The organism is Mesorhizobium metallidurans STM 2683 (genome assembly GCF_000350085.1).
Classification (GTDB): Bacteria; Pseudomonadota; Alphaproteobacteria; order Rhizobiales; family Rhizobiaceae; genus Mesorhizobium; species Mesorhizobium metallidurans.
The window spans coordinates 1-48,744 of sequence record NZ_CAUM01000099.1 but is presented as its reverse complement, the minus strand read 5'-3'; the positions used below and the strand labels follow the sequence as shown (position 1 = coordinate 48,744).

Below are 48,744 nucleotides of genomic sequence, written 5' to 3'. Positions count from 1 at the left end.
TCAAGGGGGGAGATCGGCAGCTTCGCCGACCGCTCCCTTTCTGCAACGTTGAAGATTGGCGAAAGCCGAAGCGACATTTGATCTCCCCCCTTGAGGGGGAGATGTCCGGCAGGACAGAGGGGGGTGCCTTGGCACCTCGCCTACAGTGACGGCTCCCTCGTCCAAGATTCTGATCCGCCCCGGCACCGTCGAGGATATCGAGACGATCCACACCGCGCTCTTACGCCTCGGCGACCATATCGGCGCGCATCAGGAGATCACCTCGACGCCTAACGATTTGCGCATCTACGGCTTTGGCGAGAAACCCGCCTTCTCCACCCTGATCGCGGAGGTGGGCGGCGAATTCGCCGGCCTCTGCCTGCATTTCCCGATCTTCTCGACCTGGATGGGGCGGCCCGGCGTCTATGTGCAGGACCTTTATGTCGACGACCTTTTTCGCGGCCGCAGGATCGGCGAGTGCCTGCTGCGCCGCGTCGCGCGAGAATGCCGGAAGGACGGCGGCGTCTATCTCAGGCTGTCCGTCGATACCGACAATGAAACCGCCAAGGCTTTTTATGAACGGCTTGGCATAGCCTGGTCGAGCTACGAGCAGGTGCAGAAGATCGTCGGCGACGCCTTCTTCGCCTTCGCCGATGCGCCCGAGGATGAGGGAACACTATGAAAGCCTTCTATGCCGAGGAACAGAAACGCCACGATCCAAAGGCTTTCCTCTCCAGCGGTGCGCAGCAACCCAACCCGGAAAAGCCGGAACGGGTCGAGCGATTGTTGGCTGGAGCCAGGGCCGCCGGCTGCACGATCGAGCGGCCGAGGGATCATGGGCTGGAGCCGATTGCTGCGGTGCATACGCCCGAATATCTCGATTTCCTCGAGCATATCTTCGCGCGCTGGCAGCGCATCGAGGGCGCTTCGGCCGAAGTCATCCCCAACATCCATCCGATCGCGCGCGGCGGCTCTTATCCGGCTTCGGCGGTCGGCCAGGCCGGCTACCACATGGCCGACACCGCTTGCCCGATCTCCGGCGAGACCTGGAACAGCGCGCTTTGGAGCGCCTGGAGCGCCGTCGAGGCTGCCGAAGCGGTAATGTCAGGCGCGCCTGCGGCCTATGCGCTCTGCCGTCCTCCCGGCCACCACGCCTTTGCCGATGTCGCCGGCGGCTTCTGCTTCATCAACAATTCGGCAGTCGCGGCCCAAGTGCTGCGCAAGCAAGCCGCGCGGGTGGCGATCCTCGATGTCGACCTGCATCACGGCAACGGCACGCAAGGCGTCTTCTATGCGCGGCCGGACGTGTTCACCATCTCGCTGCATGCCGATCCGCTGCGCTTCTATCCGTTCTTCTGGGGTTATGCCGACGAACGCGGCGAAGGCGCCGGCCTCGGCTACAATTTCAACCTGCCGCTGCCGCGCAAATCGGGCGATGCCGCGTTCCTCGAAGCGCTGAATGCGGTGTTCCAGCGCATCAGCGCCTTTGCGCCGGAAGCGCTGGTCGTGGCGCTGGGGCTCGATGCCTTCGAAGGCGATCCGTTCGGCGGGCTGTCGGTAACGACGCCAGGCTTCTCGCGCATCGGCGAGGCCATTGCTCGGCTCGGCCTGCCGACTGTGATCGTCCAGGAAGGCGGCTATCTCTGCGATGAACTCGGCGACAATCTCACCGCGTTCCTGACCGGCTTTGGGGGCGGCAGGAAGCGGTAATCGAACGCCTGTTTACGACCGCTCCTGCCTCAGCATGGCGATCACCCGATGCACGCTCTCCAGCGTCTCGTCGATTTCGGTCGCCGTATTGTAGTGCGCAATGCCTATGCGCACGACGCCCTGGTCGGCGGGAATGCCGAGTTGTTGGACGATCTCCCAGGCATAGTTGTGGCCGGACCAGAGGAAGATGTTTTCGGCGTTCATCTGCCGCGCGATCGTCTCCGGGTCCATGCCGTCGACGGTGAAGGAGACCGTCGGCACGCGTTCGCCAAGGCGCGCCGGATCGGTGATGCCATGGATGGTCAGGCCTGAAATGTCGGACAGACCGTCAATCAGCCTTTGCGCCAGCGGATTCTCGTAGGCGATGGACAGCTCGAACGCCTTGGCAATCTTCTGCCGGCGCGACCCGCCCTCGCCCGCCACAGCACCCAGTTCCGCGAAATAGTCGACAGCGGCCGACAGGCCGGCCATCAGTTCTATCTGCGGCGTGCCGAGTTCGAACCGCTCCGGCAGACCGTTGGAAGAGCAGCGGCATTTGTACGGCTGCAGCGCATCGATGACCGCGCGACGCCCCCAAAGAATGCCCATATGCGGGCCGAAGAATTTGTAGGCCGAACAGATCAGGAAATCGCAGCCGAGATCCTGCACGTCGATCAGGCCGTGCGGTGCGAACTGCACGGCGTCGACATAGACCAGGGCGCAGGCCTGTTTTGCAATGCGGGTGAGCGCCTTCACCCGATTGATCGAGCCGGTGAGATTGCTGGCGTAGTTCAGGGCGACAAGCCGCGTCCTGTTGGTGATCAGCGCGGCAAGCGCGGCCTCCTCGACCTGCCAGCTCTGCTCGTCGAAGGGCAACCAGCGCACGACGAGGCCGAGGTCCTCGGCCAGTTGCAACCAGGGCGAGACGTTGCCCTCATGGTCGATGCGGGTGAGGATGATCTCGTCGCCCGGTTTCATCGTGCGGCCGAGCGTGCGCGACATGTGATAGGTCAGCGTCGTCATGTTGGCGCCGATGATGATTTCCTCGGGGCTCGCGGCGCCGAGGAAATCGGCCATCGCCGCATGGGCGTCGTCGACAACTTCTTGCGCCGCGATAGTGGTTTCGAAAAAGCCGCCGAGATTGGCGTTTGTGGTCAAAAGGCAGCGCGCCACCGCATCGGCAACCGTCCGCGGCACCTGCGTGCCGGCCGGATTGTCGAGATAGATGCGACGGCGGCCCTTGTCGGTCAGGGAGAGCGCCGGAAATCGTTCCCGCACGGCCTCGATCGGAAAATTCATTTCTGCCCCGCCTACGGACACGGGTTGCCGACGCGCTGGTGGATGGCATCGACCGCCTTCTGCATCTCCTCGGTCCAGGTCACGTCGACTGAAGACAGCGCCATTTCGAGCTGCCAGATCGCCGTGGCGCCAACGATGTTCGAGGTAACGAAGGGCCGGCTTGCGACATAGGCATTGGCAAACAACGCCGGCTCCATGCCGAAGGAGCGCGCCAACTCGTTGTATTCGAACTGCACCTCGGCAGCATTTGGCGTCTCATAGCGCTGGCCGCGGTTGAAGAGCTGCGAGCGCGAGCCCTGCGGCCGCGCCCCATGATCGTATTTGCCGGTCAGATAGCCTTGCGCAAGCGGCGAGTACGGAAGCAGTGAGATCTGTTCGCGCTCGCAGACTTCGGCGAGGTTCACCTCGAAGCCGCGATTGACGAGATTATAGGCGTTCTGCACCGACACGACGCGCGGCCCGACGCCTTTGTCAGCCTCGGCGATGAAGCGCATGACGCCCCAGGAACTCTCATTCGACAGGCCGAAGTGGCGGATTTTTCCTGCCTTCACCAACTCGTCGAAGACGGAGAGCGTCTCGGCGATCGGCGTCTCACCGGCCAGCGCGCCAACAGCGTCGGCCCGCCGCGGCACGGCGCCGACGCGGTTCGGATTGGCGCCCCAGGGAATATCGCGTTCCGGCCAATGGATCTGGTAGAGATCGATATAGTCGGTACCGAGCTTCGCCAGCGACTTTTCGACGGCGTCGAAAATGTCGGCGCGCACCAGCTTCGACGGACGGTCGCCGCGAAACCATGCGTTGGCGGTGCGGCCGACCACCTTCGAGGCCAGGATCACCTGGTCGCGATTGCCATTCGCCTTCATCCAGCTGCCGATGATCTTTTCGGTTCGGCCCTGCGTCTCGGCCTTGGGCGGGATCGGATAGAGTTCTGCCGTGTCGATGAAATTGACGCCGCGCGAAAAGGCCAGATCCATCTGCGCATGCCCTTCCGCCTCGGTGTTCTGCTGGCCCCAGGTCATCGATCCCAGGCAAATCCGGGAAACAAGAAGATCGGTCCGACCGAGGCGGCGTTTGTCCATGGAATTTTCTCCGGCGGGAAAGCGTTGCGCGGCTGCGCTAGGGAGGAAATCACATCATACAGGAAGGCACCGCTTGTCTCCAAGCCCGCCTGCCGTTTGGTCTCGTTGTGTTTATACAAAAAGCCGGACTGCATTTCCATGCAGCCCGGAAGTCCGCCAGGAATGGCGAGGAAAAACCAGCCTAAGCCGGCACTATACCTACGTTCGACCGCGCCAGAAGTTTCAGAGGACACGTCGATTGTGATCAGAAAAATCGATGCGGCATGGCTGCCATGCAAATGCTGCACTGCACAATTGTCATGATTTGCCTATATTGAGGGCCGTGGAGGATCAACAAGGGGCCTGATTCATGGGGTTCTTCACTGAAATGTTTGCCCGTCCGCGTCCGCAGGAGCATCTGCGCTATCGCGCGGCACTTGCCCTGCTTCACTCGATGAGCAATGCCGACCGCGCCGACATCGGCGTCAAGCCGGCTGATTTCCCGCGCATTGCCCGCGAGATGTCGCTCCGCTGAATATTTAGTGGTGCGAGGTTTCCCGGCGGGACCGGGAAACCTCAAAGTCTCAGCGTGATCCCAGGAAGATCGCCTTGCTCAGCGGCACGCCATTGTGGCGCAAAATGTCGTAGGCGGTGGTCACGTGGAAGTAGAAGTTGGGCATGGCCAGATGCAGCAGATATTGCATGCCGGCCATCGAGATTTCGCGTTGGCCAAGCTTCAGTTCGATCATCTTGTCGTCAGAGCCATCGAAATCGGCAGCCGAGAACGTCGCCAAAAGGTCCAGGGTCTTGGCGATGCGTGCCTGCAAATCGGCAAAGCTCGCCTCATTGTCCTCGTATTTCGGCACTTCGCGGCCGGCAAGCCGTGACGGCGCGCCCTTGGCGTGGTCTGTGGCAATCTGCACCTGCCTGGTCAAGGCGAACATGTCGGGCGCAAGCCTCGAGGTCAAAAAGACCTGTGGATCGATCTTGCGGTCAAGCGCATTCTGTTCGGCCGCCGACAATATGTCGGCCAGCGCTTTCAACCTGGCCGTAAACACCGGCACGGATGCCTCATACATCGATATGGTCACGTGAGTTTCTCCTGTCCGGCCGGAACGCCGGCGGCGGGACGTAGCGCCTTCCTCAGCGATTCTTCAAGCGTCACCGCGCCGCCGCAATCGGTATGATAGAATTTCTCATCAGGTGGAGATTCGCCGATGAGAAGCGCCATTGTTGCAGCAACCGCTTTTTTCTCCCTTGCCGTAGCGGGCCAGCCAGTGCTCGCCGCCGAGGCGCCCTATGTCGACGATCGGTCCACAGCTGAAGCGGTCGTCCGCTCACTCTACAGCGCCATCGGCCGGCAGGAATTCGCGCGCGCCTGGGGCTATTTCGGCGACACCAAGCCGGCCAAGGACTTCGACACATTCGTCAAGGGCTATGACGGTACCGACAAGGTCGAGGTCCAAACCGGCGCCGTGTCCGAAGATGGCGCGGCCGGCAGCATATACTACAATGTTCCCGTCGCCATCCGCGCGACCGACAAGGATGGCAAGGAGACGGTCTTCGCCGGCTGCTACACGCTGCGCCAGGTCAATGCCTCGATCCAGGAACCGCCATTTACCCCGATCTTCATCGACAAGGGTGCGCTGAAGCCGGCGACGGCCGATTTCGAGGAGGCGGTGCCGGAAAGCTGTGGTGACGGCCCGCCGCCACCGAAGAAAGACTCGGCGCTGGAGCAGGCCAAGAAGGTCTTCGCCGCCACCTATGCCGACCAGTGCGACAAGGAAACGCCGGAGGGCAAGCCAGTCGGCGAGCCGGAGACCTATACGCTCCTCTACAAGGATGCCAATGCTGCCGCCGACGAACCCGAACGCGAGATGCGGCTGTTCCGCTTCTTCTGCTCGATGGCGGCTTACAATGAGAGCGCCGTCTACTACATCTTCGACGACGTATCGGGCGTGCGGCAGCTGCAGTTTGCTTCGCCGGAACTCGATATCCGCTATGAGAACAACAACAGCGAAGGCAAGGTCGAGTCTATCAACATCATCGGCTTCCAGACCGACGACCAGCTGGTCAATTCCGGCTATGACGACGCCACCAAGACGATCTCGTCCATGAACAAATGGCGCGGTGTCGGCGACGCCTCATCGGCCGGCACCTATCTGTTCCGCAACGGCAATTTCTCGCTGGTGCAGTACGATGTCGATGCGTCGTATGACGGCGAGATCAACCCGCAGACCGTGCTCGACTACAACACCCCGCCTTGAAGGACGCTACGCATCAGGGCGCTTTCGACAGCATCCAGTTGAGCGTGCCGCGCCAGTCGGCCATGCGGATCGGCGTACCGTGGGTGCCGGTCTCGAAGCGGACAAAGCGGGTCGGATAAGTCTTCGATTTGGCCAGGATCGAGCGGAAGAAGGTTTCCTGGTTTGCAACGGGAAAGACCGGATCCTTGCTGCCCTGGCCGAAGAAGACCGGCACGCGGCGCTTATAGGCAGGGCTTGCGAAAAACCTCTCGTCCCACAGAGAGCCGAGCAGCAACAGCCCGTCGATGCGACCGCCACTGTCCTTGCGGGCAGCCAGCTTCCAGCACAGCGCGCCGCCCATCGAACCGCAGGCGACGAAGATCTTCGCGCCCGGTGACCGTTCGGCATAGTGGCTTATCAGCGCCGCGACCTGCGCCGCACCTGTGTCGCCGAAATCGGTAAAATCCGGGCTGAGATAGAGGCCGCCATTGCCGGCCATCAGGTTCTTGATGCGGTTGAAATTGCCGCCGAAGGTGAAGTCGTCGACGCCTTGCTTCCGGCTGCCGCCTTGCCCGTGCAAGTAGAGCACGATGATACCGGCGCCATCAGTCTTGCCGACGGCGACATGGCGGACATCGCCCGCGTCGGTCTTCAGCAACAGATCCCGCTGCACCTTGCGCACACCGGTATCGACATATTGAGCATGCACCCGGCGCTCCGGCACTTCGTCGCGAGCGTTGATATCGCGCAGCTCACGATAGTCGATGACGGTGTAGGCGCCATTGTTCCCGGACGAGAGTGTCGCCGGATAGGCGAAGAGATCGTCCTTGAAGGGCTTTAGTTCGAGAGCGGTGGCGTAAGCGGCAGAAGAAAGGAAAAACAACGAAATTAGAAGGGCATGGAGCGCGGCCGCCCCCCTCTGGCCTGCCGGCCACCTCCCCCTCAAGAAGGGAGATTGGCAGCTTCCATGGCGCCGGTCATCCTGTGACCTTGGAGATTGGCGAAAGCCGGAGCGAGGTCCGATCTCCCCCCTTGAGGGGGAGGTGGCCGGCAGGCCAGAGGGGGGTACAAGCGCAGACGCGGGCGGAAGGGAGCCGATAGCCATGTCCCAGCCATGCGTTTTTCGGCTTTGGTTTGTCAATCCTGCAGCACGCCGCCGGCACTCTCCAGCGCCTCTGGGGTGTCGACATCGACGGCCGCTCCCTCGCCAATCTCGACATCGACGACATCGAGCCCCTCGGCCTCGACCAGATGGCGCGCGCCGGTATCGCCCTCCAGATGCGCTATCGCTGGAAACAGCGAACGCGGCAACAACACCGGGTTGCCGCGCTTTCCCTGGTGCGAGGCGCGCACAACGGCTCGGCCCTCCGACTTGCGGAAAGTATCGATCAGCCTGTCGAGGTCGGCCGACGAGATGCCCGGCATGTCGCCGAGAACGATCATCGCGCCGGCGGCGTGATCGCTGACTCTAGCGATGCCGGCCTTCAGCGAGGACGACAGGCCTTCGGCGAAATCAGGATTGTCGGCGAAGACAACGTCGAGCCCCGACAATGCCGCCCGCACACGCTTGTGCTGGTGGCCGGTGACGACGATCGTGTTCGCGGCTTTGGAGCCAAGCGCGCGTTCGGCGGTGCGGCGCACCAGCGGCTTGCCATCGAACAGCGCCATCAGCTTGTTCGGGCCGCCCATGCGGCTGGAACGGCCGGCAGCCAGCAGCACGATATCGACCTTCGGTTCGGCTCTGGACAGCAGCGGGTCGCGCGGCTGCGGCCGTGTCGGGATTTCCATCAGCAGCCCGCCGACGCCCATGCCGGCGATGTCCTTTGCCGTTACGTCGAGCCCGGCAATCAGCCTGTCGAGAACCCAGTCGAAGCCGTTCTCCTTGGGACTGCGGGCGCAGCCGGGCGCGCCGATGACGCGCTTGCCGGCAAGCACGCCGAGCACCAAGAGATTGCCGGGATCGACCGGCATGCCGGCACGGATGACGATGCCGCCGGCTTTCTCGATCGCGGCCGGAATAACGTCGCCGAAATCGCTCATTGCGGAGGCGCCGAAAATCACCACCATGTCATTGTCGCGCGCCAACGAGACCGCGGCCTCCGCTACCGGGGCAACCTCATGCGGCGTGCGACGCTCCGCTGTCAGCCTGCCGCCTGAGCGCGCCAGCCGCGCTTCGGTGACCCGCAACGTCTTGTCCAGCACGCTCGGTTTGATGCCGGGCAGCACGGTCTGGATGACGCCGACACGCACCGGCTGGTAGGCGTTGACGGCAAAGATCTCGCCGCCGGCGCAGATTTTTTTCACGGCATCGACCAGGACTGAGGCAACGGCAAAGGGAATGATCTTTACCGTCGCGACCATCTGTCCCTTTTCGACCGGCGCGTGCTGCGCCAGCGTGGCGATGGTGATGGTCGGATCGACAGCGTTGATGGCGTCGATCACCGCCGCATCGACGGTGAAGATGCCGGCAGCCTCGGCGTGAAGGTTGACCCTCCCGGTCGCGGCAGGCTTCGCTTCGATGTTGCGATAGATCATGCCTTGCGCGATTTTCTCGGCGGCAGCATCCTCACCGAGATCGTCTGGAGCGAGGACCGCCGCGACAACTTCCGAAATGCCGACCGACTTCAGCGACGCGATATCATCGGTGCTCAGCCGGTGCGCCTTGCGGAAACGCCGGTCGCCGGCCGTAGTGGCGTGCGCCAGCACCGCACCTTCGGCATGATCGATCGGAACCGGGCCAAATTTCACGCCACAGCGCCCTTGGCTTCCAGGCCGCGCGAGCGGAAGGCATGAATCGTCTGCGCGAGGATGGCGACGGCGATCTCGGCCGGGCTCGAGGCACCAATATCGAGGCCGATCGGCGCGTGGATGCGGGCGATCTGATCGGCTGTGGCGCCCAAGGCCAGCAAGCGCTCGACGCGCTTGGCGTGTGTCTTGCGGCTGCCGAGCGCACCGACATAGAAGCAGTTGGCGTCGAGTGCCGCCTTCAGCGCGAAATCGTCGATCTTCGGATCATGGGTGACGGCGGCTAGCGCCGTGTAGCCGTCCAGCGGCTGGCGCGAAAGCACATCCTGAGGCCACTCGGCATGGAGCGCTACATCGGGAAAACGGTCAGGTGTGGCGAACGCCGTGCGCGGATCGACGATCTCGACGGGGTAGCCGGCGATTTTCGCCATCGGCGCCAGCGCCTGGCTGATGTGGACGGCGCCGATCACCACCAGGCGTGGCTGCGGCAGGTGCGCGTTGAGAAAGAAGGTCCGTCCTTCAGCTTCGACCGGGCCGGAATTGCCGGTGCGAAACGCCCTAGCGATCGCCGCTCCGAGATCGCCGGCGACCTGATCGCCTTCGCGCACGATGCGGTCGCGGCCGTCGCCAAGATCGGTGACCAGGATCGCCGCGCGGCGGGCGCGGCGTTCGGCATTCAACGTTTTCAGGGCGTACGGATCCATCAAAAGATCTTTCGTTTGAGCATGATCTTGTCCGAAAACCGGTACCCACTTTTCGGGATCATGCCTCTAGCCAAGCCGCTCGACATAGACCTTTATTCGGCCACCGCAGGACAGGCCGACCTGCCAGGCGGTCTCGTCGGCGACGCCGAACTCCAGCATCCTGGCCTTGCCTGAACCGATGACGTCGATCGCCTCGGTCACCACCGCGCCCTCGACGCAGCCGCCCGAAACCGAGCCGTGGAAATTGCCGTCCGCGTCGATGACCAGATGGCTGCCGACAGGCCGCGGCGCCGAACCCCAGGTCTCGACCACGGTTGCGATGGCGACATCCTTGCCGTCCTTCATCCAGCCTTCCGCGATGATCAGGGGATCGCGGGCCTCATCGAGATAGATGCTGTTTTCCATGATCGCTTCTCTCAGGGTCTGTTTTTCCCGGAGGAACATATGTTTTCCCCGCGAAAGATATGGTTACGCGACGCGCCTCTCGCCAGCTTGCAGCCATCGGCGCGGATCGACCGGCAGCGCCGATTTCTTGTCCAGCGAGGCGCAGAGATCGGCCAGCGCATCGAGATTGTGCACCGAGCGGAATTCGTCGACATGCGGCAGCATCGCCTTGACGCCGCGGGCGCGGGGCTCGAAACCGTCGAAGCGCAGCAGTGGGTTCAGCCAGATCAGCCGCCGGCAGGATTTGTGCAGGCGCTCCATCTCCTCCGACAGGCCGGCGACGTCGTCGCGCTCGAGCCCATCGGTGATCAGCAGCACCACCGCGCCCTGCCCCAATACGCGTCGCGACCACAGCCGGTTGAATTCGCAGAGCGTGTCGCCGATGCGCGTGCCGCCCGACCAGTCCTTCACCGCCGCCGAGCAATCGGCAAGTGCGGCGTCGGGGTCGCGATGGCGCATCTGGCGCGTCAAATTGGTGAGCCTGGTGCCGAAGACGAAGGCATGGACGCGCCGGCGCTTTTCCGTCAGCGCATGCAGGAAATGCAGGAAGATGCGCGTATACTGGCTCATCGAGCCGGAAATGTCGGCAAGCACGACCAGCGGCGGATGAACCTCGCGGGCGGAACGGAATTTCGGCAGGATCAATTCGCCGCCGGTGCGCGCGGCCGAGCGCATCATGGCGCGCGGATCGATGCGGCGGCCATGCGCATCGGCTTTGAAGCGCCGTGTCCTGACCATATCGAAGGGCAGCCGCAACTGAGCGATCTCCTTCTTGGCTTCGGCCATCTCCGCGACGTTCATCTGAGCAAAATCCTTGCCCCGCAGCACTTCGTTGCCGGAGAAGGTGAAGCGGGCGTCGACTTCGATTTCAGGGATTTCCTGTGGCGGCTGGTTCTTGCCGTGGCCCTCGAACATCGCCTGGCTGACGCGGTTCTCAGCCGCACGGGGTTTTTGCTTTTCTCTGTTATCAGGCGCCACCGGCGAAAACATCGCCAGCATCTTTTCGATCAGCTCATGCGACTTCCAGAACAGCCGGAAAGCCTCGTCGAAGGTGGGATGGTCCTCGTGCCGCGACACCAGCACGGCGTGCAGCGTCCAATAGAAATCGTCGCGGGAACCGATGCCAGCGGCCAGCACTGCCTCGATGGCATCCTTCACCGAGGCCGGCCCGACCCGCATGCCCGCCTTGCGCAAGGTGCGGGCGAAATAGACGATGTTGTCGGCGATGCGCCCGTCCGCTGTCGCCTCTTTCGGTTCGGGACGCGGCGCCATGCCCTTACTCCGCTGCTGAAAGCTCGGCTTTCACCTCGTTGAGGATGCGCCGGCTTTCGCCTTGTTCGATACGGGCAATGTCGTCCTGGTATTTCAAGAGTACGCCGATCGTGTCGGAAACGGTCTCGGGATCGAGCGCCACCTTGTCGAGTTCGGTCAGTGCACCGGCCCAGTCGATGGTCTCGGCAACGCCCGGCACCTTGAACAGCTCGATCTGCCGCAGCTTCTGGATGAAAGAAACCACCTCCGCCGAGAGCCGGCGGTTGGCCTGCGGCACTTTCCTGTGCACGATCTCCAGTTCGCGCTCGGCATTGGGATAATCGACCCAGTGATAGAGACAGCGCCGCTTCAGCGCGTCGTGGATCTCGCGGGTGCGGTTGGTGGTGATGATGACAACAGGCGGTTCTTCCGCCCTGATCGTGCCGAGTTCGGGCACCGTCACCTGGAAATCCGACAAGATCTCGAGCAGGAACGCCTCGAAGGCCTCGTCGGTGCGGTCGAGCTCATCGATCAGGAAGACCGGGGCGGCGCCGGCCTTGCCCGTCAGCGCATCGAGCACCGGGCGGCGGATCAGGTATTTTTCGGAGAAGACATTGCGCTCCATGTCGGAGCGATCGACTTTGCCAGCCGCCTCCTCCATGCGGATTTCGATCATCTGGGCGGCATAGTTCCACTCGTAGACAGCGGACGAGACATCGAGGCCTTCATAGCATTGCAGGCGGATTAGCCGACGGCCGAGGACCTGCGCCAGCACCTTGGCGATCTCCGTCTTGCCGACGCCGGCCTCGCCTTCGAGAAAGAGCGGCCGCTTCATGCGCAGGGATAAAAACAGCACTGTCGCCAAAGACCGGTCCGCCACATAGTCCGCACCGGTCAGCAGAGCGAGCGTCTCGTCGATCGTCCGCGGCGCCGGGCGCGGTTTCAACTCGGTCATTCTCTCTCCGTGGGTGCAACCATGGCGCTACAAAGCGTGGTAGCCGCGGTCGTGATAGATCAGCGGCCGCAAATTATCGCCGATGCGCAGCCCTGTCACCTTACCAAAAAGCACACGATGGGTGGCGAGGTCCTTGGTGTCGATCAACTCGCAGTCGAACACGGCGAGCGCACCCTTCAGCGTCGGCGCACCGGTCGAGATGACACCCCATTCGCCCAGCGCGAAACGCTCTTCGACCGGAAGGCCGGTGAGGCCGGAAAAGCCGACCGACAACGCCTCCTGATGCGAAGCCAATGTGTTCAAGGCGAATTTGCCATTTTTCACGAATGGCTCGTTCTTGGGATTTTCGCGATTGAGGCAGACCAGAATGGTCGGCGGCGTGTCCGATACCGAACAGGCCGCTATGACCGTCGCGCCACGCTTGCCAGCGGGACCATCGGTGGTGACCACATGGACGTGGCCGGCAAAATGGCTCATCGCGTCGCGATAGGCCTGCGGCCCAATGTCGTTCTTCTTCAGCACCGATGATTTTCCCTTAGAACCCAACCGTTATATATGGCCACATAGTGCCCGCCACAAGCGAAGTGCTTGACTCGCATCCTGAAATTCGCGTGTTGCACCTGGGTTAGGCAGCCTTTAGGTCTTTGTGGGACATAGTGCCGGGAAACGCTTGGCCGGCACGGAGGAATTCTTCGCACGCATGCGATTCGAGATAACGACAATAGCGCTGCTGGCCTGGCTGTCGCTCTGCGGCAATGCAAGCGCCGAGACGCTGCTCGTCGGCGTCGCGGCACCCCTGTCCGGGCCGTCGGCGGTCCTCGGCAAGCAGATCGTGGCGGGCGCCGGCCTGGCGGCGGAAGCGAACGGGGCCGAGCTCAAGACGGTCGATGACGCCTGTACGGCCGATGGCGCCGCCGCCGCAGCGAGGGAATTCGCGGCGGCGAAGGTCAGCGTGGTCGTCGGCTTTCTCTGCACCGACGCGATCGAGGCGGCACTGCCCATCCTGAAGGATGCCAATATACCGGTCATCACCGTCGGCGTGCGCACCGAAAGCCTGACCGACCGGCGCGCCAAGACCGGCTGGCCGGTGTTTCGTCTCGGACCGCGCGGCGACGACGAGCGCAACGCGGTCGCCACCATCCTCACGCGGCTCTGGCAGAACGAGCTGTTCGCCATCGTCGACGACGGCACGATCTATGGCCGCGAAATCGCCGAGACGTTTCGCGCAGCCGCCGAGCAGGCAGCGCTGAAACCGGTGTTCGTCGACACGTTCCGGCCGCAGCTCGACAACCAGATCGGCCTGATCGGGCGGTTGAAGAAAGCCGGCGCGACGCACATCTTCGCCGGCGGCGACGGCGACGATATCGCCATCATGGGCCGCGACGCCGGCCAACTCGATGCCGGCATGACTTTTGCCGGCGGCGAAACGCTGCGCACGCCGCCCGGCGACGTGCCCTATGCCACCGGCACACTGATGATCGCGCCGCCCGAATGGTCCGATGTCGCCGACCCCAAGGTGCTGGAGGCTTTTGCCGCACGCGAGATCGCGCCGGAAGGCTACGCGCTGCCGGCCTATGCGGCGGTCGAGACCGCCAAGGCGGCCGCGGCGCTCGCGGCAACCTCTGGCAAGCCGCTTGCCGAAGCGCTCACCGCGCACGATTTCACCACCGTGATCGGACCGGTCCGTTTCGACGAAAAGGGCGATCTCAGCCAGAACCCCTACCGCGCCTTCCGTTTCGACGGTGCGCGTTTTGTGCCTTTCGAGGTGAAGTGATGTTTCGCACCGGGCCGCGCAATCTGATTACCGATGTCGCCGGCCTGCGTGTCGGCAATGCCGCCGACGCCAGGCTGAAGTCGGGCGTGACTGCGCTGCTCTGTGATGAACCGGCGGTTGCTGGTGTCCAGGTGCTGGGCGGCGCGCCCGGCACGCGCGAAACAGACCTGCTGGAACCGCATAATTCCATCGAAGCGATCCACGCCGTCGTGCTTTCCGGTGGCTCCGCCTTCGGTCTCGACGCCGCATCGGGCGTGCAGGCGGCCTTGCGCGAGAGGAATATCGGCGTCGAGGTCGGCGGCTTTCGCGTGCCGATCGTGCCGGCGGCGATCCTGTTCGACCTGCGCAACGGCGGCGACAAGGATTGGGACCGCTATCCGCCTTACCGCGACCTCGGCTATGAGGCCGCGCAGGCAGCCGGCATCGACTTTCCACTCGGTACGGTCGGCGCGGGCACCGGCGCGCTGAGTGCGGGTTTGAAGGGCGGCCTCGGCTCAGCCTCGACGGAGCTCGACAGCGGCGTCACCATCGGCGCGCTGGCCGCCGTCAACCCGACCGGCTCGGTGACGGTCGGTCGCAGCAGGCATTTTTGGGCAGCACCGTTCGAAATCGGCGACGAGTTTGGCGGGCTCGGCTATCCCTCGCCAATGCCGGCCGACGCGAGAAGGATCCTGCTGAAATTCCGCGACAAGACCATAGAGCCCGGCGGCAACACCACCATCGCCGTCATCGCCACCGATGCCGTTCTCACCAAGGCAGCGGCAAAACGCCTTGCCGTATCGGCGCATGACGGCTTCGTGCGCGCCACTTGGCCAACGCACACGCCCGCCGACGGCGATCTGGTGTTCGCGCTGGCGACGGGCAAGAGCGGCATCGAGCTCGCACCCAACGATGCGATCGACCTCTACGCCGCAGCCGGCGCCACCATGGCGCGCGCCATCAGCCGCGGCGTCTTTGCCGCGACGCCGGCCGAGGGCGATCTCTTCCCGGTCTGGTCGTCGCGCTGAATGCGCGACAGTGTGATCGCTGCGCGACACCGGGATCAAGTGGGATCGGATTTTTCTTCCTCGAAGGTGACCGCAACGTCCGAATTTGCCGACAGCCAGACTTTCTTGCCGTCGACTTCGGCAACGAGGCTGAGCGGGATATAGTGGTGATGGCCCTTGTGCGTGCCCATGCCACTGTCGGCCTTGGTGAGCTTGATCCGCTGCCCCTCGACTTTGTCGACGGTGCCGACATGAACGCCATCGGCGCCGATCACTTCCATATGCTCGCGAATTTTGCTGGCGTCGGTCATTGATGGGTCTCCTTTTGAAGTTGCCGACAATAACAAATAGCGACCGGATTGGATGCATCGGCATTCAGACAGCACGACGTTTTGATCTCGTCGTGGTAGGGGATTGAAAACTTGGAAGCCGGAGCGAATCCATGCGAATCCTCGTCCTCTTTGCCGTTTCCATCTTTGCCCGGTTGGCAGCGCCCATCGGGGCTCAGGCCGGCGATGTCGCCGAGCTTGAAATTCTCGGCTTCAGTGAGGGGGGAAGCGTGTTCGCCTTCGAGGAATATGGCGTCCAGGACGGGTCGGGATTTCCTTATGCCAACCGCTATTACATCAACACCGCCGACGACAGCTTTCTCAAGAGCACGCCGGTCAAGGTCCGGCTTGACGATGAGAACGCCACGCTCGAAGCGGCGCGCCTTCAGGCCCGGCAGAAAGGCGAAGCTATCATCAAACAGGGCGAACTGGCCGCCAACCGCGGCATCACCGCCGGTTTCAACCCGGTGACCGAGCTTTCGGCCGATCCTTTCCGCATGGTGGTGAACCCACGCCCGATCTTTTTTCCGGTCGACGATCCGCTCGAATTCCGGCTCGACGAGATCGGCTTGAACAATACCGAAGGCTGCGAGAGCCAGGGTGAGATCAACGGCTTTCGCCTGCTGCGCATCGAGGCGAAAGCCGGCGGCAAGACAGAGCTTCTGCATGAGGACAAGGCGATCCCAAAAAGCCGGGGCTGTCCGAATGGCTATCGGATCGGGGCGGTACAAACGTTCTCGCTGCAAGGCCTCAGCGCCTATGCCGTGCTGATCGCGGTACGCCAATACGGCTTCGAAGGGCCGGACTATCGCTGGATCGCGGTAACCGGCCGCCTGTGACGCCGCTCCCCGTCATCCGCACCCGCGTCCTGGGTCTTGTCCGGCGTGCCTTGCCGTCGCCGGGCACGGCTCTTTGCGGCGCTTTGCTGTGGGGCGTGGCAATGGGCGCCAGCGCACTCGTCACGCTGTTGCTGGATGACTGGGAGACCCCGGCAAGGATCCGCTTCGTCTCGCTGCTCTATGCCGCCGGCGGAGCGCTCGCCTTTCCGGTTGGCCTGTTCCTGGCGCGGCTCGTTTCGCTTGGCCGGCACTGGGAAGTTGCCTTTGCCGCCGCCTTCATCTGCCTTCTTACCGCGACGATCGCCTTCACCGGCGGCTTGTTTGGCCTGCAATACCGCTCCTACTATGTCCAATGGCATGCACCGGCGCTGACCATCACATGGGCTTTCCAGTTCGTGTTCACGATGGCGACGGCGCTTTACCAGTTCATCGTTCTGGGCATCCGGCTTTATTTTCCGCTCGGTTTCATCGCACTGTTTGCCGCCAGCATCTGGTTTGCGCGCCAGCAGCGTTGAGCATTGTGTCGGCCTCTGTTAGGACGCGGGCGAACGCTCTCGCAAGTCAGGACTGACCGATGATCCCTCGCTACTCCCGGCCGGAAATGGTGGCCATCTGGTCGCCCGAGACCCGGTTCCGCATCTGGTTCGAGATCGAGGCCTATGCCTGCGACGCACTGGCGGAACTCGGCGTGATCCCGAAAGAGGCCGCCAAAACCATCTGGGAAAAGGGCGGCGCCGCGAAATTCGACGTCGAGGCCATCGACGAGATCGAGCGCGTCACCAAGCACGATGTCATCGCCTTCCTCACCCATCTCAGTGAATTCGTCGGGCCTGACGCCCGCTTCATCCACCAGGGGATGACCTCCTCAGACGTTCTCGACACCTGCTTTGCCGTGCAACTGACCCGCGCCAGCGACATTCTTCTTGCCGACATCGACGGCCTGCTCGCGGCGCTCAAGCGCCGCGCCTTCGAGCACAAGGACACCGTCACCATCGGCCGCAGCCATGGCATCCATGCCGAGCCGACCACTTTCGGCGTCAAGCTTGCGCAGGCCTATGCCGAATTCTCGCGCTGCCGGGAGCGGCTGGTGCACGCGCGTGAGGACATCGCGACCTGCGCCATCTCGGGTGCTGTCGGCACGTTTGCCAATATCGACCCCTATGTCGAAGAGCATGTGGCGAAGAAACTGGGGCTGAAGCCGGAACCGGTGTCGACGCAGGTGATCCCGCGCGATCGCCACGCCATGTTCTTCGCCACGCTCGGCGTCATCGCCTCGTCGATCGAGCGGCTGGCGATCGAGATCCGCCATTTGCAGCGCACCGAGGTGCTGGAAGCGGAAGAGTATTTTTCGCCCGGACAAAAAGGCTCGTCGGCGATGCCGCACAAGCGCAACCCGGTGCTGACCGAGAACCTCACCGGCTTGGCCCGCATGGTGCGTTCCTTCGCACTGCCGGCGATGGAGAACGTGGCACTTTGGCACGAGCGCGACATTTCGCATTCGTCAGTCGAGCGCATGATCGGGCCGGACGCGACGGTGACGCTCGATTTCGCGCTGTCGCGGCTGACCAGCGTCGTCGACAAATTGCTCGTCTACCCCGATAACATGTTGAAGAACATGAACAAGTTCCGTGGCCTGGTGCATTCGCAGCGCGTGCTGCTGGCGCTGACCCAGGCCGGCGTCTCACGCGAAGACGCCTACCGGCTGGTGCAGCGCAACGCCATGAAGGTATGGGAGCAAGGGGCTGATTTCCTTGAAGAACTCCTGGCCGACAAGGAGGTCACCGCCGCCTTGCCGGAAGCCGAGATCCGCGAGAAATTCGACCTTGGCTACCACACCAAGCATGTCGACACGATCTTCAAGCGGGTATTCGGAGAAGCGTGATGATTTCCGCGGCTGGAGACTTCGATTTTCTCGCCCTGCCGGGACGCGGCAACTCCGGGCCGGATCACTGGATGTCGCACTGGTGCCAGGCATTCCCCAATTCGAGCCGTGTGTTGCAGGCCGAATGGGACAGACCAAGCCCTGAGGACTGGATCGACCGGGTGGACGCCGCGGTTGCTGCGGCACCTCGGCGCGTGGTGCTGCTGGCGCATTCGCTGGCGGTGGCGACGGCCGTCAAATGGGCGGCTGGCGCCAGCGAAAGCCAACTGCGGAAAATTGCAGGCGCACTGCTCGTTGCCCCGACCAATGTCGAGGATCCCGATCCGTCCTTCGAACTGGTTCGTCCCTTCGCGCCGATGCCGCTGAAGCGCCTGCCCTTTCCGACGCTGGTGGTGGCCAGCCGCACCGATCCGCGCGTGACCTTCGACAAGGCAACGGCCTTTGCCGCGGCCTGGGGCGCGGAGCTTGCCGACGCCGGCGATCTCGGTCACATGGGAAACGAGGTTCTCCTTGGCCCGTGGCCGGCAGGCCTGCTCATGCTTGGCCGTTTGCTGGAAAAGGCCGGGCTCTAGATAATCAGGCCTTGCCGGGAACGGTCCTGATTACCGTTCCCCACGGATCCTCGCGGGCCGTCTCATCGGTCATATTGTCCGAACGCATCTCGACCCAGGCGAGGCCGGACCGCGCGGGATCACGACGGCCGGCGCCGGAACTCTGCCAGGCATTGGCGCCGATATGGTGGTGATAGCCACCGGACGACAGAAATACCGCCGCGCCGCCATATTTCGCCACAGTATCGAAGCCGAACTCCTTGTTCCACCAGGCCTCGGCCTCTTCCGGCCTGCCGACGCGCAAATGGACGTGGCCGATGATGCTGTTTTCAGGCGCGCCCTGCCAGCCGGCATCGCCAGCCGGAACGTCGGCGACGACCGAGGGGATATTCAGCCGCTCTGTCGCCATCGCGATCTTGTCGCCGTTCCACTTCCAATCCCGCTGCTGGCGGTCGGCATAGATCTCGATGCCGTTGCCCTCGGGGTCGGTCAGGTAGAGCGCCTCGCTGACCAGGTGGTCGGATGCGCCCTCGATGGCGATCTTGTTGGCGATGGCATGATTGATCCAGCGGCCGAGATCGGCACGACTAGGCAGCAGGAAGGCGGTGTGGAACAGGCCGGCGCTACGCGGATCGTCAGGCTTCGCCGCCGGATCCGCCTCAATGACGAACAGCGGACGATTGGCGGCGCCCAGCGTGATCGCGCCATCGGCACGGCTCAATTCCTGCAACCCGACAACCTGGCGATAATAGGCGGCCAGGCTCTCGGCATCCCGCGCGCGTAATCCGACGCGGGCAACGCTCACCGGTGTCGTGGCGGCAAAAGGCAATTCGCTCATCGAACTCTCCGTTTGGGCGGCGCTTGATGAAGCTCCATGGCCAGGAGCCCGGCGCCGCCGATCATTGTACGTCGTGTCAGCGCCAAAAATCCCGGTCCTTCACGGCTGTCTTGCTCAAGCGGACAAATCGTCGATCTCGATCGTTCACACAAGACGGCAGGAAGCGAACAAGGTGTTCACTATTGTGATCAAATGCGTCGAACAGCTTTAGCTTGGCGCATGATCATATCCAAGAACCGGTTCCCACTTTTTGGGATCATGCGCGGTTGCATGCGGCGATGCCGCTCGCTACATGCGCGCCATGAAAGTCAGGGATGCAGATATTCTCATCGTGCCGGGCTATACCAATTCCGGCCCGGACCATTGGCAAAGCCGCTGGCAAGCGAAATTGTCGACGGCACGCCGCGTCGAGCAGGCGGAGTGGTCGAAACCGGTGCGCGACGACTGGACCGCGAGCGTGGCGAAGGCGGTCAACGAGGCCGAAAGGCCGGTCGTCCTCGTCGCGCATTCGCTTGGCGTCGCGACGGCTGTCCAGGCCATGCCGCAGTTCCAGCGGCCTGTGGCGGGAGCCTTCTTCGTGGCGCCGCCCGACGTCGCCAACCTCAAGATAAAGCCGAAGCACCTGATGACGTTCGGCCCCTACCCGCGCGAGCCGCTCAACTTTCCCTCGGTGGTGATCGCCAGCCGCAACGACCCGTTCTGCGCCTTTGACGTTGCCGAAGACATTGCCGGCGCCTGGGGCTCGCTGTTCATCGACGCCGGCGATGCCGGCCATCTCAATGCGGATTCCGGATTCGGCCCGTGGCCTGAAGGCTCGATGACATTCGCCAAGTTCTTGACGGATCTCTAGAGGCTATCTGGAAACTCTACTCCGGCGGCCATCTGGCGGCGTTTTCTGCGCTTCCGGCCTTCGCCGGCCGAAGCACTCATGAGCGGTTGTGGTAGCTAAGGCTACGGCCGGCGTAGGCCGGTGCTCACGGACCCAAATGTCCGCTGCGCTCCGGTTCTCGAAACCACCACCATATGATTCGCCAGAGCGAATTTCGAGACAGCCTCTGCTTTCTAGGATCCGATCGAATCCTTGACGCTTTTCAGCAGGGTTTTTGCCCCGAGCGAAATGAGCGAATGCTCGGAGCCCATGGCCAGCAGCCGGTAGCCCATCGCGACCACGCGGCCGGCAATGGCCGGTTCCATGACGTAGATCGCGGCATGCTTGCCGGCTTTGCGCGTCCGCTCCGCGATCGAGGCGACGGTTTCCATCATGCTTTCAAGCGTCGAATTGACGGTTGTGCCTTTCGACCAGGCAATCGAGAAGTCGGACGGGCCGAGGAAGATGCCATCGATGCCCGGCGTGTCGAGGATGCCGTCGAGCGCGTCGAGCGCGGCGCGTGTCTCGACCATGGCGAAGGCCATGGTGCGCTGGTTGGAGTCTCGCAGCCAGTCGGCATGGTCGCCCTTGCCGTGGCGCGGGAAGGCGTAGGTCGGCCCCCAGGAGCGCTCGCCGAGCGGCGGGTATTTCATGGCGGCCGCGAACAGCTTGGCGTCCGCGACCGAATTCACCATCGGCGCAATCACTGCCTCGGCGCCGAAATCGAGCGCGCGGCTGGCCATGTCGAAACGGCCGACCGGAATGCGCACCAGCGCCGGCTTGCTGGCTGCCAGCACCGGCGCGATGCCACGCAGCACGCTATCCTCATTATGGCCGCCATGCTGCATGTCGAGCGTGACGGCGTCAAACCCCTGTTTGGCCAGGATTTCGACCGTCAAGGCATCCGGCACGCCGGACCACGCGGTGCACAGCGTTTCATCCGCCGCCAGGCGTGACTTCAGGGACATTGGCGCTTTCCTTGTTGGATAAAGGCCGGAGAACAGGCTCTGGCGCAGTTTCAGCCGGAAACGACGGCAAAGGCAAAGAAAAACCGCCCGGATAGGCCGGGCGGTCGATTGGTCCAGAAGACGCTGTTTTCTTTGAGCATGATCTTCTCCGAAAACCGGTCTCCACTTTTCGCTAACGCGGACCTCCGGTTCGGGATCATGCTCTAGGTGTTCTTGATCTGCTCGATGGCCTGCGCCATCAATTCATCCATGGTGCGGCGGATCTGATGGTCCGACTGGTCGACGCCGGCTTCGTCGAAATCCTTGCGTATCTTGCGGAAAACATCATGGTCGCCGGCTTCCTCGATGTCGGCGACGACCACCTGCTTGGCGTAGGCCTCGGCATCGGCGCCAGATTTGCCCAGTTTTTCCGCGGCCCACATGCCGAGCGCCCTGTTGCGGCGGGCCGAGGCCTTGAACCGAAGCTCCTCGTCGAATGCGAATTTGCGCTCGAAGCCCTCTTCGCGGTCTTTCATGCTGCTCATGGCATCCCTCCGATGAAATCCGATTCGTTGACGGTGAATATGTGTGCTGGACGAGCACAAATCAAAAGGCCGCGGGTCGGTCAATATGCTACATCGCTTGCTGCTCTGCGGCATTTCAGTCCGGAAAGCGGTGATTGAAAGGATTTGCCGATTGAGCAAACACCGCGATTGAGATAGACACCGGCATTGAACCCTACCCGTCGCCTCACTAATTTAGGCTGACGGGCAGGAACTGGTTGCTTGCCGCCTGCCCGGAAATCCAGAGAAAATCAGATGAAAAATCGCCGCCGCATTTATGAAGGCAAGGCCAAGATCCTCTATGAAGGACCTGAGCCGGGTACACTGATCCAGTTCTTCAAGGACGACGCCACCGCCTTCAACAAGAAGAAACATGAAGTCGTCGATGGCAAGGGCGTGCTCAACAACCGTATTTCCGAGCATATCTTCAACCATCTCAACCGGATGGGCATTCCGACCCACTTCATCCGCCGGCTCAACATGCGCGAGCAGCTGATCAAGGAAGTCGAGATCATCCCGCTCGAAGTGGTCGTGCGCAATGTCGCCGCCGGCTCGCTGGCCAAGCGCCTCGGCATCGAGGAAGGCACGGTGCTGCCGCGCTCGATCATCGAATTCTATTACAAGGCCGACGCGCTCGACGATCCGATGGTGTCGGAAGAGCACATCACCGCTTTCGGCTGGGCAAGCCCGCAGGAGATCGACGACGTCATGGCGCTGGCCATCCGCGTCAACGATTTTCTTTCCGGCCTGTTCATGGGCGTCGGCATCCAGCTCGTCGACTTCAAGATCGAATGCGGCCGCCTGTTCGAGGGCGACATGATGCGCATCGTCGTCGCCGACGAGATCTCGCCCGATTCCTGCCGGTTGTGGGATGTCGCGACGCAGGACAAGCTCGACAAAGACCGTTTCCGCCGCGACATGGGCGGGCTGGTCGAAGCCTACCAGGAAGTTGCCCGCCGCCTCGGCATCATGAACGAGAACGAGCCCCCGCGCCCGACCGGGCCAGTGCTCGTCGCCTCCAGCGAGCCGCCCAAGGGCATGAAGCACTAGTTTTCCCGTCTATCGGAACAGGAGCATGTCCAGCGTGATCAAGGCCCGCGTCACCGTAACCCTCAAGAACGGCGTGCTCGACCCGCAAGGCAAGGCGATCGAACACGCGCTGTCCGGATTGGGCTTCGGCGGCGTCGGCCAGGTGCGCCAGGGCAAGGTCTTCGACGTCGAGCTCGCGGAAACCGACAAGGCCAAGGCCGAGGCCGATCTCAAGGCCATGTGCGACAGGCTTCTGGCGAATACTGTGATTGAGAACTATAGCGTAGCCATTACCTAAGGTTGTGCCGGAAGGCAGATGACCGACACTAATCTGTGCGAACTCGCCGAAGCCCAGAGGCCTTACGAACCGAAATGAAATCAGCCGTCGTTCTTCTCCCCGGCCTCAATCGCGACCGCGACATGATCGCGGCGCTGACCAAGATTTCCGGCAAGGCGCCGGCCACCGTCTGGCAGACCGATACCGAAATCCCCGACGTCGACCTGATCGCCATTCCGGGCGGCTTTTCCTTCGGCGACTACCTGCGCTGCGGGGCGATTGCCGCGCGCATGCCGGTGATGCGGGCGGTCGCCGAAAAGGCGGCCAAGGGCGTCATGGTGATCGGCGTCTGCAACGGTTTCCAGATACTGGTCGAGGCCGGAATGCTGCCGGGGGCATTGATGCGTAATGCGTCGCTGAAATTCGTCTGCCGCCAGGTGAAGCTGCAGATCGCCAACGCCAACACCATGTTCACCCGCCGCTACCAGCCGGGCCAGATCATCCGTTCGCCGGTGGCGCATCACGACGGCAATTATTTCGCCGATGCCGAGACGCTTCGCCGGCTCGAAGGCGATGGCCAGGTGGTGTTCCGCTATGCCGAAGGCACCAACCCCAATGGCTCGATCAACGACATTGCTGGCATCATCAACAGCCAGGGCAATGTGCTGGGCTTGATGCCACACCCGGAAAACCTGATTGAAGCGGCTCATGGCGGCAATGACGGCCGGGCTTTGTTCGAAGGCGCCCTCGGCATCGCCGCTTGATATCTTCCTTTCCAACTTGAGACGGAAGCCGCTTGACCATGAGACAGACAATCGCCTGCCTCGCTCTCATCGCAACCGGTTTTGTGCTTGCGTCCTGCCAGTCGAGCCCGAAGAGCGCCCCGGTCCCGTCGGGCAAAAGTGCCTCGCTGCTGGCCATGGAGCAGGTAGCGATCGCCGCCCACAAATGCTGGATCGCCAGCAAGGATCCAGCCTTCAAGTCCTACCAGATGGCCAACGAACTGAATTCGTTCAGCGGCACGCCGCGCTTCCTGCTGGTGCCGGCCAAGCATTATGGCGGCAAGCCGCTGCTGGTGGTGCAGGCGCAGGGCAATTCCAGCCGCGTCGACGTGTTCGGTCCGCTGATGGCCGAGCCGCTTGGCGCGCGGATCGGCTCGGACATTGCCCGCTGGCAGGCGGGCAATCCCTCCTGCGCGGCGGCCGCATAGGGCGATGGGCCGCTTCCTGCAGATATCAGGTCTGGTCATTGGCCTCGCCGGGCTTGTCCTGCAAATCTGCATCACCATTCCGGCGTCGATGGAAGCGGGCCGCAGTTTCCTCGGCTCGCTCGTCTTCTATTTCAGCTTCTTCACCATCCTGACCAATATCGGCGCGGTATTCGTCCACACCGCCCTGCTGTCATCCACCGGCTATGCCAGGTTTCCGGCTTTTGCCGGGCCGCGGGTGCGGGCAGGCGTGGCGGTGGCGATCTCGCTGGTCTTCATCATCTACGCCACCGTTCTGGCGCAGCTTTGGCAACCACAAGGGCTGTTCCTGGTCTGCGACGTGCTGCTGCACTATGTGACGCCGGTGCTGTTCGTGCTGTGGTGGCTTGTAGCCGGCGCTGACGGCACCACAAGGTGGAGCGACATATCCTGGTGGATGGTCTATCCCATTGTCTACCTGGCCTATGTACTGGTGCGGGCACCGATCGCCGGCGAGGTGCCTTACCCCTTCCTCAATGTCGCCAACAACGGCGCAACCAGCGTCGCCTTCTCGGCGCTGGCCGTCACCGGGCTTTTTCTCGTGCTGTGTGTCGTTGCCGTGCTCGCGGATCGCGGCATCTCACGGATCAGGAGTCCGGGCGCTCGTCCGCGATGATCCAGGCAGTTCGCGAGGGACGAATTGCTCGAACAGGTTGCGGCACAGCAGTCCTCTTCAGTCTACATGTTCTCTGTCAGCTAATTTATTTGAGTATGAGCGCCTTGTTGACGGCAACGATGTTGCCGTGGCTGACAAGGTGAAAGGCGACATTGCCACCGGACGTGATGAACCGGTCCCCGCCAGCATCGTCAATCGCATCATCGCGGGCGAGAACGCAGTGAAGGTTTGGCGAATGCACCGGGTCTGTCCGCGCGCGATCTGGCTGCAGCAACCGAACTAGGCGCGCCACACATTTCCGAGATCGAAAGCGGCAAGAAAGAGGGCAGCATCTCGGCAATGAAGAAGATCGCGGCGGCTCTCAATGTCGATCTCGATGATCTCGTTTGATCCGCTACGAGCGCGCGGCCTGCCCCGATATCCCGCACCCTGAATATCAAAAGACACCCTGAGTGCGGACATCAGAGCGCCTTTTTGAGCGAGCGAGCACCCATGAGTGCATCTTTCAGTCCCAGAACGCTCTCAGGCCTTCGCGGTGGGCGTCGCAGCGGGAGATGCCGATATCCTTGAGCTGATCGTCGGTCATCTCCAGCAAGACCAGCCGGCTGCGCCGGCGCTCGAGCAAGCTCCCGATCCGGCTCGCGAGCGACCTGACCAGGCGCACGAGGCGACCGACATAGGTTCGCCGGCCTGAGGGGAGCGCCCCCGGCGATTCAGTTCCCGCGTAACGGATTGGCTCAATTGTACTCATTTTCTTTCCGCCAAAATTTGCAATTGCAGCCCTTTTCGCCGCGCAATTCATATGTATTGACTCTAAATTCGGTGCAATATAGAAAATTGTCACCATGACAAATTGGCTTCCCGATCTCAATGCCGGTTCCGGCCCCCTCTATCAGCGTCTTGCTGACAGCATTGAGTCAGATATCGACAAGGGCGTCATCGGGGCCGGCGCAAAGCTGCCGCCGCAGCGGGATCTGGCCTACGATGTCGGCGCGACCGTCGGCACGGTCGGCCGGGCCTATCAATTGCTGCGCGAGCGCGGCTTGGTGAGCGGCGAAGTCGGGCGCGGCACCTATGTCCTGACGCAGCGCCCGGATGCCGCGAAGCCGGATTTCCTAGAACCCGTCGAGCAAGGCACGCGCTCCTACTTCGATGTGCCTCGCGATAAACTGCGCCTCGACAGCACGGCCGCGCCCGACATTGGCCAGGGCGCCATTGTCGCCGATGTGCTTTCGCGCACAACGCAGGACTATCCTCATGAGATTTCAAGCTACACGCGCGATTTCCCGGGCCGCTGGTTTGAGGCCGGCAGAAGCTGGCTGTCGCGCAATTCTTTTCGCCCGACCGCGGATACCATCGTTCCGACCCTCGGCACCCATGCCGCAGTGATGGCAGCAATTGCAGGGCTCACCACTCCCGGCGACTATGTTGTCTTCGAACACCTCACCTACTCGCAGATTTCCCGCAGCGCCGGCCTGATTGGGCGCCGGACCGCACTGGTGGCGGCGGACGACGAAGGCATCGATCCCGAGGATTTCGAGCGCGTCTGTGCGCAAAAACATCCGAAAATAATGTTCCTGATGCCGACAGCCAAGAACCCGACGCTGGTGACGCTGTCGGCAACGCGCCGCGAGGCCATCGCGCGCGTCGCCCGTCAATACAATGTCGTCCTGATTGAGGATGATCTCTATGGCGGCATGACAGACGACCCGACACCGTTGCTCGCCGAATATGCGCCGGAACGGACAATCGTTGCCGGCGGCCTGTCGAAATCGGTCGCGGCGGGTGTTCGTAGTGGCTGGCTAGCCTGCCCGCCGGCCTATCGCCACCGGATCAGGGTCGCCCACAAGATGATGACCGGCGGCCTCGCCTTCCTACTGGCAGAGGTGGGCAGCCGGTTGGTCTTGTCCGGCCAGGCCAGCGAGATGCGCAAACGCAGCATTGCCGAAATCAGCGCGCGCATAGCGATCGTTCGCGAGATACTCGACGGCTTCGACTTCAAGGCATTGGATAACGTGCCCTTCGTTTGGCTCACTTTGCCCGATCCATGGCTTTCCGGCACCTTCAAGCAAGCCTGCCTCGAGCATGGCGTGCTGATCGACGATGAGGACGAGTTCAAGGCAGGTCGCTCCGAACAGGTTTTCCTTGGCGTCCGCTTTGGCGTGTCACAGCCCGAACGGCGAGAGGACTTAACGCATGGCCTCGCGGTGATCAGGCGGCTTCTCGACGAAGGCCGTGCCGGCTACGACAGTTTCTCCTGAGCCCGATGCCCTTCGATTGAAGGTCTTTTTGGGCGGCGTATCGTCCCGCTGAGCTTTCCATTGTTTTTCATCCATCGATGGGTGTATCGGCTGCAAAGCTTGCGATAAGACGGGACTCGATCCCCAGGACACATTTGCCGACCATGACCATTTCCAATTCCGTGCCGATCACTCCGGAACTCATAGCCGCGCACGGGCTGAAGCCCGACGAATACCAGCGCATCCTCGACCTGGTCGGGCGCGAGCCAAGCTTCACCGAACTCGGCATCTTCTCGGCGATGTGGAACGAGCACTGTTCCTACAAATCCTCGAAGAAGTGGCTGCGCACGTTGCCGACCGCCGGACCGCAGGTCATCCAGGGACCTGGCGAGAATGCCGGCGTGGTCGATATCGGGGATGGCGACTGCGTCGTCTTCAAGATGGAGAGCCACAACCACCCCTCCTTCATCGAACCCTACCAGGGTGCTGCGACCGGCGTCGGCGGCATATTGCGCGATGTCTTCACCATGGGCGCACGGCCGATCGCGGCGATGAACGCGCTGCGCTTCGGCGCGCCCGATCATCCCAAGACTAGACATCTCGTCGCCGGCGTCGTTTCCGGCGTCGGCGGCTATGGCAATTCCTTCGGCGTGCCGACGGTTGGCGGCGAGGTCAATTTCGACGCCCGCTACAACGGCAACATCCTGGTCAATGCCTTTGCCGCTGGCCTTGCCAAGACCGACGCGATCTTCCTGTCGGAAGCCAAGGGCGTCGGCCTGCCGGTCGTCTATCTCGGCGCCAAGACCGGCCGCGACGGCGTCGGCGGTGCCACCATGGCCTCGGCCGAATTCGACGACAAGATCGACGAGAAGCGTCCCACCGTCCAGGTCGGCGACCCCTTCACCGAGAAATGCCTGCTGGAGGCCTGCCTCGAATTGATGGCGTCCGGCGCCGTTATCGCCATCCAGGACATGGGGGCGGCCGGTCTCACCTGCTCGGCGGTCGAAATGGGCGCCAAGGGTGACCTCGGCATCGAGCTCGACCTCGACAAGGTGCCTGTGCGCGAAGAGCGCATGAGCGCCTATGAGATGATGCTGTCGGAGAGCCAGGAGCGCATGCTGATGGTGCTGCGCCCCGAAAAGGAAAAGGAAGCCGAGGCGATCTTCCACAAATGGGGCCTCGACTTCGCCATCGTCGGCAAGACAACCGACGATCTGCGCTTTCGCGTGCTGCACCAGGGCGACGAAGTCGCCGATCTGCCGATCAAGGACCTTGGCGACAAGGCGCCGGAATATGACCGCCCCTGGACCGAGCCGAAGAAGCCGGCGCCGCTGGCTGCCAACGATGCGCCCCAGGCCGACGTTGCTGACTCCCTGCTGAAACTGCTCGGCGGGCCGGACCTGTCGTCGCGCCGCTGGGTGTGGGAGCAATATGACACGCTGATCCAGGGCAATTCGCTGCAGCTTCCGGGCGGCGACGCCGGCGTGGTGCGCGTCGAAAGCCATGCGACCAAGGCGCTGGCCTTCTCTTCCGACGTGACGCCGCGCTATTGCGAGGCCGACCCCTATGAAGGCGGCAAGCAGGCAGTGGCCGAATGCTGGCGCAACCTTACCGCCACCGGCGCCTTGCCGCTTGCGGCCACCGACAACCTGAATTTCGGCAATCCGGAACGGCCGGAGATCATGGGTCAATTGGTCGGTGCGGTGAAAGGCATCGGCGATGCCTGCCGCGCGCTCGGCTTCCCGATCGTCTCGGGCAACGTCTCGCTCTACAACGAGACCAACGGGCGCGGCATCCTGCCGACCCCGACCATCGGCGGCGTCGGACTGATCGCCGACTGGTCGAGGATGGCGCGGATCGGCTTTGCCGCCGAAGGCCAGATGATCCTGCTGGTCGGTGCGCCGCCGATGTGGGGAACGCATCTCGGCCAATCCGTCTATTTCAGAGACATCCATGGGCGCAGCGACGGCCCGCCGCCGCCGGTCGATCTCGACCATGAAAAACGCGTCGGCGACCATGTCCGCGCTTTGATCGGCTCCGGCGTGGTGACCGCCGCGCACGACGTTTCCGATGGCGGTATCGCCGTGGCGCTGGCCGAAATGGCGATGGCCTCCGGCATCGGCGCAACCATTCCCGGCCTGGTCGGGACCGATCCGATCCCGGTCTGGTTCGGCGAGGACCAGGGCCGCTATCTCATGACGCTGTCGATCGATCCGCAGAGCGAGCAATGGGATGCCATTCGCGAACAACAGGGCAAGCTCGGCATCTTCGCGCCGTGGATCGGCTCGACGGGAGGGAGCGAATTGAAACTCGGCGAGGCGCGTGCGATCCCGGTCAGCGAATTGACCGCCGCCCACGAGGCCTGGTTTCCCCGCTTCATGGATCAGGCCATTTGACAAGGCTGGCTGCCCGGGCACTGCTTGCAGTCGTCTTCTGGCCGTCGCTGTTCTTCTTCTGGTTCCTCGGCCCGTTTGTCTTTTTCCTGCTGTCGACGACCTCAAGCGAGGTTTGTCCCCGGCTGGAAACCCGCGCAGAGTTCCTGGCCGCGGCCAACGGCACGATCCTGATGTTGGCCGTCCAGAGCCTTGCCTATGCGATTCCCATCCTGTGCCTGCTCCTCTGGGGCCGGCTTTTGCCGGAACCGGCGCGGGCACGACAAATCGTCACCTGCGTCAAGCTGTTTGCCGCAGCCATCGTCTTGGGCGCGCTGTGGGAATATGGCTCTTCGCTTGTATGCGACGGCTACGGCCAGCCGTTCTTCTCGCCGCTCTGGCAGATGACGAGCTACCTTCCGATCGTCAGCCTGGTGATCAACGTTCCGCTCTATGTGCTGGCTTTCAGCCTTGGCCGTGCCTTCTCGACACGCGAGGATGTTTCCGCGGATGATGGGATCCATCCGGAGCAGAATGTCTTGTGAGCCGCCAATCGCCCTGGCGCTACAGCGCCGCGCGTCCGTTTGGACGCGCGGCGCTGTAGCATTTTGATTTTGCGCATGATCCTTTCCGGAAATCGATTCCGATTTTCGGGGTCATGCGCTAGACGGAACCGCTTCAATACGGACCGGAAAGGCTTTAGGCTCATCCGAGTCACATCGCACGGGGCCGCACCGCTGCCCCGCCCGAAACAGGAATTTGCCATGGCAATGGACGCCCACGATATCGAGAAACTGATCCGGGAAGGCATTCCGGACGCCAAGGTGACGATTCGCGACCTGGCCGGCGACGGCGATCACTACGCTGCCGAGGTGGTGGCGGAAAGCTTTCGCGGCAAAAGCCGCGTCCAGCAGCATCAGATGGTCTATGACGCGCTGAAGGGCAATATGGGCGGCGTGCTGCATGCGCTGGCGCTGCAGACCAGCGTGCCGGACTGAACTCCCGGCCGGCGCTGCTCAGATCTTCACCAGCATCGCCGTCAGGTACATGAAGCCAACTCCGGCCGCCAAACCAGTTATCGCGGCCGGTGCGAACAAGGCGCGCGTGCTGTCCGCTCGCTGACGAAGCTGCATCGACACCAGCTCGACGATGACCTGCAGGATTGCGCCCGCGCCGACCGCCAGCGCCAGTGCCGACCACTGCGGAGCATAGGCGAGGCTGCCGATCCACAGGCCGATAACCGCAGGGCCGCCCGCGAGCAGCGTCAGGGCGGCGAAGGTCCTCAGTGGCGGCCGCTGCTTCAGGATCGGGGCGGCGATCCCGATGCCCTCGGTGATATTGTGCAATGTGAAGCCGAGCACGAGGAAGGTGCCCAGCCCCGCCGCCCCCGACGCGAAGGCGGCGCCAATCGCCAGCCCCTCGCCCAGATTGTGCAGGCCGATGCCGAGCGCGATGAAGGTGGCCAAAGCCAAACCCGTCGGTGTCCCGCTCCGCCGGCCCGCGGCCATCAGCAGGAGGAAACTGGCTGCCGTGGCGAGTACAACCATCGTCGGCCCCTGGAACAGGGCGGCGGCTTCGCCCGCCAGTTCGAACGCATCCTGGAGGGCATCGACGAACAGGAAGGCGAGCAGCCCGACGGTCAGCGACAGCAGAAAGTCCATGCCGTTCCGTCCGACGCCACGGAGCGCGGGATAGAACATCAGGCCGATCGCCACGGGCAGGATGCCGACGAAGGCGCCAAGCACCGCCTGCGCGGCGAAGCTGAGCGAATCGCGCGTCGGTGTCGGCACGGCGACGGCGATCTCGTGCCCGAACGTCGTCCCGGTGCTGGTCACGACGTTGATCGTATGCGCCTCCCCCAGCACCCAGGGATATGGCAAGCTGATCCATGCCGTGGCGCCGCGCGTGATCGGGCCCGGCGGATCCTGCGTGTACTGCCAGTAGGCATCGTCGACCTGGACCTGCGCGATGGTCATCGGTTCCGATCCGCCGGCCCGGACGAGGACGCGGATGCCATCCGTACCCAAGATCGTCCGTTCGAAGGTGAGGTTCTCGATCGGCGGCGCGCCATTGCGGAAGCTCGCCAGCGGGTCCGCGGAGGTCAGCCAGGCGATCGCCAACCCCAGTATGGCGAGCGGCAGCGCAATCCAGAACAGATAGGCCCATCTTGGGCGATCGGCACGCGTATCGGCGGAAGGCTGGCTCAGGTCGGTCACGACACGGCCTCCACGACGTCGAACATGCCGGACCAGCCGAGTTCGGTGAATTCCGACTGGTGAGGATGGAACATGTAGAGGCCCGGTTCGTGCTCCCGAAAATGGAACTCGAGAATGCCGCGCTCGGCCTGGCACTGGGTGATCAGGTCGACGGTCTTGAGCGTGGGCGTGAGCGTCGTGCCCTGATTGTAGTAGTCGAAGAAATTGCCATGCAGGTGGAAGGAGTTGATCGGGTCGAACTCGACGATATTGACGAGATAGATGCGGACGGGCTTGTCCTTCAGCACCCGGATCGGCTTCTTCGCATAGGCGTGGGCGACCGTGTTGACGGCGTAGACCTCGTTCTCGTTGTCGAAGTTGGTGTCGAAGGCATTCATGACCATGACGAATTCCTGCCATCCGGCATTCTCCGGCGTGCCGAGCAGGCGCGAGCGGGCGACCGCCTCGTATTCGGGACGCCGGGCCGGATCGGGATCGATCACGAAGGCGCCGTACATGCCCTTGTGGATGTGCCGCTTCAGCGGCAGGGCGTGGCAGTGGTAGAGATGACAGCCGAACGGCCTGGCATCGAACTCGTAGACGAACTCCTCGCCCGGCCCGATCAGGCCGGCGCCAGGTATGCCGTCCATGCGCGCGGCATGGATGCCGTGAAAATGCATCGAATGCGGATGCGAGCCCTGGTTGCGGAAGACGATCTTCAAGCGCTCACCTTCGGTCGCACGCAAGGACGGTCCCGGCACACGGCCATTGTAGGTCCAGGCGGGGAACATGATGCCCGGCGCGATCTCGATCTCCTTGTCCTCGGCCGTGACCTCGAAGGTGCGAAGCGTCCGCCCGTCCGGCAATGTCGAGATCGTCCCGGTGTCCCAGTCGCTCAGCAGCTTCGATGGATCGAAGCCGTTGCGCGCGTCGTCGACCTCGCCGACCGTGATCATCGAGCCATGGGCCGAGAGATGCGCCGGCGGCTTCTCACCGGCCGCCGCCGCCGGCATCTCGTGACCGGCTTGGCTTGTCTGCCCGCGAGCGCCACTCGCCGCGACCGCCGTGCCGCCGGCAGCCGCAAGGCCACCGGCCAGAAGCAGCCTTCGATCGAGCTTTCGCTCCAGCAAGGATTTCATCTCGCGCATGCCTCTTCCCTCCAAATCGCCACTAGCATAGTCCATGCTTCAAGATTTAGCTATAGCTATATTCCAGTCAATGACCGATTGATGCGGGACAAGGCAGGCAAAGGTCTTCTTTTGGGGGCTACTCCGACACCGGCTTCTTCGCCGACACGGCGATGATAGGCCCGGCCGGGTATTTGCCGCCGACGATCGTCCCGTCACCATTCGACAGCGCCGAGACCACACCGTCGAAGAAGAGCGCGTTGGGACAGTGGAGCGCGTCGCGGAACAGCCGGGCGAAACTGCCGAAGCTGACCTGCGAGCGCGAGATCGCCAGGACGACCGTATCGGTGTCGCGCACACCGACGCCGTTGCGGATATAGCGTGAGACGCCATTCTCCTCGAAGCGAGGATGAAGCCGGCCGTCGATCACCAGCATCGGGCCTGACTGCGTGGCGAACGCCGCATCCGGCCGAGCGGTGGCATAGGCGTTGGTCTCCATGACCGCCGCCTTGCCGTCCTTGCGGACGAGAAACACGCCGTTCGGCTTCAGGAAGAAATTGCCTTCGCCATCGGCAAGGTTGAGCGGCGCCAACTCGTGACCCTCTTCGACGAGAAGTCCGACCGGCGACAAGTCCTCGTGATACATGCCGGCATTCATGGCAAGCAGCACCGGCCTGCCCTCGCCCGCCATCGCCTTGTCGAATTTCTCCAGCGAGCCGTAGGCCTTGCCGTCCGCGCCAGCGTGGAAGACGCCGACGTCATAGCCGCGAAGATCGATCTCGCAGACGACATAGGGGACCGCCTCGAAGTTGAAGTCCCGGCATGGTGCGGGCAGTTCGCCGCCAACGATGACTGGCGGAGGCGCCGGTGGCCTGAACCACCACACCACGGCCAGCGCGAGAGCGCCAATCAGAATCGCCGCGATATGCCGCCTTTTGATCATTTCCCGGGAAAACAGTGACCCTTACTCTTGGCCCAACACCAGGTTTGGCCCAACATCAGGCCATCCTTTGCGCCATTTGCAAGGCGATGCGGCAAACGTCTTGTTTCGAGCAACCTATGGGTTTATTTGAAGAGGATGCTTCGAGCCTGCCTCCCACAGGCGTGAAAGGATTCTCCATGAGCGGTATCAACGACTACATCGACAACGAAGTTAAGGGCAACGACGTCGTTCTCTTCATGAAGGGTACGCCGGGTTTCCCGCAATGCGGATTTTCCGGCCAGATCGTCCAGATCCTCGACTATATCGGCGCCGACTACAAAGGCGTGAACGTGCTGGACTCGGCCGAACTGCGCCAGGGTATCAAGGAATATTCCAACTGGCCGACGATCCCCCAACTCTATGTCAAGGGCGAGTTCGTCGGCGGCTGCGACATCGTGCGCGAGATGTTCCAGGCAGGCGAGTTGCAGACCTTCCTCGTCGAAAAGGGCGTGAGCGTCAAAGGCGCCGCCTGACTTCTCTTTTGTGCATGTCGCTGTCCCAAAACCGCTGCACAGTTTTGGGCGACATACACTACAGCGCCGCGCGTCCTTTAGGACGCGCAAAGGACGCTGTAGCACTTTGATTTTGCGCATGATCCTTTCCGAAAATCGGCTCCGATTTTCGGGGTCATGCGCTAAGGCACCGGGGCAGCCCCCACCTCGGCATTTCTTAGATTCCCGAACATCGGGAACGAGACGAGCCTTTGCGCCGGCACCGCCGGCGCATGTTCGTTTTTAACGATCGGACTTTGCCGTGGATCAGCATGCACAAGCGCCGCAACAGGCAAGCACCCTGCCTATTCCGCGCTGGGAATTCATCGCGCTATGCGCGGCGCTGATGGCGTTGAACTCACTGGCCATCGACATCATGCTGCCGGCGCTGCAGCAGATCGGCGCATCGCTTGGCGTGACCAATGAAAACCATCGCCAATATGTGATCGCCGCCTATATTCTCGGCTTCGGCGGCGGACAGCTTTTCTTCGGACCGATCTCGGACCGGTTTGGACGCCGCGCGCCGCTGGTCGCCGGGCTGGCTATCTATGTCGCAGCGGCGGCGGCTGCGGCCATCGCCCCGTCATTCGCCATTCTTCTTCTGTGCAGGCTGGTGCAAGGCATCGGTGCGGCCGCAACGCGCGTCATCGCCGTCTCGATCGTGCGCGACATGTTCGACGGCCGGCGCATGGCCGAAGTCATGTCGCTGATCTTCATGGTGTTCATGGCCATTCCGGTGGTGGCGCCGGGCATCGGCCAGTTCATCATGCTGTTTGCCTCCTGGCACTGGATCTTCATAACCATGGCGGCAGGCGCGCTGATCGTGTCGGCCTGGTCGCTGCTGCGGCTGCCGGAAACGCTGCATCCAGAATATCGCCGGCCGCTGACGGTTTCATCCGTCCTTGGCGGTTTCCGCATCGTGCTGACCAACCGCATCGCGCTCTGCTACGCCTTTGCCAGCACCTTCATCTTCGCCGCCATGTTCGGCTTCATCGCCTCGGCACAGCAGATCTATGTCGATGTGTTCAAAGTCGGCGAGATGTTTCCCGTCATCTTTGCCGGGGTCGCGGCGGTGCTCGCCTTCTCCAACTATCTGAACTCGCGCCTCGTCGGCCGTATCGGCATGCGCCGCCTGTCGCAGAGCGCGCTGCTGCTGTTCCTGGTGATCAGCCTTGCCTGGCTGGTGGTGTCGCTGGAAATGAAGATGCCGCTCTGGTTGTTCATCACCTTCTTTGCCGGCGCGATGCTTCCGTTCGGTGGGCTTGGCGCCAATTTCAACGCACTCGCCATGGAGCCGCTTGGGCAATTGGCCGGCACAGCGTCGTCCATATTGGGTTTTATGCAGACCTTCCTCGGCGGCATTCTCGGCACGCTGATCGGCCAGGCCTTCAACGGCACGGTGACGCCGCTTGCCGCCGGCTTCTGCAGCGTCTCGGTCGCGGCGCTGCTGATGATCCTGATCGCCGAGCGTGGCAAGATGTTCCAGCCGCACAATCCGCCGGTTTGATGCATATTGCCTGACGCGCTTTAGGATGCATCCCCACTCGCTGCCGTGAAGCGAGGGAACAGCGTCCGCCCTGCGATTGCTCCACCCATGCTGTCTGAAACGGGCAGTGGCAGAGCCTTGTCGAGAGCGTCGAGGATGGAGGCCACGAAGGCCCGGTTGAGCCGGCCATCGTTCCCTAGATGGGAATAAGTGGCGCGAGGCTTGCCAATGAGCGTGCCGTTTCGGCGAATTGAGAACTGCAGCGTCAGGGTCATGCCCGCAGTTCCGGGCGGCGGCTCCCAACAGGCGAAGATCGCGGAGAACATCTCGTCTATGGTGTCGATGGGATCGGGACTGCGACATGCGCGTTCCTGCGATCTTGCCTCGTTGGGGCCGGCAACCAGGGCAAGGGCAAGGACCGCTGCAACAATTGTGGACCGAGGTTTCATTTCGGGGTCTCCGGCCTTGAGCCTACTCCGCCCAAAGCTCGCGGCGCAATTCCCGCCAGCTTTCCTTGTCCGGCGCGACAATGATGCCGCCGCCGAGATGAGACGGCAGATAGGCGCTGCCGTCGAAACGCGCAGTATAGCCGCCGGCCTCGGCGTGGATCAGGACGCCGGCCAGATGGTCCCACGGCATCAGCTTGTTGTAGACGACGAAATGGCCGTGGCCGCTGGCCAGCAGACGGTATTCGTGGGCGGCGCATCGATAGTTGAAATGCGACAGGGTCCTGGTCTGGTTGCGCGCCAGCCGCGAGCGTTCCGGTTCCGGCAGATATTGCCACGATACGGCGCCGGTCATCTGCGATATCGCCACAGGCTCGGCGACATGCACCTTCTCGATACTGCCATGTGCGTGACGAATATGGCTGCCAGCGCCCTTGGCGCCGATCAGCCAGTCCTTGCCAACGGGATCGTGGATGATACCGGCGACGGTCTCGCCCTTGACCACGACGCCGAGCATGACACCGAAGAGCGGCACGCCCGAAGCGAAGTTGAAGGTGCCGTCGACCGGATCGATGACGAAGGCGAGATCGGCATCGCCGAGGCCCTCAAGCAGCGCCGGATTGTCGGAACACGCCTCCTCGCCGACGATCATCGCCTGGGGATAGCGCTCGCGCAGCTTGACGGTGATCAGCCGCTCGGCGTTGACGTCGGCCTCCGTCACCAGATCGGCGGCCGAAGTCTTCTGGCGAATGTCGCCCTCGCTCAGCCGGCGAAAGCGCGGCATGATCTCGGCCTTGGCGACGTCGGATAGAAGTTCGGCGAGCCAGTCGATCGCGGTATCGTCAAATGTCATCGGCTTGCCTCGCGGTGAGGGTGTCGTTGAGGGCGGTAAAATCGAAGAGTTTGCGGTCGAGCAGATGCGAGGGCCGCACATTGGCCATGGCGCGGATCATGGTGTCCTTGCGGCCGGGCATGCGCTTTTCCAGATCGTCGAGCATGGCCTTCATGGCGTTGCGCTGCAGGCCTTCCTGGCTGCCGCAGAGATCGCAGGGGATGATCGGGAACTGCATGGCGGCGGCGAATTTTTCGAGATCGGCCTCGGCGCAGTAGCTCAGCGGCCTGAGCACCATGACATCGCCGTCGTCGTTGAGCAGCTTTGGCGGCATGGCGGCGAGGCGTCCGCCATGGAAAAGGTTCATGAAGAAGGTTTCGAGAATATCCTCGCGGTGGTGGCCGAGCACCAGGGCCGAACAGCCCTCCTCCCTCGCGATGCGGTAGAGATGGCCGCGCCTCAGCCGCGAGCAGAGCGAACAATAGGTGCTGCCCTCGGGGAGCTTGTCGGTGACCACCGAATAAGTGTCCTGATATTCGATGCGGTTCGGGATGCCGTTTCTGTCGAGATAGTCGGGCAGGACGTGCTTCGGGAAATTCGGCTGACCCTGGTCGAGATTGCAGGCCAATAGCTCAACCGGCAGCAGGCCGCGCCATTTGAGATCGAGCAGCAATGCAAGCAGGCCGTAGGAATCCTTGCCGCCGGAAAGGGCGACCAGCCAGCGAGCGCCAGGTGTCGCCATCGCGAAATCGTCGATCGCCTGACGGGTGAGCCGCAGCAGCCGCTTGCGCAACTTGTTGAACTCTACGGAAGACGGCACATCGGCAAACAGCGGATGAAAGCCGCCTTCGGCATCGGCAACCGGCTCAAGTGTTTCGGCGTCTGGCAGCATGTTCATGGCGCGTCGGCCCCAGAGTCTTATTGGTGCCCAAGTGTCTTTGTCGGGTTTGGGATTAACGGACATGGCGGGCAAAGAAAAGGCCGCCTCGACGGGCGGCCTTCGATGATGTCGCTGACGAGGTGCCCGATCAGCGCGAATAGAATTCGACGACCAGATTCGGTTCCATCTGCACGGCGAAAGGAACGTCGGCCAGGCCGGGGATACGCGTGAAGCTCGCGGTCATCTTGTTGTGATCGGCCTCGATGTAATCGGGCACGTCGCGTTCGGCCAGGCCGACCGATTCGAGCACGATCACCAACTGCTTCGACTTCTCGCGCACTTCGACGACGTCGCCCGGCTTGCAGCGGTACGAACCGATGTTGACGCGCTTGCCGTTGACGTTGACATGGCCGTGGTTGACGAATTGACGGGCGGCGAAAATGGTCGGCACGAACTTGGCGCGGTAGACGACCGCGTCGAGACGCGATTCGAGCAGACCGATCAGGTTCTCCGAGGTGTCGCCCTTGCGGCGATCGGCTTCTTCATAGACCTTGCGGAACTGCTTTTCCGAAACGTCGCCATAATGGCCCTTCAGCTTCTGCTTGGCGCGCAGCTGCAGGCCGAAATCGGAAAGCTTGCCCTTGCGGCGCTGGCCGTGCTGGCCGGGGCCGTATTCACGCTTGTTGACCGGGGACTTCGGGCGGCCCCAGATGTTTTCGCCGAGACGGCGGTCGATCTTGTACTTCGCGGATTCGCGCTTGCTCATCGCATTCCCTTTTCAAAACAACACACCCGAACCTCATGGTCCGGGTGAAGGAAACGCGCCCTCCTCTGGCCTCCGTTTTCGAGACCTGACAGGGTTTTCCACGCAACGCGACGGAAAACCCACGGGACACGTCATTTCAACAAGATACTGGGAAAGTATAGATCGGCTTCCCGAGAGTCTTGCACACATAAAAGAAACCACCGAGCATTTCGGCCCGGTGTTGGCGCGCTGATTAAACGGAGATTTAACCGGTGTCAAGCTTTTGACTGGCGCGGCCCGGGCCAAGCCCATAACGCTTCCGATGTCAGATGCGGGGCTGGTGGTAAAGCCAACGGCATCAGGACGTTAGACCGAAGTTCGCGGCCCTAAACCGCTGAAAGCTGAATCTTTTGAGTCGGTTGGGCCGAAAATCGCTTTTGAGAAGTGTCCATGTCTCTGTCCATTTCGCCCTTCACACCTCGGCCAATTTGTGATTCGATTCGGCTGAAAACGTTCGTTGATGCCAGTGGGGGGTGTGTCCAGTAGCGGAAAAACCCACTTTTCAGATACGCGAATCAAATCAAGCAGTTGCTTGTCTCGCGAGCGCAAACTTCGGGCTAGAGGAGCCGGAATTCGCATGAAGAAATTCTTCCTTACATTGGTGGGTGCAGCGGTAATGGCAGGGTCGATGGCGATCGCGCCGGAGCCGGCACAGGCCAGGCATTGGCAAGGGCACGGGGGCAAGCAAATCTGCCGTACCGTGGTGAAGAAGAGAGTGGTCTGGCAGCGTGGCCACAAGAAGGTCATCCGCTACAAGGTACGGACCTGTCGTTCCCGCTGGTAATTCCGGCTTCGGCCTGTCGGGGGAATGTCCCAAACATAACAATCTCAACGCCCGCGGTTTCGGCCGCAGGCTTTCGATTTTGGCGGGTCAATTGTCGACTGTACGGCCAAACCCGATCGACGCTGAAATCAACCTTTTTTCTTCTCCGGCAGTCCCTTGCGCTTGGTCTCGGCGAATTCCTCGAGCTGCTTTTCGCTCATGGACTCGTACATTCCCTTCGAGGCGCCCTTGAGTTCGCTCTTCTTCGTCTCGCCACGCTTGGCGGACAGGGCCGCGCCGGCGGCCTTTTGCTGGGCTTTTGACGTAGCAGGCATGATCGGTTCTCCCGTTTGCTATGGGAGAAAAACGCGACGATCGTGTCTATGTTCCTTGGTTCCTTGGTTCCTTGGTTCCCGATTTCAAGGAACCGTCAGGCCAAAACCTTGCATCAGCCGGCTAATGGCGAAATCCGCCTTGCCGGAGGTGAAGGCGGCGATATCGGGTTCGTCGACCTGCAGGGGTCCGTCGACGGGCACGAGCAGCGACATCGCGCGGCGCGCGATCGCCTCGGCGGGATCAAGCCAGTCGACCGGCCAAGGCGCCGTCTTGCGCATGCGATTGGCCAGGAAAGGATAGTGCGTGCAGGCCAGCACGACGATGTCGGTCCTGAGTTCGCCATGTTCGACGAAACACGGTGCGATCTCGGCGCGCACGGCCTCTTCATCGACGAAGCCCTCGCGCATATAGATTTCGGCCAGCCCGGCCAGATTATCGCTGCCGACCAGGCGGACATGGCATTTCTGCGCCCATTTGCTGATGAGGTCGCGCGTGTACTGACGCTTGACGGTACCGGGCGTCGCCAACACCGAAACCAGTCCCGAACGCGTGCGTTCGGCCGCCGGCTTGATCGCCGGCACGGTGCCGACAAAAGGATGGTCGGGAAATCTCTCGCGCAACGCTTCGATGACCAGCGTCGAGGCGGTGTTGCAGGCGATGACCGAAATGGCCGGCGAAAACCGGTCAAGCAGTTTGGCGAACAGCTCCAGTATATGCACCCTCAGCGCCAGCTCCTCCCAGGCGCCGAAGGGGAAGGCCGCGTCGTCGGCGACATAGACGAAACGGCGATCGGGCATCAGCACGCGCGCCTCGCGCAGCACCGTCAGGCCGCCGATACCGGAATCGAACATCAGGATCGGGCGATCAGTCATTGTCGGTTCCCTTGCCATCCTGCGGTGGTATGTCGTCGCCTTTGTCGGCGGCCTTGTCGGCCTGACCGTCGATTTCCGCCTTACGGGCGCGCGCGGCCGCGGGAATCCGCCTCGGGTCATCGCCCGGCGAGCCGTCGCCGCGCGGCATGGCTGGCGAAAACCTGTCGAGCGATGAGATGATGCCGCGCAGCACCTTGAGTTCCGGCTCGGCGAAGCCGGCGCGCGTCAGCACCGCGCGCAGATTGTCGACCATCTTCGGCTTCTTCGGCGCCGGGCGGAAATAGCCGCGCGCCTCGAGCGCACCCTCCAGATAGGCGAACAGGCCGTGCAACTGCTCCTTCGTCGCCGGCGGCATTTCGGGGCTGGAGAAATTGGTCTTCGTCTCGTCTTCGAGGCCGGACTTCATCCATTCATAGGACATCAGCAGGGTCGCCTGGGCGATGTTGAGCGAGGAGAAGGCCGGGTCGACGGGAAAGGTGACGATCTCATCGGCGAGACCGACCTCGTCATTATAGAGACCGAAACGCTCGCGGCCGAACAGAATGCCGGTGCGCTGGCCGGCCATGTGACGTGCCCGCAGCGCCCTGCCCGCCTGGACCGGACCGCGCACCGGCTTGAAGCCGTCGCGTTCGCGCGCCGTGGTGGCGAAGACGAAGTTCAGATCGGCGACCGCGGCGGCCAGATCGTCAAAGACCGTGACGGCGTCGATGACATGGTCGGCACGGCTTGCGGCAGCGCGCGCCTTTTCGCTCGGCCAGCCGTCGCGCGGATTGACGAGGCGCAATTCGGCAAGGCCGAAATTCGCCATGGCGCGGGCGACCATGCCGATATTCTCGCCGAGCTGCGGCTCGACCAGGATGATCGCCGGGCCTGCGGCAAGCGGAATGTCGGGATCCTTGGGCATGGCTGTCAATGAACTGCTGTTTGCGGCATTTCAGCGTTCCCTGCCATATCCCGCCGCGAAAATGAAGCTTTCGCAAGGGCCGCCCAATGCGCCTCGACGCGGATCGCCGTTTGCGCGGCCAAAAATGCTTTGATATACGGGCCGCATCCCCGGCCGAGAGCCATGCGGGCAGGCCGTTCCGATCCCCCAACAACGAGGCATTCTTTCCATGGCGAAGATCAAGGTGGCGAACCCGGTCGTCGAACTCGACGGCGACGAGATGACCCGCATCATCTGGCAGTTCATCAAGGACAAGCTGATCCACCCCTATCTCGACCTGAAGCTCGAATATTACGACCTCGGGGTCGAGCACCGCGACGCCACCGGCGACCAGGTGACCATCGACGCGGCCAACGCCATCAAGAAACACGGCGTCGGCGTGAAATGCGCGACGATCACGCCCGACGAGCAGCGCGTCGAGGAGTTCAAGCTGAAGAAGATGTGGAAGTCGCCGAACGGCACGATCCGCAACATCCTTGGCGGCACGATCTTTCGCGAACCGATCATCATGAAGAACGTGCCGCGCCTGGTGCCGGGCTGGACCAAGCCGATCATCGTCGGCCGTCACGCCTTCGGCGACCAGTACCGCGCCACCGATTTCCGCTTCCCCGGGAAGGGCAAGCTGTCGATCAAGTTCGTCGGCGAGGACGGCAAGGTGATCGAGCACGACGTGTTCGACGCGCCTGCCTCAGGCGTCGCCATGGCCATGTACAATCTCGACGAGTCGATCCGCGAATTCGCCCGCGCCTCGCTGAACTATGGCCTGCTGCGCAACTATCCGGTCTACCTCTCGACCAAGAACACCATCCTCAAGGCCTATGACGGCCGCTTCAAGGACATCTTCCAGGAGGTCTACGAGCAAGAGTTCGAGGCCGAGTTCAAGGCGAAGAAGCTCTGGTACGAACACCGGCTGATCGACGACATGGTGGCCTCCAGCCTGAAATGGTCGGGCGGCTATGTCTGGGCCTGCAAGAACTATGACGGCGACGTGCAGTCCGACACGGTGGCGCAAGGGTTTGGGTCGCTCGGCCTGATGACCTCGGTGCTGATGACGCCGGACGGCAAGACGGTGGAGGCGGAGGCCGCGCACGGCACCGTGACCCGCCACTACCGCCAGCACCAGAAGGGCGAGGAAACCTCGACCAATTCGATCGCCTCGATCTTCGCCTGGACGCGCGGCCTCGCGCATCGCGCCAAGCTGGACGACAATGCCGAGTTGAAGCGCTTTGCCGAGACGCTGGAAAAGGTCTGCGTCCAGACCGTCGAGTCCGGTTTCATGACCAAGGATCTGTCGCTGTTGATCGGCCCCGACCAGCCCTGGCTGTCGACCACCGGCTTCCTCGACAAGATCGACGAGAATTTGCAGAAGGCGATGGCCTGACGGCAAGCTACGTGGGTAAGCCCGTCGTCTACGGGGCGGACTACAGCGTCTATGTGCGCATCGTCCGCCTCGCGCTGGAGGAAAAGGGCATCGACCACGAACTCGTCCCGGTCGATGTCTTCGCCGCGGACGGCATTCCCGGCTGGTATTTCGAGCATCACCCGTTCGGCCGAATTCCGGCCTTCGAGCATGACGGCTTCCGTCTCTTCGAAGCGAGCGCGATCGCGCGCTATGTCGACGAGGCCTTCGACGGGCCTGCGCTGCAGCCGGCCGACGCCCGGCCTCGGGCACGGATGAACCAGATCATCGGCATGCTCGACGCTTATGGCTATCGGGCGATGGTCTGGGACGTCGCCGTCGAGCGGCTGGAGAAAGAGCCGCCCGACCAGGCGCGGATCGCCGCCGGCCTTTCACAAGCAGGCAAGGTACTTCGGACGCTCTCCTTGTTGAAGAGCGCCGGGCCGTGGTTGCTGGGTGATGAGCTGACACTCGCCGATTTGCACGCCGCACCGATCATGGGCTACTTCCTCAAGGTCGCCGAAGGGCGGAAGCGCCTGGCTGAATTTCCCGATGTTCAGGGATGGTGGGACCGCATTGTCCAACGGCCGAGTTTTGCCAACACCGAAAAGGCTGGGTGACAAATGTAGGAAGGCCGAGGGGCACAGCCCCCCCTCTGTCCTGCCGGCCTTGCGATAAATTCTCCTAGATACTTCTATCCGATCAGGCGGCCTCCAGCGCCGCCCGCACCGCTGCGATCGCATCGCCGGCCTTCGAGGCATCGGGGCCGCCGGCCTGGGCCATGTCGGGCCGGCCGCCGCCGCCCTGCCCGCCCAAGGCGGCGGATGCCACGCGGACCAGATCGACGGCGCTGAAGCGGGCGGTCAGGTCATCGGTGACGGCGACCACGACGCTTGCCTTGTTGTCCTCAGCCGTGCCGACGAAGACGACGACGCCGGAACCGAGCGACTTCTTGCCGGCATCGGCCAGCGGCTTCAGATCCTTCGGCGCGACGCCGGAGACCGCCTTGCCGAGGAAACCGACACCTGCGACGGTTTCGTTCTCGGCCGGCGCACCGGCTGCAGCACCACCGCCCAGCGCCAGTTTCTTGCGCGCCTCGGTCAGTTCTTTCTCCAGCTTCTTGCGCTCGTCGAGCAGCGCCTCGACGCGCGCCGGCACGTCGGCCGGCGAGATCTTCAGCGTTGCCGCCGCCGCCTTCAGCCGTCTGTCCTGCTCGTCGAGATGCTTGCGCGCAGCTTCGCCGGTCAGCGCCTCGATGCGGCGCACGCCGGCGGCGACCGCGCCGTCCGACACGATGCGCACCAGACCGATATCGCCGGTCGCCCTGACATGGGTGCCGCCGCAGAGTTCGACCGAATAGGACCGGTTGGCCTTGGCGCCATGCAAGCCCGTGCCCATCGAAACGACGCGCACTTCATCACCATACTTCTCGCCGAACAGGGCCATGGCGCCTTCGGCAATGGCGTCGTCGACCGACATCAGCCGCGTGGTCACCGGGCTGTTCTGCACGACGATCTCGTTCGCCATGCGCTCGACCTCTTCGAGTTCATCGGACGAGATCGGCTTGTTGTGCGAAATGTCGAAGCGCAGACGCTCGGGCGCCACCAGCGAGCCCTTCTGCGCGACATGGGTGCCCAGCACCTCGCGCAGCGCTTCGTGGATCAGATGCGTCGCGGAATGGTTCGCGCGCAGCCTGGAGCGGCGCGCATGGTCGACCTTCAGCTCGACGGTCGCGCCGGTCTTGACCGTGCCGCTGACCACCTTGCCGAGATGCACGAACAGCCCATCGGCCTTCTTCTGCGTATCGGAGATCTCGATCGAAAACCCTTCGCCTGAAATAACGCCGGTGTCGCCCATCTGGCCGCCGGACTCGCCATAGAACGGCGTCTGGTTGACGACCACGGCAACCGCGTCGCCCTTGGCGGCGCTGTCGACGGTCTTGCCCTCCCTGACCAGCGCCTGGATGAGGCCTTCCGCCTGCTCGGTCTCATAGCCGAGGAACTCGGTGGCACCGGTCTTCTCGCGCACCGGGAACCACACCGTTTCGGTCGCGGCCTCGCCGGAACCAGTCCAGCTCTTGCGCGCCTCGGCCTTCTGCCGCTCCATCGCATCGGTGAAGCCGGCAAGATCGACCGAGATGCTGCGCTGGCGCAGCGCGTCCTGCGTCAGATCGAGGGGAAAGCCGTAGGTGTCGTAGAGCCTGAAGGCTGTCTCGCCATCCAGCATGTCGCCGGCGCCGAGCTTTTCCGTCGCTTCCGAAAGCAGGCCCAAGCCGCGCACCAGCGTCTTGCGGAAACGGGTTTCCTCAAGTTTCAGCGTCTCGGTGATCATCTGTTCGCCGCGCGACAGTTCCGGGTAGGCCTGGCCCATCTCGCGCACCAGCGCCGGCACCAGGCGCCACATCAGGGGGTCACGGGCGCCGAGCAACTGCGCATGGCGCATGGCGCGGCGCATGATGCGACGAAGCACATAGCCGCGGCCTTCATTGGACGGCAGCACGCCGTCGGCCACCAGGAAGCAGGACGAACGCAGATGGTCGGCGATGACGCGGAACGATCCGACAGTCTCCTCATCGGGACCGCGGCCAAGCGCGGACGACGCGGCGTCGACCAGATGACGGAACAGATCGGTCTCGAAGACGCTCTCCACCCCTTGCAGGATGGAGGCCATGCGCTCCAGGCCCATGCCGGTGTCGATCGACGGGCGCGGCAGGTCGATGCGCTCGTCCTTCGTCACCTGTTCATACTGCATGAACACCAGGTTCCAGAATTCAAGGAACCGGTCACCATCCTCCTCGGGGCTGCCGGGAGGGCCGCCCCAGATGTGCTCGCCCCGGTCGATGAATATCTCCGAGCACGGCCCGCATGGTCCGGTGTCGCCCATTGCCCAGAAATTGTCCGAGGTCGCGATGCGGATGATACGATCGTCAGTGAGACCGGCGATCTTCTTCCAGTGGCCGGCGGCCTCGTCGTCCGTGTGGTAGACGGTGACCAGCAGCTTGTCCTGCTTCAGCCCGAACTCCCTGGTGATCAGGTTCCAGGCGAGTTCGATGGCACGCTCCTTGAAATAATCGCCGAAGGAGAAATTGCCGAGCATCTCGAAGAAGGTCAGGTGTCGCGCGGTATAGCCGACATTGTCGAGGTCGTTGTGCTTGCCGCCGGCACGAACACTCTTCTGGGCGGTCGTGGCACGCGAATAGGGCCGCTTCTCCAGGCCGGTGAAGACGTTCTTGAACTGCACCATGCCGGCATTGGTGAACATCAGCGTCGGATCGTTGCGCGGCACCAGCGGGCCCGACGCGACGATCTCGTGACCCTCCTTGCGGAAATAGTCGAGGAATGTCGACCGGATCTCGTTCACGCCACTCATGAATAATGCTGCCTTCTGGAGAGAACCGCCGGCGCGGCCGACGGCAAATGGGCTCTTCGTTTTAGAAGATCGATTGGGCCTTTTAGCGACCGCGCCGCAGCCTGTCCAGAAACACGGAATTGGGCCAATTGGCGCGGCGTGCCGGTCGTCTCCGCACCAGCGCTGAAACGCAAACCGCCGGCACTTGGCCGGCGGTTTGAAACGCAAGGATACAGGAACTCGATTACATAAGCTGGAGGTAATGAACCTGGATTATGGCCAGATTCCGGCCACCACTGAGGCCTTACATGGCGCCGGCTTCGTCCTCGAAGCCATCGTCTCCACCCTCGGAACCGCCATTTTCGAGGAATTTCTCGGCGATCAGCCCGGCATTCTGCCGCAGTGCCAGTTCGATCTCGCGCGCCGTATCGGGATTGTCGCGCAGGAACAGTTTGGCGTTCTCGCGGCCCTGGCCGAGACGCTGCGAATTGTAGGAGAACCAGGCGCCCGACTTCTCGACCACGCCGGCCTTGACGCCGAGGTCGACCAGTTCGCCGGTCTTGGACACGCCCTCGCCATACATGATGTCGAACTCGACCACCTTGAAGGGCGGCGCCAGCTTGTTCTTGACCACCTTGACGCGGGTCTGGTTGCCGACGACCTCGTCGCGATCCTTGACCGAGCCGATGCGGCGGATGTCGAGGCGCACCGAGGCATAGAATTTCAGCGCATTGCCGCCTGTGGTGGTCTCGGGCGAACCGAACATGACGCCGATCTTCATGCGGATCTGGTTGATGAAGATGACCATGGTGTTGGAGCGCGAGATCGAGGCGGTCAGCTTGCGCAGCGCCTGGCTCATCAGGCGGGCCTGCAGGCCGGGCAGCGAATCGCCCATCTCACCCTCGATTTCGGCGCGCGGCGTCAGTGCCGCGACCGAATCGACCACCAGCACGTCGATGGCGCCGGAGCGCACCAGCGTGTCGCAGATTTCGAGCGCCTGCTCGCCGGTGTCGGGCTGCGAGATCAGGAGGTTCTCCAGATCGACGCCGAGCTTGCGGGCATAGACCGGGTCGAGCGCGTGCTCGGCATCGACGAAGGCACAGATGCCGCCTTTCTTCTGGGCTTCCGCCACCGTGTGCAGCGCCAGCGTCGTCTTGCCCGAGCTTTCCGGCCCATAGATCTCGACGATGCGGCCGCGCGGCAGCCCACCGACGCCGAGCGCGATGTCGAGGCCAAGCGAGCCGGTCGGCACCGTTTCGATCTCGACGACCTGCTCGTTCGCGCCGAGCCGCATGATCGAGCCCTTGCCGAAGGCACGCTCGATTTGCGACAGCGCCGCATCCAGAGCCTTTGATTTGTCCACCGCTTTGTCCTCTACAAGCCGCAAAGAATTCTGAGCCATGATACATTACCCCTTGGTCGTCAATGAAGGCCGGACAATCCGCAATCCCTGACTATTTGTACCTTTTTTGTTCTCGTTTGGCAAGGGGTACCAAACATCTGAAAAACAAGGAATATCCGGATTTGTTCTTTTTTTGTTTCGTGAATTCAGGCTCGGATGTATCCCGTATAGACGGGGATTCGTCGTCGCACCGGTCCTCCGAATCGCTGCTTCGATTGCAAGGCAACTCCTGGTCGGCCTAGTGTCGGTGTCGGACATATAGCAGGTGCACGGCCACAGAATGACGAAATCTCAAAAAATTCTGGCCATCGGCGCCGCCCATATCGACCGGCGCGGCCGGATTTCCGGGAACTATGTGCCGGCGGCGTCGAACGTCGGCACCATGCGTGAGGATGTCGGCGGCAATGCGTTCAACGCGCTTTGCTGCGCCGTGCGGCGCGGCGCCTCCGGCTCGCTGCTTTCGGTGCGCGGCGGCGATGCCCCGGCCGAGAGGGTTTCACTGGCCATCGCCGCAGCCGGCATTGTCGATCTGTCGGCGGTGTTCCTCGACCGCCCAACGCCGAGCCACACGGTGCTGCTCGACCGCGACGGCGCGACGATCGCCGGCCTTGCCGATATGGGACTCTACGATCTGGCGCTGCCAAAGCAGATCCGCCGCGCCAAGGTGCGCGAGGCGATCACTGCTGCCGATGCAATCCTGTGCGACCCAA

Annotated in this window: 56 protein-coding genes; 28 read left to right on the top strand and 28 right to left on the bottom strand. The window is 62.8% G+C overall.

Features of this window, described 5'->3' with window-relative positions:
- Positions 1-145 precede the first annotated feature (145 nt).
- Both MESS2_RS16505 and MESS2_RS16500 read left to right on the top strand, forming a co-directional pair.
- On the top strand, positions 146-661 hold the full coding sequence (locus MESS2_RS16505; protein WP_008875523.1) for a GNAT family N-acetyltransferase: 516 nt from the start codon (positions 146-148) through the stop codon (positions 659-661).
- Positions 658-1,689, top strand: coding sequence for a histone deacetylase family protein (locus tag MESS2_RS16500; RefSeq protein WP_008875522.1), 1,032 nt, complete (start codon positions 658-660; stop codon positions 1,687-1,689). The genes MESS2_RS16505 and MESS2_RS16500 overlap by 4 nt, the downstream gene beginning before the upstream one ends.
- Positions 1,690-1,701: 12 nt before the next feature.
- Here the strand turns inward: MESS2_RS16500 and MESS2_RS16495 are convergent, their stop codons facing one another.
- Genes MESS2_RS16495 through MESS2_RS32335 form a run of 3 tightly spaced genes read right to left on the bottom strand, consistent with a single transcriptional unit; the run spans position 1,702 to position 4,333 of the window.
- A complete protein-coding gene (locus MESS2_RS16495) occupies positions 1,702-2,967 on the bottom strand; it encodes a cysteine desulfurase-like protein (RefSeq protein ID WP_040593286.1) in 1,266 nt (421 codons plus the stop codon).
- An 11-nt stretch (positions 2,968-2,978) separates the two neighbouring features.
- Positions 2,979-4,046, bottom strand: a complete 1,068-nt coding sequence (locus MESS2_RS16490) for an aldo/keto reductase (protein WP_008875520.1) — start codon at positions 4,044-4,046, stop codon at positions 2,979-2,981.
- Positions 3,983-4,333, bottom strand: coding sequence for a hypothetical protein (locus MESS2_RS32335; RefSeq protein ID WP_008875519.1), 351 nt, complete (start codon positions 4,331-4,333; stop codon positions 3,983-3,985). The genes MESS2_RS16490 and MESS2_RS32335 overlap by 64 nt, the downstream gene beginning before the upstream one ends.
- 62 nt (positions 4,334-4,395) lie before the next feature.
- Between MESS2_RS32335 and MESS2_RS31155 the strand changes: the two genes are divergently transcribed.
- The gene (locus MESS2_RS31155) at positions 4,396-4,560 is read left to right on the top strand and encodes a hypothetical protein (protein ID WP_006332943.1); all 165 of its coding nucleotides are present in this window, start codon (positions 4,396-4,398) and stop codon (positions 4,558-4,560) included.
- Between the two features lie 49 nt (positions 4,561-4,609).
- Here the strand turns inward: MESS2_RS31155 and MESS2_RS16485 are convergent, their stop codons facing one another.
- On the bottom strand, positions 4,610-5,116 hold the full coding sequence (locus MESS2_RS16485) for a DUF1993 domain-containing protein (protein ID WP_008875518.1): 507 nt from the start codon (positions 5,114-5,116) through the stop codon (positions 4,610-4,612).
- Positions 5,117-5,242: 126 nt separating this feature from the next.
- On the opposite strand from MESS2_RS16485, the gene MESS2_RS16480 reads away from it, so the two are divergent.
- The gene (locus tag MESS2_RS16480; protein ID WP_040593284.1) at positions 5,243-6,292 is read left to right on the top strand and encodes a DUF1176 domain-containing protein; all 1,050 of its coding nucleotides are present in this window, start codon (positions 5,243-5,245) and stop codon (positions 6,290-6,292) included.
- A 13-nt stretch (positions 6,293-6,305) separates the two neighbouring features.
- Here the strand turns inward: MESS2_RS16480 and MESS2_RS16475 are convergent, their stop codons facing one another.
- The 7 genes from MESS2_RS16475 to MESS2_RS16445 form a co-directional block, all read right to left on the bottom strand.
- Positions 6,306-7,217, bottom strand: coding sequence for an alpha/beta hydrolase (locus tag MESS2_RS16475; RefSeq protein ID WP_008875515.1), 912 nt, complete (start codon positions 7,215-7,217; stop codon positions 6,306-6,308).
- Positions 7,218-7,408: 191 nt separating this feature from the next.
- Entirely contained in the window at positions 7,409-9,019 is a 1,611-nt protein-coding gene (locus MESS2_RS16470) for an NTP transferase domain-containing protein (RefSeq protein WP_008875514.1), read from the bottom strand.
- Positions 9,016-9,720 carry an XdhC family protein gene (locus tag MESS2_RS16465; protein WP_008875513.1) on the bottom strand — a complete coding sequence of 235 codons (705 nt, stop codon included), beginning with the start codon at positions 9,718-9,720 and terminating at the stop codon, positions 9,016-9,018. Before MESS2_RS16465 ends, MESS2_RS16470 begins: the two co-directional genes overlap by 4 nt.
- Positions 9,721-9,786: 66 nt before the next feature.
- Positions 9,787-10,125 carry an XdhC family protein gene (locus MESS2_RS16460; RefSeq protein ID WP_040593291.1) on the bottom strand — a complete coding sequence of 113 codons (339 nt, stop codon included), beginning with the start codon at positions 10,123-10,125 and terminating at the stop codon, positions 9,787-9,789.
- Positions 10,126-10,188: 63 nt separating this feature from the next.
- Positions 10,189-11,436: a vWA domain-containing protein gene (locus MESS2_RS16455; protein ID WP_008875511.1), complete on the bottom strand. Its 1,248-nt coding sequence runs from the start codon at positions 11,434-11,436 to the stop codon at positions 10,189-10,191.
- 4 nt (positions 11,437-11,440) lie between these two features.
- Positions 11,441-12,370 (bottom strand): AAA family ATPase, encoded by a 930-nt coding sequence (locus MESS2_RS16450; protein ID WP_008875510.1) that lies wholly within the window; start codon positions 12,368-12,370, stop codon positions 11,441-11,443.
- A 27-nt stretch (positions 12,371-12,397) separates the two neighbouring features.
- The gene (locus MESS2_RS16445) at positions 12,398-12,892 is read right to left on the bottom strand and encodes a flavin reductase (protein ID WP_008875509.1); all 495 of its coding nucleotides are present in this window, start codon (positions 12,890-12,892) and stop codon (positions 12,398-12,400) included.
- Between the two features lie 178 nt (positions 12,893-13,070).
- Here MESS2_RS16445 and MESS2_RS16440 point away from each other — a divergent pair, with 178 nt between their 5' ends.
- Together MESS2_RS16440 and MESS2_RS16435 are read left to right on the top strand one after the other, a co-directional pair.
- The gene (locus MESS2_RS16440) at positions 13,071-14,144 is read left to right on the top strand and encodes a branched-chain amino acid ABC transporter substrate-binding protein (protein WP_083918558.1); all 1,074 of its coding nucleotides are present in this window, start codon (positions 13,071-13,073) and stop codon (positions 14,142-14,144) included.
- Positions 14,144-15,151 (top strand): P1 family peptidase, encoded by a 1,008-nt coding sequence (locus MESS2_RS16435; protein WP_008875507.1) that lies wholly within the window; start codon positions 14,144-14,146, stop codon positions 15,149-15,151. Before MESS2_RS16440 ends, MESS2_RS16435 begins: the two co-directional genes overlap by 1 nt.
- A 35-nt stretch (positions 15,152-15,186) precedes the next feature.
- Here MESS2_RS16435 and MESS2_RS16430 read toward each other — a convergent pair whose 3' ends face one another.
- The gene (locus MESS2_RS16430; protein ID WP_006332917.1) at positions 15,187-15,441 is read right to left on the bottom strand and encodes a DUF2171 domain-containing protein; all 255 of its coding nucleotides are present in this window, start codon (positions 15,439-15,441) and stop codon (positions 15,187-15,189) included.
- A gap of 131 nt (positions 15,442-15,572) precedes the next feature.
- On the opposite strand from MESS2_RS16430, the gene MESS2_RS16425 reads away from it, so the two are divergent.
- Genes MESS2_RS16425 through MESS2_RS16410 form a run of 4 tightly spaced genes read left to right on the top strand, consistent with a single transcriptional unit; the run spans position 15,573 to position 18,752 of the window.
- Positions 15,573-16,298, top strand: coding sequence for a DUF2259 domain-containing protein (locus MESS2_RS16425; protein WP_008875506.1), 726 nt, complete (start codon positions 15,573-15,575; stop codon positions 16,296-16,298).
- Positions 16,295-16,813 carry a hypothetical protein gene (locus tag MESS2_RS16420; RefSeq protein WP_008875505.1) on the top strand — a complete coding sequence of 173 codons (519 nt, stop codon included), beginning with the start codon at positions 16,295-16,297 and terminating at the stop codon, positions 16,811-16,813. Before MESS2_RS16425 ends, MESS2_RS16420 begins: the two co-directional genes overlap by 4 nt.
- A gap of 59 nt (positions 16,814-16,872) precedes the next feature.
- Positions 16,873-18,180, top strand: coding sequence for an adenylosuccinate lyase (gene purB, locus MESS2_RS16415; RefSeq protein WP_008875504.1), 1,308 nt, complete (start codon positions 16,873-16,875; stop codon positions 18,178-18,180).
- Entirely contained in the window at positions 18,180-18,752 is a 573-nt protein-coding gene (locus tag MESS2_RS16410) for an RBBP9/YdeN family alpha/beta hydrolase (protein WP_040593279.1), read from the top strand. The genes purB and MESS2_RS16410 overlap by 1 nt, the downstream gene beginning before the upstream one ends.
- A gap of 4 nt (positions 18,753-18,756) precedes the next feature.
- Here the strand turns inward: MESS2_RS16410 and MESS2_RS16405 are convergent, their stop codons facing one another.
- Positions 18,757-19,569, bottom strand: a complete 813-nt coding sequence (locus tag MESS2_RS16405) for a VOC family protein (RefSeq protein ID WP_008875502.1) — start codon at positions 19,567-19,569, stop codon at positions 18,757-18,759.
- Positions 19,570-19,870: 301 nt separating this feature from the next.
- On the opposite strand from MESS2_RS16405, the gene MESS2_RS16400 reads away from it, so the two are divergent.
- Positions 19,871-20,419 (top strand): RBBP9/YdeN family alpha/beta hydrolase, encoded by a 549-nt coding sequence (locus MESS2_RS16400; protein WP_083918554.1) that lies wholly within the window; start codon positions 19,871-19,873, stop codon positions 20,417-20,419.
- Between the two features lie 212 nt (positions 20,420-20,631).
- On the opposite strand, the gene MESS2_RS16395 is transcribed toward MESS2_RS16400, so the two are convergent.
- Positions 20,632-21,405 carry an HpcH/HpaI aldolase family protein gene (locus MESS2_RS16395; protein ID WP_008875500.1) on the bottom strand — a complete coding sequence of 258 codons (774 nt, stop codon included), beginning with the start codon at positions 21,403-21,405 and terminating at the stop codon, positions 20,632-20,634.
- A 203-nt stretch (positions 21,406-21,608) separates the two neighbouring features.
- On the bottom strand, positions 21,609-21,929 hold the full coding sequence (locus MESS2_RS16390) for a DUF1476 domain-containing protein (RefSeq protein ID WP_008875499.1): 321 nt from the start codon (positions 21,927-21,929) through the stop codon (positions 21,609-21,611).
- A gap of 273 nt (positions 21,930-22,202) precedes the next feature.
- Here MESS2_RS16390 and purC point away from each other — a divergent pair, with 273 nt between their 5' ends.
- From purC to MESS2_RS33415, 7 genes are all read left to right on the top strand, one after another.
- Entirely contained in the window at positions 22,203-22,997 is a 795-nt protein-coding gene (purC, locus tag MESS2_RS16385) for a phosphoribosylaminoimidazolesuccinocarboxamide synthase (RefSeq protein WP_008875498.1), read from the top strand.
- Between the two features lie 34 nt (positions 22,998-23,031).
- A complete protein-coding gene (gene purS, locus MESS2_RS16380) occupies positions 23,032-23,274 on the top strand; it encodes a phosphoribosylformylglycinamidine synthase subunit PurS (RefSeq protein WP_040593288.1) in 243 nt (80 codons plus the stop codon).
- A 74-nt stretch (positions 23,275-23,348) separates the two neighbouring features.
- Positions 23,349-24,017, top strand: a complete 669-nt coding sequence (gene purQ / locus MESS2_RS16375) for a phosphoribosylformylglycinamidine synthase subunit PurQ (protein ID WP_008875496.1) — start codon at positions 23,349-23,351, stop codon at positions 24,015-24,017.
- A 38-nt stretch (positions 24,018-24,055) separates the two neighbouring features.
- Positions 24,056-24,463 carry a hypothetical protein gene (locus MESS2_RS16370; RefSeq protein WP_008875495.1) on the top strand — a complete coding sequence of 136 codons (408 nt, stop codon included), beginning with the start codon at positions 24,056-24,058 and terminating at the stop codon, positions 24,461-24,463.
- A 4-nt stretch (positions 24,464-24,467) separates the two neighbouring features.
- A complete protein-coding gene (locus MESS2_RS16365; protein ID WP_008875494.1) occupies positions 24,468-25,115 on the top strand; it encodes a Pr6Pr family membrane protein in 648 nt (215 codons plus the stop codon).
- Positions 25,116-25,242: 127 nt separating this feature from the next.
- Positions 25,243-25,398 (top strand): hypothetical protein, encoded by a 156-nt coding sequence (locus MESS2_RS33420; protein WP_244440010.1) that lies wholly within the window; start codon positions 25,243-25,245, stop codon positions 25,396-25,398.
- Positions 25,344-25,505: a helix-turn-helix domain-containing protein gene (locus tag MESS2_RS33415; protein ID WP_008875492.1), complete on the top strand. Its 162-nt coding sequence runs from the start codon at positions 25,344-25,346 to the stop codon at positions 25,503-25,505. Before MESS2_RS33420 ends, MESS2_RS33415 begins: the two co-directional genes overlap by 55 nt.
- A 115-nt stretch (positions 25,506-25,620) precedes the next feature.
- Here MESS2_RS33415 and MESS2_RS16355 read toward each other — a convergent pair whose 3' ends face one another.
- Positions 25,621-25,866 (bottom strand): DUF1127 domain-containing protein, encoded by a 246-nt coding sequence (locus tag MESS2_RS16355; protein ID WP_008875490.1) that lies wholly within the window; start codon positions 25,864-25,866, stop codon positions 25,621-25,623.
- Positions 25,867-25,960: 94 nt separating this feature from the next.
- On the opposite strand from MESS2_RS16355, the gene MESS2_RS16350 reads away from it, so the two are divergent.
- The 4 genes from MESS2_RS16350 to MESS2_RS16335 all read left to right on the top strand — a co-directional run bounded on the left by MESS2_RS16350 (position 25,961) and on the right by MESS2_RS16335 (position 30,725).
- Complete coding sequence (locus MESS2_RS16350) at positions 25,961-27,376, top strand: aminotransferase-like domain-containing protein (protein WP_008875489.1); 1,416 nt, start codon at positions 25,961-25,963, stop codon at positions 27,374-27,376.
- 143 nt (positions 27,377-27,519) lie between these two features.
- On the top strand, positions 27,520-29,751 hold the full coding sequence (gene purL / locus MESS2_RS16345; RefSeq protein ID WP_008875488.1) for a phosphoribosylformylglycinamidine synthase subunit PurL: 2,232 nt from the start codon (positions 27,520-27,522) through the stop codon (positions 29,749-29,751).
- Entirely contained in the window at positions 29,748-30,272 is a 525-nt protein-coding gene (locus MESS2_RS16340) for a hypothetical protein (protein WP_008875487.1), read from the top strand. Before purL ends, MESS2_RS16340 begins: the two co-directional genes overlap by 4 nt.
- Before the next feature lie 219 nt (positions 30,273-30,491).
- Positions 30,492-30,725, top strand: a complete 234-nt coding sequence (locus MESS2_RS16335) for a BolA/IbaG family iron-sulfur metabolism protein (protein ID WP_008875486.1) — start codon at positions 30,492-30,494, stop codon at positions 30,723-30,725.
- Between the two features lie 18 nt (positions 30,726-30,743).
- Here MESS2_RS16335 and MESS2_RS16330 read toward each other — a convergent pair whose 3' ends face one another.
- The 3 genes from MESS2_RS16330 to MESS2_RS16320 form a co-directional block, all read right to left on the bottom strand.
- A complete protein-coding gene (locus tag MESS2_RS16330) occupies positions 30,744-31,943 on the bottom strand; it encodes a ZIP family metal transporter (protein WP_008875485.1) in 1,200 nt (399 codons plus the stop codon).
- Positions 31,940-33,070 carry a multicopper oxidase domain-containing protein gene (locus MESS2_RS16325; RefSeq protein WP_008875484.1) on the bottom strand — a complete coding sequence of 377 codons (1,131 nt, stop codon included), beginning with the start codon at positions 33,068-33,070 and terminating at the stop codon, positions 31,940-31,942. The genes MESS2_RS16330 and MESS2_RS16325 overlap by 4 nt, the downstream gene beginning before the upstream one ends.
- Before the next feature lie 118 nt (positions 33,071-33,188).
- Positions 33,189-33,992 (bottom strand): phosphodiester glycosidase family protein, encoded by an 804-nt coding sequence (locus MESS2_RS16320; RefSeq protein WP_008875483.1) that lies wholly within the window; start codon positions 33,990-33,992, stop codon positions 33,189-33,191.
- Positions 33,993-34,168: 176 nt separating this feature from the next.
- Between MESS2_RS16320 and grxD the strand changes: the two genes are divergently transcribed.
- Both grxD and MESS2_RS16310 read left to right on the top strand, forming a co-directional pair.
- Positions 34,169-34,504, top strand: a complete 336-nt coding sequence (gene grxD, locus MESS2_RS16315) for a Grx4 family monothiol glutaredoxin (protein ID WP_008875482.1) — start codon at positions 34,169-34,171, stop codon at positions 34,502-34,504.
- 280 nt (positions 34,505-34,784) lie between these two features.
- Entirely contained in the window at positions 34,785-36,029 is a 1,245-nt protein-coding gene (locus MESS2_RS16310) for a multidrug effflux MFS transporter (protein ID WP_008875481.1), read from the top strand.
- A 20-nt stretch (positions 36,030-36,049) separates the two neighbouring features.
- On the opposite strand, the gene MESS2_RS33410 is transcribed toward MESS2_RS16310, so the two are convergent.
- From MESS2_RS33410 to rpsD, 4 genes are all read right to left on the bottom strand, one after another.
- A complete protein-coding gene (locus MESS2_RS33410; RefSeq protein ID WP_244440009.1) occupies positions 36,050-36,283 on the bottom strand; it encodes a hypothetical protein in 234 nt (77 codons plus the stop codon).
- A gap of 196 nt (positions 36,284-36,479) precedes the next feature.
- On the bottom strand, positions 36,480-37,307 hold the full coding sequence (locus MESS2_RS16300) for an inositol monophosphatase family protein (protein ID WP_008875479.1): 828 nt from the start codon (positions 37,305-37,307) through the stop codon (positions 36,480-36,482).
- Positions 37,297-38,184 carry a tRNA 2-thiocytidine(32) synthetase TtcA gene (gene ttcA / locus MESS2_RS16295; protein WP_008875478.1) on the bottom strand — a complete coding sequence of 296 codons (888 nt, stop codon included), beginning with the start codon at positions 38,182-38,184 and terminating at the stop codon, positions 37,297-37,299. Before ttcA ends, MESS2_RS16300 begins: the two co-directional genes overlap by 11 nt.
- 130 nt (positions 38,185-38,314) lie before the next feature.
- Complete coding sequence (gene rpsD / locus MESS2_RS16290; protein WP_008875477.1) at positions 38,315-38,932, bottom strand: 30S ribosomal protein S4; 618 nt, start codon at positions 38,930-38,932, stop codon at positions 38,315-38,317.
- 616 nt (positions 38,933-39,548) lie between these two features.
- Here rpsD and MESS2_RS16285 point away from each other — a divergent pair.
- Positions 39,549-39,755, top strand: a complete 207-nt coding sequence (locus MESS2_RS16285; RefSeq protein WP_008875476.1) for a hypothetical protein — start codon at positions 39,549-39,551, stop codon at positions 39,753-39,755.
- 128 nt (positions 39,756-39,883) lie between these two features.
- On the opposite strand, the gene MESS2_RS16280 is transcribed toward MESS2_RS16285, so the two are convergent.
- From MESS2_RS16280 to MESS2_RS16270, 3 genes are all read right to left on the bottom strand, one after another.
- Positions 39,884-40,069 (bottom strand): DUF3008 family protein, encoded by a 186-nt coding sequence (locus MESS2_RS16280; RefSeq protein WP_006332865.1) that lies wholly within the window; start codon positions 40,067-40,069, stop codon positions 39,884-39,886.
- An 84-nt stretch (positions 40,070-40,153) separates the two neighbouring features.
- The gene (murI, locus tag MESS2_RS16275) at positions 40,154-40,942 is read right to left on the bottom strand and encodes a glutamate racemase (protein WP_008875475.1); all 789 of its coding nucleotides are present in this window, start codon (positions 40,940-40,942) and stop codon (positions 40,154-40,156) included.
- Complete coding sequence (locus tag MESS2_RS16270; RefSeq protein ID WP_008875474.1) at positions 40,935-41,846, bottom strand: RNA methyltransferase; 912 nt, start codon at positions 41,844-41,846, stop codon at positions 40,935-40,937. The genes murI and MESS2_RS16270 overlap by 8 nt, the downstream gene beginning before the upstream one ends.
- A gap of 208 nt (positions 41,847-42,054) precedes the next feature.
- Between MESS2_RS16270 and MESS2_RS16265 the strand changes: the two genes are divergently transcribed.
- Both MESS2_RS16265 and MESS2_RS16260 read left to right on the top strand, forming a co-directional pair.
- The gene (locus MESS2_RS16265; RefSeq protein ID WP_008875473.1) at positions 42,055-43,266 is read left to right on the top strand and encodes an NADP-dependent isocitrate dehydrogenase; all 1,212 of its coding nucleotides are present in this window, start codon (positions 42,055-42,057) and stop codon (positions 43,264-43,266) included.
- Between the two features lie 11 nt (positions 43,267-43,277).
- Positions 43,278-43,904, top strand: a complete 627-nt coding sequence (locus MESS2_RS16260; protein WP_008875472.1) for a glutathione S-transferase family protein — start codon at positions 43,278-43,280, stop codon at positions 43,902-43,904.
- 82 nt (positions 43,905-43,986) lie between these two features.
- Here MESS2_RS16260 and alaS read toward each other — a convergent pair whose 3' ends face one another.
- Together alaS and recA are read right to left on the bottom strand one after the other, a co-directional pair.
- Positions 43,987-46,653: an alanine--tRNA ligase gene (gene alaS, locus MESS2_RS16255; RefSeq protein ID WP_008875471.1), complete on the bottom strand. Its 2,667-nt coding sequence runs from the start codon at positions 46,651-46,653 to the stop codon at positions 43,987-43,989.
- A gap of 283 nt (positions 46,654-46,936) precedes the next feature.
- Positions 46,937-48,034 carry a recombinase RecA gene (recA, locus tag MESS2_RS16250; protein WP_008875470.1) on the bottom strand — a complete coding sequence of 366 codons (1,098 nt, stop codon included), beginning with the start codon at positions 48,032-48,034 and terminating at the stop codon, positions 46,937-46,939.
- 280 nt (positions 48,035-48,314) lie between these two features.
- On the opposite strand from recA, the gene MESS2_RS16245 reads away from it, so the two are divergent.
- Positions 48,315-48,744, top strand: a 430-nt coding sequence (locus MESS2_RS16245; protein WP_040593274.1) for a PfkB family carbohydrate kinase, incomplete at its 3' end; no start/stop codon positions are given.

What these genes read in the sequence shown, in the direction of transcription:
- MESS2_RS16500 (WP_008875522.1), top strand. Translation starts at nt 658, where the DNA reads ATGAAAGCCTTCTATGCCGAGGAACAGAAACGCCACGATCCAAAGGCT.
- MESS2_RS16495 (WP_040593286.1), bottom strand. Translation starts at nt 2,967, where the DNA reads ATGAATTTTCCGATCGAGGCCGTGCGGGAACGATTTCCGGCGCTCTCC.
- MESS2_RS16490 (WP_008875520.1), bottom strand. Translation starts at nt 4,046, where the DNA reads ATGGACAAACGCCGCCTCGGTCGGACCGATCTTCTTGTTTCCCGGATT.
- MESS2_RS31155 (WP_006332943.1), top strand. Translation starts at nt 4,396, where the DNA reads ATGGGGTTCTTCACTGAAATGTTTGCCCGTCCGCGTCCGCAGGAGCAT.
- MESS2_RS16480 (WP_040593284.1), top strand. Translation starts at nt 5,243, where the DNA reads ATGAGAAGCGCCATTGTTGCAGCAACCGCTTTTTTCTCCCTTGCCGTA.
- MESS2_RS16465 (WP_008875513.1), bottom strand. Translation starts at nt 9,720, where the DNA reads ATGGATCCGTACGCCCTGAAAACGTTGAATGCCGAACGCCGCGCCCGC.
- MESS2_RS16460 (WP_040593291.1), bottom strand. Translation starts at nt 10,125, where the DNA reads ATGGAAAACAGCATCTATCTCGATGAGGCCCGCGATCCCCTGATCATC.
- MESS2_RS16455 (WP_008875511.1), bottom strand. Translation starts at nt 11,436, where the DNA reads ATGGCGCCGCGTCCCGAACCGAAAGAGGCGACAGCGGACGGGCGCATC.
- MESS2_RS16450 (WP_008875510.1), bottom strand. Translation starts at nt 12,370, where the DNA reads ATGACCGAGTTGAAACCGCGCCCGGCGCCGCGGACGATCGACGAGACG.
- MESS2_RS16440 (WP_083918558.1), top strand. Translation starts at nt 13,071, where the DNA reads ATGCGATTCGAGATAACGACAATAGCGCTGCTGGCCTGGCTGTCGCTC.
- MESS2_RS16435 (WP_008875507.1), top strand. Translation starts at nt 14,144, where the DNA reads ATGTTTCGCACCGGGCCGCGCAATCTGATTACCGATGTCGCCGGCCTG.
- MESS2_RS16430 (WP_006332917.1), bottom strand. Translation starts at nt 15,441, where the DNA reads ATGACCGACGCCAGCAAAATTCGCGAGCATATGGAAGTGATCGGCGCC.
- MESS2_RS16425 (WP_008875506.1), top strand. Translation starts at nt 15,573, where the DNA reads ATGCGAATCCTCGTCCTCTTTGCCGTTTCCATCTTTGCCCGGTTGGCA.
- purB (WP_008875504.1), top strand. Translation starts at nt 16,873, where the DNA reads ATGATCCCTCGCTACTCCCGGCCGGAAATGGTGGCCATCTGGTCGCCC.
- MESS2_RS16410 (WP_040593279.1), top strand. Translation starts at nt 18,180, where the DNA reads ATGATTTCCGCGGCTGGAGACTTCGATTTTCTCGCCCTGCCGGGACGC.
- MESS2_RS16405 (WP_008875502.1), bottom strand. Translation starts at nt 19,569, where the DNA reads ATGAGCGAATTGCCTTTTGCCGCCACGACACCGGTGAGCGTTGCCCGC.
- MESS2_RS16400 (WP_083918554.1), top strand. Translation starts at nt 19,871, where the DNA reads ATGAAAGTCAGGGATGCAGATATTCTCATCGTGCCGGGCTATACCAAT.
- MESS2_RS16395 (WP_008875500.1), bottom strand. Translation starts at nt 21,405, where the DNA reads ATGTCCCTGAAGTCACGCCTGGCGGCGGATGAAACGCTGTGCACCGCG.
- MESS2_RS16390 (WP_008875499.1), bottom strand. Translation starts at nt 21,929, where the DNA reads ATGAGCAGCATGAAAGACCGCGAAGAGGGCTTCGAGCGCAAATTCGCA.
- purC (WP_008875498.1), top strand. Translation starts at nt 22,203, where the DNA reads ATGAAAAATCGCCGCCGCATTTATGAAGGCAAGGCCAAGATCCTCTAT.
- purQ (WP_008875496.1), top strand. Translation starts at nt 23,349, where the DNA reads ATGAAATCAGCCGTCGTTCTTCTCCCCGGCCTCAATCGCGACCGCGAC.
- MESS2_RS16370 (WP_008875495.1), top strand. Translation starts at nt 24,056, where the DNA reads ATGAGACAGACAATCGCCTGCCTCGCTCTCATCGCAACCGGTTTTGTG.
- MESS2_RS16365 (WP_008875494.1), top strand. Translation starts at nt 24,468, where the DNA reads ATGGGCCGCTTCCTGCAGATATCAGGTCTGGTCATTGGCCTCGCCGGG.
- MESS2_RS16355 (WP_008875490.1), bottom strand. Translation starts at nt 25,866, where the DNA reads ATGAGTACAATTGAGCCAATCCGTTACGCGGGAACTGAATCGCCGGGG.
- MESS2_RS16350 (WP_008875489.1), top strand. Translation starts at nt 25,961, where the DNA reads ATGACAAATTGGCTTCCCGATCTCAATGCCGGTTCCGGCCCCCTCTAT.
- purL (WP_008875488.1), top strand. Translation starts at nt 27,520, where the DNA reads ATGACCATTTCCAATTCCGTGCCGATCACTCCGGAACTCATAGCCGCG.
- MESS2_RS16335 (WP_008875486.1), top strand. Translation starts at nt 30,492, where the DNA reads ATGGCAATGGACGCCCACGATATCGAGAAACTGATCCGGGAAGGCATT.
- MESS2_RS16325 (WP_008875484.1), bottom strand. Translation starts at nt 33,070, where the DNA reads ATGCGCGAGATGAAATCCTTGCTGGAGCGAAAGCTCGATCGAAGGCTG.
- MESS2_RS16320 (WP_008875483.1), bottom strand. Translation starts at nt 33,992, where the DNA reads ATGATCAAAAGGCGGCATATCGCGGCGATTCTGATTGGCGCTCTCGCG.
- grxD (WP_008875482.1), top strand. Translation starts at nt 34,169, where the DNA reads ATGAGCGGTATCAACGACTACATCGACAACGAAGTTAAGGGCAACGAC.
- MESS2_RS33410 (WP_244440009.1), bottom strand. Translation starts at nt 36,283, where the DNA reads ATGACCCTGACGCTGCAGTTCTCAATTCGCCGAAACGGCACGCTCATT.
- MESS2_RS16300 (WP_008875479.1), bottom strand. Translation starts at nt 37,307, where the DNA reads ATGACATTTGACGATACCGCGATCGACTGGCTCGCCGAACTTCTATCC.
- ttcA (WP_008875478.1), bottom strand. Translation starts at nt 38,184, where the DNA reads ATGAACATGCTGCCAGACGCCGAAACACTTGAGCCGGTTGCCGATGCC.
- rpsD (WP_008875477.1), bottom strand. Translation starts at nt 38,932, where the DNA reads ATGAGCAAGCGCGAATCCGCGAAGTACAAGATCGACCGCCGTCTCGGC.
- MESS2_RS16285 (WP_008875476.1), top strand. Translation starts at nt 39,549, where the DNA reads ATGAAGAAATTCTTCCTTACATTGGTGGGTGCAGCGGTAATGGCAGGG.
- MESS2_RS16280 (WP_006332865.1), bottom strand. Translation starts at nt 40,069, where the DNA reads ATGCCTGCTACGTCAAAAGCCCAGCAAAAGGCCGCCGGCGCGGCCCTG.
- murI (WP_008875475.1), bottom strand. Translation starts at nt 40,942, where the DNA reads ATGACTGATCGCCCGATCCTGATGTTCGATTCCGGTATCGGCGGCCTG.
- MESS2_RS16270 (WP_008875474.1), bottom strand. Translation starts at nt 41,846, where the DNA reads ATGCCCAAGGATCCCGACATTCCGCTTGCCGCAGGCCCGGCGATCATC.
- MESS2_RS16265 (WP_008875473.1), top strand. Translation starts at nt 42,055, where the DNA reads ATGGCGAAGATCAAGGTGGCGAACCCGGTCGTCGAACTCGACGGCGAC.
- alaS (WP_008875471.1), bottom strand. Translation starts at nt 46,653, where the DNA reads ATGAGTGGCGTGAACGAGATCCGGTCGACATTCCTCGACTATTTCCGC.
- recA (WP_008875470.1), bottom strand. Translation starts at nt 48,034, where the DNA reads ATGGCTCAGAATTCTTTGCGGCTTGTAGAGGACAAAGCGGTGGACAAA.